Genomic DNA, 54,750 nt, shown 5'->3' with positions numbered 1-54,750 from the left:
GCCAGCATCATCGCCATCGCGGCGTCGGCGGCGCTGCCGCCTTCGCGCAATATCGCGCGCCCTGCCTCGCTCGCGCGCGGATCGGCGGACGAGACGACGCCTTCGGCGGCGAATGCGGGCGGCAGGATCGCGAAGAAGAGCGCGAGGACGAGCGAGAGGCGCTTGAACATATCGCGCCTGATAATGCCTAAACGGCGTCGGCGCCAACCGCCTGTGCGATGCTGGTGAAACCGTCGCGTGCCAGCAGCGTCTTCAGTCCCGTCGCGATGCGCTTCGCCAGCCCCGGCCCCTCATAGACCAATGCGCTGTAGAGCTGGATCAGGTCGGCCCCGGCGCGGATGCGCGCATAGGCGTCCTCGGCGCTGGCGATCCCGCCCGCCGCGATCAGCGGCATCGTCCCGCCCGTCGCCGTGCGGAAGGCGATCAGCCGGTCGAGCGCGAGCGGGGCGAGCGGCGCGCCCGACAGGCCACCGCTCTCGCCGGCCTGCGACGATCGCAGCGCCGGGCGCTGGATCGTGGTGTTGGACACGATCAGCGCGTCGATCCCCCGTCCGGCGGCGATCCGCGCGATCGCATCGACATCGGCATTTTCGAGATCGGGCGCGACCTTGAGGAAGACGGGCGGACCCGCCCCGCGCGATTCCATCACGGCCGCGAGCAGTTCGTCGAGCGCGCCTGCATCCTGCAGCGCGCGCAGCCCCGGCGTGTTGGGCGAGCTGATATTGACGGTCAGATAATCCGCGACCGCCAGCATCGTCTTCACGCCCAGCGCATAGTCGGCGATCCGGTCGGCCGAATCCTTGTTCGCCCCGATATTGACGCCCACGATCCCGCGCTGCGCGGGCAGCGCCTCCAGCCGCGCCAGCGCCGCATGCTGGCCGCCATTGTTGAAACCCATGCGGTTGATCACCGCCAGATCCTCGCTCAGCCGGAACAGGCGCGGCCTGGGATTGCCCTCCTGCGGCAGCGGGGTCAGCGTGCCGACCTCGACGAAGCCGAACCCCATGCCCAGCATCTCGCGCGGCACCTCGGCATCCTTGTCGAAGCCCGCCGCCAGCCCGACCGGGTTGGGGAAGTCCAGCCCCGCGACTCGGGTGGCAAGCATCGGGTCGGGCGCCTGCGGCGAAGCGGCGGGCACTATCTTCAGGGCATTTATCGTCAGCCGGTGCGCCCGCTCGGGATCAACCAAATGAATGAGAGGGCGGAGGAGGGGAAAGATCATCCCGCTCCCTTAACGGATAAAATCAACCATAACACTGGCCTGGGGCGCTTTTTGGGCGGGCCGGATGTCGAATCCATCCAATACGACTCGTCCGATATGGTCATATGGGTGGCTTGCGACCCGAAGGGCTCCCATTCGATTTGGGGGTTCTTACCTTACGGCCCGGCTGGAAACAGCCGGGCCGCTTTTCTTTAACAATCTGTCGCGATAGAACGCCTGCAAGAAATAAAGATTCGGGCGCAGGGTCATGGCAGCCATATCCTTGGAATATGCGGCCCCCGAGGCTGATCTCCGGGACTATGTCTCGGTCTTTTACGATTTTCGCGCAGATATTCCGCTGTTTCAGGATGAAGAACGCGCCGATCTCGCCCAGTTTCGCTTTCTCTTGAGTCCGGGTTCAGGTGAATATCATTTCGCAGACGGAACGTCTCAGGCTGCCGCAGCGATCCAGATTCTTGGTCCGACTACCGGTGTTACGCGTGTTCGAGTCCAGGGTCCTGTCGATGTCTTCGGCGCGGGGCTTCTGCCGGCGGGCTGGGCGGCATTGATGGGCACCGATGCTTCGGCGATGGTCAATCGCATGATCGATGCGACCGCGATCTTCGGGCGCTCGCTTGCCGTTTACGCCGATCGATTGCGCGCGGCCGCCACGCTCTGTGATCGTGCCGTGATCGGGAATGAGATGGTTCACGCGCTCGTCGCCGACGCGGCCGAGACGCCGGGCGGCTTCACGCGCATGGTCGATCGCTGGCTGGCGAGCGCGGCTTCGCCCGATATCGATTGCCTCGTTGCGCAATCGGGCCTGTCGCGCCGCCAGATCGAGCGGCTGTGCAAGCGCTTCTACGGCGTCCCGCCCAAGCTGCTCGCGCGCAAATACCGGGCCCTGCGCGCCGCCGTCGCGATGGCGCGCGGCGAGGCCGAGCTTGGCGATGTGCTCGACCGCGGTTTCTACGATCAGTCGCACTTCATCCGCGAGGTGAAGCAGTTCACCGGCATCACGCCCAGGAAATTCGCCGAAGATCTGCCGACGCTCGCGCGGCTCACGCTCAAGCGTGGGGCGTTCGAGGAATTGAGCCCGCTTGTCACCGATACATGACTTGACGTAGGGGCGTCGGGCGACCACATGCCAATCGGATCGAATCAGTCCGATTAGGTTTTCAGGTGCGTCTTTCCAGCTTCGCCGACTATGCCGTCGTCATCATGTCCGCCGCCGCGCGCGCGCCGGGCGATGCGCGCCTGTCCGCCGCGATGCTGGCCGACGAGACCGGAATTCCGCTCCCCACCACGCAGAAGCTGATGGGCAGGCTCGCCTCGGCGGGGCTGTTCAGTTCGGCGCGCGGCTCGGGCGGCGGTTTCATGCTGGCGCGCCCCGCTGCCGCGATCAGCCTTGCGGACATTATCGAAGCGGTCGAGGGACCGATCGCGCTTACCCCCTGCTCCGGGGAGGGGCGCCATGATTGCGCGCTCGAACCCGGCTGCCGGGTCAAGCCGCATCTCGGCGCCGTCAGCGGTGCGGTGCGCGGCGCGTTGTCGGGCGTCACGCTCGAAACGCTGGCTGGAGACAATTGATGGCGACGCGTAACCAGGAAGCCCATGATGCGGTGAACCGCAAATATGAATGGGGTTTCTCCAGCGACATCGAGCAGGATTTCGCGCCCAAGGGGCTGAGCGAGGATACCGTCCGCTTCATCTCGGCGAAGAAGGGCGAGCCCGAATGGATGCTCGACTGGCGGCTCAAGGCCTATCGCCACTGGCTGACGATGACCCCGCCCGACTGGGCGAAGCTCGACGTGCCGCCGATCGACTATCAGGACGCCTATTACTACGCCGAGCCCAAGGCCAAGCCAAAGCTCGAGAGCCTCGACGAAGTCGATCCCGAGATTCTGCGCGTCTATGAAAAGCTCGGCATCCCGCTCGAGGAGCAGAAGCTGCTCGCGGGCGTCGAGGGCGCGCGCAAGGTCGCGGTCGACGCGGTGTTCGACAGCGTCAGCGTCGCCACCACCTTCCGCAAGGAGCTTGAGGCCGCCGGCGTCATCTTCCGCTCCATCTCCGAGGCGATCCGCGAATATCCCGATCTGGTCCGCAAATGGCTGGGCAAGGTCGTGCCGATGCACGACAATTATTTCGCGGCCTTGAACTGCGCGGTCTTCTCCGACGGCACCTTCGTCTATGTGCCCAGGGGCGTGCGCTGCCCGATGGAGCTGAGCACCTATTTCCGCATCAATGCCGAGAATACCGGCCAGTTCGAGCGCACGCTGATCGTCGCCGACGACGGCGCCTACGTCTCCTATCTCGAAGGCTGCACCGCGCCGATGCGCGACGAGAACCAGCTTCACGCGGCGGTGGTCGAACTCGTCGCCTTGAACGATGCCGAGATTAAATATTCGACCGTGCAGAACTGGTATCCGGGCGACGAGAACGGCAAGGGCGGCATCTATAATTTCGTCACCAAGCGCGCGCTCTGCCAGGGCCGCAACAGCAAGGTGTCGTGGACGCAGGTCGAGACGGGCTCGGCGATCACCTGGAAATATCCGTCCTGCGTGCTCGCGGGCGAGAACAGCGTCGGCGAATTCTATTCGGTCGCGGTCACCAACAATTTCCAGCAGGCCGATACCGGCACCAAGATGATCCACCTCGGCAAGAACAGCCGGTCGACGATCGTGTCGAAGGGCATTTCGGCGGGGAAGAGCAACAACACCTATCGCGGGCTCGTCCGCGTCGGGCCGACGGCGGACAATGTCCGCAACTTTACCCAGTGTGACAGCCTGCTGCTGGGCAGCGAGTGCGGTGCCCACACCGTCCCCTATATCGAGGTGCGCAATCCTTCCGCGCAGATCGAGCATGAGGCGACGACGAGCAAGATCAGCGACGATCAGCTTTTCTACGCGATGCAGCGCGGGCTCGATCAGGAAAGCGCCGTCGCGCTCATCGTCAACGGCTTCGCCCGCGAAGTGCTGCAGCAATTGCCCATGGAGTTCGCGGTGGAGGCGCAGAAGCTGCTCGGGATCAGCCTCGAGGGGAGCGTGGGGTGACCAGCGCAAGCAGGACCGACGCGGCCGCCGTTACGACGCATACAGGAAGTGAAATGCTCAAGATCGATAACCTCCACGCCGAAATCGACGGCAAGGCCATCCTCAAGGGCCTGTCGCTCGCCATCAATCCCGGCGAGATCCACGCGATCATGGGCCCCAACGGCGCGGGCAAGTCGACGCTGGCCTACACGCTCGGCGGCCGCCCCGGCTATGAAGTGACCGAAGGCACGGCGACGCTCGACGGTGCCGACCTGCTGGAGATGGAGCCGCACGAGCGCGCCGCCGCCGGCCTGTTCATCGGCTTCCAGTATCCGGTCGAGATCCCCGGCGTGTCGAACGTCCAGTTCCTGCGCGAAAGCCTCAACGCCCAGCGCAAGGCGCGCGGCGAGGAGCCGCTGTCGGGCGGCGATTTCCTCCGCCTCGCCCGTGCGCAGGCCGACGGCCTCGGCCTCGATATGGAGATGCTCAAGCGCCCGGTGAATGTCGGCTTCTCGGGCGGCGAGAAGAAGCGCAACGAGATGGTCCAGATGGGCATCCTCGATCCGAAGCTCGCCATCCTCGACGAAACCGACAGCGGCCTCGATATCGACGCGCTCCGCATCGTCGGCGACGGCATCAACAAAATCATGCGCAAGCCCGACAAGGCGGTGCTGCTCATCACGCATTATCAGCGCCTGCTCGATTATGTGCGCCCCGATTTCGTCCATGTCCTCGCGGCGGGCCGCATCGTCCGCTCCGGCGGGCCCGAGCTGGCGCTGGAGCTTGAGCGCGAAGGCTATGGAGCGCTGGCGGCGTGACCGCGCTCGCGCTCCCCACGCGCAAGGACGAGGCCTGGCGCTATGCCGATCTCGATGCGCTCGCGCGCGTCTGGCCCGATGTCGCCGGCCATGTCGAACGCATTGCGGTGCCGGCGGGCGAGAGCTTCGCGCGCAGCATCGCGCGCGTCGCCGATGACGATGCCGTCGCGGTCGAGACCTATGAGATCGTCGTCGGCAAGGGCGCGCGCGCCGCTGTCCATATCCTTGCGGCGGGCGGCGACTATGGCCGTATCGCGCTGGACGTGACGCTCCACGAAGGCGCGCATTTCGAACTGGGCGGCGCGATCCTCGGCCATGGCACCCAGACGCTCGAGATCGTCACCACGCTCACCCATGCCGAGCCCAACGCGACGAGCAATCAGGTCGTTCGCTCGGTCCTCGGCGGCCGCGCGACGGGCAGCTATCTCGGCAAGGTCGCGGTCGCGCGCGATGCGCAGAAGACCGACGCCGTCCAGTCGGTGAAGGCGATGCTGCTCGATCGCACTGCCTCCGCCAATGCCCGGCCCGAGCTCGAGATCTTCGCCGACGATGTGAAGTGCGCGCACGGCGCGACGGTCGGCGAGCTCGACGCGCAGGCGCTGTTCTACCTGATGAGCCGTGGCCTGCCGCCCGCCGAGGCCAAGGCGCTTCTGCTCCGCGCGTTCATCGCCGCCGCCTTCGAAAGCATCGAGGATGAAGGGGAAAGGCTGCGCGTTGAGGCACAGGCGGTCGCCGCGCTGGAGCGCATGCTGTGAGCATCTCCTCGCTGCCGTTCGCCCCGAGCGAAGTCGAGGGGCATGTCTCGACTGCGCTCGACACGAACGGGCTTTTCGCGGATCGGCTCGCCGACTTTCCCGCCATCCCAGAAGGCTGGCACTATCTGGACAGCGCCGCCACCGCGCAGAAGCCGCAAGTGGTCATTGATGCGATCACGCATGCCTATGACCGCGATTATGCGACGGTGCATCGCGGCGTCTATCAGCGCTCGGCGGACATGACGCTCGCCTATGAGGCCGCGCGCCGCAAGACTGCGCGCTTCATCGGCGCGACTTCGGCCGACGAGGTGGTGTTCGTGCGCGGCGCGACCGAGGCGATCAACCTCGTCGCGCAGAGCTGGGGCGCGACGCACCTCAAGGCCGGTGACCGTATCCTGCTCTCGATGCTCGAACATCATTCGAACATCGTGCCGTGGCAGCTGCTGCGCGACCGCCTCGGGATCGAGATCGACGTCTGCCCGCTCACCGAGGATGGCCGCATCGATCTCGACGCCGCCGCCGCGATGCTGACGCCGGCGCACAAGCTGGTCGCCTTCGCGCATGTCTCCAATGTGCTCGGCTCGGTGCTCGATGCGCGCCGCGCCGCCGATCTGGCGCATGCGGTGGGCGCAAAGCTGCTGCTCGACGGTTGCCAGGCGGTGCCGCGCCTTCCCGTCGACGTCTCGGCGATCGGCTGCGATTTCTATGTCTTCTCGGGACACAAACTTTACGGCCCCAGCGGCGTCGGCGCGCTGTGGGCGCATGCCTATCTGCTCGATTCGATGCCCCCCTGGCAGGGCGGCGGGTCGATGATCGATCGCGTCACGTTCGAAAAGACGACTTACGCCCCCGCGCCCCAGCGTTTCGAGGCGGGCACGCCGCACATCACCGGCGGGATCGGGCTGGCGGCGGCGATCGACTATGTCGAGGCGATCGGGCTCCACGCGATCCATGCGCATGAATCGGCGCTGGTGGCGATGACGCGCGATGCACTGTCGCAGATCAACAGCGTGCGCCTGCTCGGTCCGGCGGATTCGGCGGGGATCGTCAGCTTCGCGATCGATGGGGTTCATCCCCACGATATCGGCACCATATTGGACGAAGGCGGGGTCGCGATCCGCGCCGGGCATCATTGCGCGCAGCCGTTGATGGCGGCGCTTGGCGTCGATGCCACGGCGCGCGCCAGCTTCGCTGTCTATAGCGGGCCGGCGGATGTCGAGGCGCTGGTGCGCGGGGTCGAACGAGTGACGAGAATATTCGGATGAGCGACGAACGGATCAGGGTCGAGGAAGTGGACGGCGTGGACAAGCCGCCGCGCGCACGCGTCGATGATGCGCCGCGCGAGACGTTCGAGCGCAAGCGCGACTATCTCGAAGGCTTTCTGACGCAGAAGGCGCCCGCCGCCTCGACCGAGGAGCCGGGCGGCGAGGTCTATGAAGGCGTGATCGAGGCGCTGAAGGAAATCTACGATCCCGAGATTCCGGTGAACATCTACGATCTCGGCCTGATCTACGGCGTCGAGATCAATGGCGGCCATGCCGTGGTGACGATGACGCTCACCACCCCGCATTGCCCGGTCGCCGAATCGATGCCCGGCGAGGTCGAACTGCGTGTCGGCGCGGTCCCCGGCGTCGGCGATGCCGAGGTCAATCTCGTCTGGGATCCGCCCTGGGACCCGCAGAAGATGTCGGACGAAGCCAAGCTGGAGCTTGGCATGCTGTAACCATCGATCGGAATGGCGTTTCGATCGAGAAGAACATGAAGAAGGAAGTCCGTTCGTCCCGAGCGAAGTCGAGGGACGTTGGTCAAGAGGCGAAGATATGACGACCACCACCCGCGCCCGCCCTGCCGCGCTCACGCTGACACCCTCGGCCGAGGCGCGCATCGCCGAACTGATGGCGCGCGCGCCCGAAGGCGCGATCGGCGTCAAGCTCTCGACGCCGCGTCGCGGCTGCTCGGGGCTCGCCTATTCGGTCGATTATGTGAAGGAAGCCAGCGGCTTCGACGAACGGATCGAAACGCCGGGCGGCACTTTCTTCGTCGACGGCGCATCGCTGCTTTACCTGATCGGCAGCACCATGAACTGGGTGGAAGATGATTTCACCGCCGGTTTCGTCTTCGACAATCCCAACGCCAAGGGCGCCTGCGGCTGCGGCGAGAGCTTCACCGTCTGACGCAGGCCGGCAGGGGAACCACGACCCCGTCATTGCGAGCGCAGCGAAGCAATCCAGGTGGCCGAAAGCCGCGCGCTGGATTGCTTCGCTGCGCTCGCAATGACGGGGCGGAGGGAATCCGATCAGCTCTAGCCGCGCTCCCCTCCGCCCGCTAAGCCGCCGCGATGCAGCCCGGTCTCGCCCATATCCGCAACTGGATCTTCGATCTCGACAACACGCTCTATCCGGCGTCGGCGGATCTGTTCGGGCTGATCGACATACGCATGGGCGCCTATGTCCAGAAGCTGCTGGGCGTCGCTCCCGATGAGGCGCGGCGCATCCAGAAGGCCTATTATCTCGATCATGGCACGACGCTCAGCGGGCTGATGGCGCACCACGGCGTCGATCCGCACGAGTTCCTCGAATATGTGCATGATATCGAGATGGACGCGCTTGCCGAGGATCGCCGGCTGGTCGAGGCGGTGGCGCGGCTGCCGGGGCGCAAGCTGATCTTCACCAATGGCGACGATGCCTATGCGCGGCGCGTCCTCGCGCGCCTCGGCCTGTCGGAAAGTTTCGAGGCGATCCACGACATCCACGCCAGCGCCTATCTGCCCAAGCCCGATCCGCGCGCCTATGCCGTCATGGCGTCATCCTTCGGGATCGATCCGACGCAGTCGATCTTCGTCGAGGATATGGCGCGCAACCTGCGCCCCGCCAAGGCGATCGGCATGACGACGCTCTGGGTCAACAACGGCTCCGAATATGGCGATCACGACGCCAGCCCAGATTATATCGATTTCGAAACGACCGACGTGAGCGAATGGCTCCACCAGCTTCTGGAAGGGTGATATGACCGACAACCTAAGTGGAATCATCGAGCAGGCGTGGGACGATCGCGAGCAACTCGGCTTCGCGACGCAGGGTGAGGTCCGCCTCGCCGTCGGTCGCGCGCTCGCCCTTCTCGATACGGGTGAGGCGCGCGTCGCCGAACCCGACGGCGAAGGCGGCTGGCGCGTCAACCAGTGGCTCAAAAAGGCCGTGCTCCTGTCGTTCCGCCTGAACGACATGGCCGAGATTTCGGGCGCGCCCGGCGCCGCGCACTGGTGGGACAAGGTTCCGTCCAAATTCGCAGGCTGGAGCGAGCAGGATTTCCGCAAGGCCGGCTTCCGCGCCGTTCCCGGCAGCATTGTCCGCCGCGGCGCCTTCATCGGCAAGAGCGCGGTGCTGATGCCCAGCTTCGTCAACATCGGCGCCTATGTCGGCGAAGGCACGATGGTCGACACCTGGGCGACGGTCGGCAGCTGCGCGCAGATCGGCAGCAACGTCCACATCTCGGGCGGCGTCGGCATTGGCGGCGTGCTCGAACCGCTTCAGGCCGGTCCGGTGGTGATCGAGGACGGTGCCTTCATCGGCGCGCGCTCCGAAGTCGCCGAGGGCGTGATCGTCGGCGAAGGTGCCGTGCTGTCGATGGGCGTCTTCCTCGGCGCGTCGACCAAGATCATCGACCGCGCGACGGGCGAGGTCTTCATCGGCCGCGTGCCGCCTTATGCCGTCGTCGTCCCCGGCAGCCTGCCGGGCAAGCCGTTGCCCGACGGTACCCCCGGCCCTTCGCTCTACTGCGCCGTCATCGTCAAGCGCGTCGATGCGCAGACGCGCGCAAAGACCGGGATCAATGATCTGCTGCGCGATTGATGCCTGCGTACCCCGTCCCATGCCGGGACGGGGCGCCAGACGAATCCCGATCGACTCGAAACTGTCTTATTCCCGTCACTTAAGCGGCCGATGAGCGCACCCGTCGTAAATGGTAATCAGGGTGTTAACTGTCATGGGTCGCTTCGCTTTCACTGCCGCGCTGTTCGCTGCCGCGCTTCCTGTCGCCGCTCCCGCCGCCACGATCGAGGCGATCTCGGGCGTGCGCGGCGCTTCGATCACTTATTTCCAGCCGATCGGCCAGAGCTTCACGGCGATCGACAGCCAGCTCACCTCGATCGGCTTCCAGTTCCAGTCGCTCAATCCCGATCGCACCAATGATCCGATCACGCTCACCATTCGCGCGGGCGCGGGGCTGACCGGTGCGGTGCTGGCGACGCAGAGCTTCACGCTGCCGACGAGCATCAATTCGCGCGAACCCGTGTGGTTCGACATCGCGCTCGCCAATCTCGGCGTGACGATCGGCGATCAGTACACCGCCGTGCTGACCACCACGGGCAGCTTCCGCAACGCGGTGACTTTCGGCCCCGATCTCAACATCTACACCGGCCAGCCGCTGTCGGGCGACGCCTATGCCGGCGGCCAGCTCTATTCGCAGACCCCGATCGACTCCTTCTGCACGCGCACGGGCAGCTGCGATCTCAACTTCCGAGTTTCGGGCGTCACACCCAGCGCGGTGCCCGAGCCGGCGAGCTGGGCGATGCTGATTGCCGGTTTCGGCCTGGCGGGCGGCGCGATGCGCGCCCGCCGCAAGGCTGCCGTCCTCGCCTGACCGGCTGACGGCTTGGCGTCAGAGGCCGGGGACCTGCCTGAGCAGCGCCCCGGCCTTTTCGCCCGTCCAGTCCATCCCGCCGGCGACGCGCCACACTTCCTTGCCGTCGGCGTCGTAAAGGATCGTCGTCGGCAGTCCGCTTTCGCCTGACAGCGGGAAACCCAGCTCGTTCTGCGGGTCGAGATAGGGCTTGATCGCCTTGAAGCCGCGCTTGGCGAAATAAGGTCCGACCTTCTCTGCGCCCTGCATGTCCTGGCTGATCGTCAGCACCTGCAGCTTGCCCGCCTCGCGCGCGGCCAGCGCATCGAGCGTCGGCATTTCCCTGACGCAGGGCACGCACCACGTCGCCCACAGGTTGACGAGCACCGGCTTGCCCCGGAAATCGGCGAGCGTGACCTTCTTGCCGTCGGGCGCGATGAAGGCCTGCGTCGGCGCGGCCGTCCCCTTTTTGGAGACATCCACTTTGCTCTGCTCGGCAGGCGCGGGCGCGGGAGCCGCAGTTTCCGCTGCACTCGCGTTCGGCGCGGGTTGCGGGGCTTCGCTGCTTTGCCTATCGCAGCCCGCGATCAGGCCAAGGGCAAAGGTGAGCGCAATGACTGAGCGCAAGGACGGCTCCAACAGCATGTGGGGCGGGCGCTTCGCCGAAGGGCCCGCATCGGTGATGCGCGAGATTAACGCATCCATCCCGTTCGACAAGCGGTTGTGGCGCCAGGATATCGCCGGTTCGCAGGCGCATGTCGCGATGCTGGCCGAACAGGGCATCGTCTCGGTCGCCGATGCGACCGCGATTTCCGCCGGTCTCGATCAGATCGCCGCCGAATATGAAGCGAATGGCGTGCCGGAGGACCTCGCGCTCGAGGATATCCACATGCATGTCGAATCGCGCCTCGCCGCGCTGATCGGCCCGGCGGCGGGCCGGCTGCACACCGCGCGCTCGCGCAACGATCAGGTCGCGACCGATTTCCGCTTGTGGGTGCGCGATGCGATCGACGCGGTCGACGAGGGGCTGGCCGGCCTCCAGCGCGCACTCGTCGCACGCGCCGAGGAGCATGTCGCCAGCGTGATGCCCGGCTTCACGCATCTGCAGGCGGCGCAGCCTGTGACGCTTGGCCACCACCTCATGGCCTATTTCGAGATGATCCACCGCGATCGCAGCCGCTTCGAGGATGCGCGCGACCGGATGAACGAATGTCCGCTGGGCAGCGCGGCGCTCGCCGGCACCGGCTTCCCGATCGATCGGGAAGCGACGGCGGAGGCGCTGGGCTTCGATCGCCCGACCGACAACAGCCTCGATGCCGTATCGGACCGCGATTTCGCGCTCGATTATCTGATGGCGGCGACGACCTGCTCGATCCATCTCTCGCGTCTCGCCGAGGAATTCGTGATGTGGGCGTCGCAGCCCTTCGGCTTCGTCGCGCTGCCCGATGCCTATTCGACGGGCAGCTCGATCATGCCGCAGAAGCGCAATCCCGACGCGGCCGAGCTTGTGCGCGGCCATGCTGGGCGGATCGCGGGCGCCATGACGTCGCTCGTCATCACGATGAAGGGGCTGCCGCTCGCTTATTCGAAGGACATGCAGGACGATAAACCGCCGGTGTTCGAGGCGCACGATCTGCTTGCCCTGTCGATCGCGGCGATGACGGGCATGGTCGAGACGGTCCGTTTCCGCACCGATCGCATGCGCGCGGCGGCCGAGGCCGGCTTCTCGACCGCGACCGACCTTGCCGACTGGCTCGTCCGTCAGGCCGATATCCCGTTCCGCGAAGCGCATCACATCACCGGCGCTGCCGTGAAGCTCGCCGAGACCGAAGGCGTCGCGCTCGACAAGCTGCCGCTCGACAAGCTCAAGGCGATCGATCCGCGCATCGACGAGCGCGTTTATGCCGTGCTGGGCGTCGATGCCTCTGTCGCCGCGCGCAACAGCCATGGCGGGACCGCGCCCGATCAGGTACGTCTGCGCGTGGCCGAGGCGAAGGCCGCGATCGGCATGGGCAGCGAAGGCGAGGACGAACAGGCATGAACAAGGCCATCCCCTTGGCGTTCGCGCTTGCCGTCACGCTTGCCGGTTGCGGCGGTCGCCAGACGCTCAAGCCGCCCGAAGGCAAGGCCATGCCGCCCAAACCGGCCTTCGCGACCGCGACGCCGACGCCCGACCAGATGATGGCGGCCGACAGCCAGGCGCGTCCGCGCCGCAGCGACGAACTGCTCCGCCGGTCGCAGGAGCGCGGCGACGATCGTTTCGACCAGCCCCCGAGGAACTGAGTTTTGGATCATTTCGAGATTAAGGACGGCGCGATGTTCGTCGAAGGCGTCGCGATGGATGCGATCGCCGATGCCGTCGGCACGCCGGTCTATGTTTATTCGACCGCGACGCTGAAGCGCCACGTCGCCGTGCTGCGCGAGGCGCTGGGCGGGCTGGGCGATCCGCTGATCGCCTTCGCGGTCAAGGCCAATCCCAACGGCGCCGTCCTCGCGACCCTGGCGCGCGAGGGGCTGGGCGCGGATGTCGTCTCGGGCGGCGAGATTCTCCGCGCGCAGGCTGCCGGTATCGCGCCTGAGAAGATGGTCTTCTCGGGCGTCGGCAAGACGGCCGAGGAAATGCGCCTCGCGCTGTCGATCGGCGTCGGCCAGTTCAACCTCGAATCCGAGCAGGAGGCCGAGATGCTCTCGGCCGTGGCGACCGCGATGGGCATGGTCGCGCCCGTTGCCTATCGCATCAATCCCGATGTCGACGCCGGCACCCATGCCAAGATCTCGACGGGCAAGTCCGACAACAAGTTCGGCATCCCCTATGCCTCGGCGGAAGAGGCCTATGCTCGCGCCGCGCGCATGCCCGGGCTGCATGTTCAGGGCGTCGCCGTCCATATTGGCAGCCAGCTGACCGACCTCGCGCCGCTCGAGGCCGCGTTCGGCCGTCTGGGGGCGCTGATCGATCGGCTGCGCGCCGGCGGGCATGACATCACCACGGCCGATCTCGGCGGTGGCCTGGGCGTGCCCTATGATCCCAGCCTGCCCCCGCCGCCCAGCCCGGCCGATTATGGCGCGATGGTCGCGCGCGTGACGCAGGGCTGGGATGTCCGGCTGATCTTCGAACCCGGGCGGATGATCGTCGGCAATGCCGGCGCGCTGCTCTCCACCGTCGTGCGCGTGAAGGATGGCGCGACGCATCCCTTCGTCATCGTCGATGCGGCGATGAACGATCTGCTGCGCCCCAGCCTCTACGACGCCTGGCACGATATCCGCGCGACGCGCCCCGCCGGCACGCGCGCCGTCGCCAACGTCGTCGGCCCGGTCTGCGAAAGCGGCGACACCTTCGCCACCGCGCGCGACATGGATGCGGTGGCGGCGGGCGATCGCGTCGCGTTCATGACCGCCGGCGCCTATGCCGCGACGATGGCGAGCACCTATAATTCGCGCGCCCTCACCCCCGAAGTGCTCGTCGATGGCGATCGCTGGGCGGTGGTGCGCGAGCGCCAGCCGATCGAAGCGCTTATCGCGCAGGATCGCCTGCCCGACTGGCTCTAGGAATCTGTTTGAAATGCGCAGATGCGCATTTTGCGGGCCGGCACCGTTCTCAAGCTGGCGCTAACCCCGGCTTGGCAAGCGCCGCGCGGCGCGCGACAAGGGCGACGATGCACAGCCTGCCCATCTTCGTCCGCTTGGACGGTCGCCCGGTGATCCTCATCGGCGATGACGAGGCGGCAGCGGCAAAGCGCCGCCTGCTCGAACGCGCTGGCGCCGTGATCGTGGGTGAGGATGAGGCGGCGAGCCTCGCGATCGTCGTGTGCGAAGCGGGTGTAGAGGCCGTTGCGAATCGCCTGCGCGCGCGCGGCATCCTGATCAATGTCGTCGACCGCCCCGATCTGTGCGACTTCACCCTGCCGGCCATTGTCGATCGCGACCCGGTGATCGTCGCTGTCGGGACCGGCGGCGCTTCGGCAGGCCTCGCCAAGGCACTCCGCCAGCGGCTCGAAACATTGCTCCCTGCCGGCCTGGGCGCGCTGGCGAATGGCCTTGGCAGTGCGCGCGCCGCGATCCGCGCGCGCTGGCCCGATGCCGCTGAGCGCCGCCGCGCGATCGATGCGGCACTCGATCCCGGCGGTCCGCTCGATCCCTTCGGCGCGCCGGCCGATGTGGAGCGCTGGCTCGCGAACGCGGGGGCAGGGGATAAGGCAGGCAGCCTCGTGCGCCTGACCCTTGCCTCGCCCGATCCGGACGATCTCACGCTGCGCCAGGCGCGATTGCTCGGCCGCGCCGACCGGCTCTTTCACCGCCCGGACGTGCCCGCCGCGATCCTCGATCGCGCCCGCGCCGACGCCGCGCGCATCGCCTGCCCATCGTCCCCCGCCGATCCGGGGGCCGGTCTCTCGCTCGACATCAGCATGGAAGCCACGCCATGAATCTCGCTTTCATCGTTAAGGACGGCAAGGTCAGCGAGGTCGATGCGCGCCCTGCGCTCGATGCCTGCGGCAATGGCGGATTCGTGTGGATTCACATGAGCGCGCGCAATGCCGAGACCATTCCCTGGCTGAGCAAGATCGCAAAGCTCCCCGACGTCGTCGTCTCTGCGCTGACCGCGACGGAAACGCGCCCGCGCTGCGATCCGATCGGCGCCGGCGCGCTCGTCAACCTGCGCGGCCCCGCGGTCGATCCCGAATCGATCGAGGATGCGCTCGCCTCCATCCGCATCTGGATCGAGCGCGGCCGCGCCATCTCGGTCGGCCGCCATGCGTTGCAGGCGACGCCGATCGTGGCCGAGCAGGTCCGCGCCGGGCAGATCAGCGATCCCGGCGACCTCGTCACCGCATATGCGACGGCGGTCACCGATCAGCTCGATCCGGTCATCACCGGGCTCGGCGATCAGCTCGACGATTGCGAGCTGGGGATCGAGCAGGCCCGCCACCTCGCGCTTCGCCACGAGATCGCGACGACGCGGTCCGAGGCGATCGGTTATCGCCGCTTCGTCGCACCCCAGCGGCAGGCGCTCGAACGGCTGGGCATGCTCCAGTGCGACTGGCTCGACGAGCGCGACCGTCTCCACCTCGTCGAGGCTGCCGATCGCTTCGCGCGCATGGCCGAGGAGCTGGAAAATGTCCGCGAGCGCGCCGCACTGATGCACGAGCAACTGACCGATCTGCGCGCCGAGGTGCTAGAGACGCGCGCCCTGCTCATCTCGGTCGTCGCGCTCGTCTTCCTGCCGCTGACCTTTCTCACCGGCCTGCTCGGCATGAACGTGCAGGGCATACCCTTCGCGCAGGAGCCCTGGGCCTTCTGGGGCGTGGTCGGTGTGTGCAGCGCGATCTCGATCGCGATCACTGCCTATTTCGTCCGTGCGCACTGGTTTCCGCGTTAAGTCGGCGGCACCGGCCCACTCCCCCGCCCGGCCTCCCATCCAGGATATGCTCAGTGGGAGGCCGGGCGGGGGAGTGGGCCGGTGCCGCACCCGCGTGAACGGGCAGATGCTACCCGCTATTCCGCAGCGCCGTCGCGACGGCGTTGATCGATAGCTGGATACCCTCGGCCACGCGCGGGTCGTCCTCGCCCGCACGGTGGCGCTTGAGCAACTCGACCTGCAGCAGGTTGAGCGGCTCGATATAAGGCAGGCGCAGCCGGATCGAGGTTTCGAGCGCGGGGCTCTTCTCCAGCAGTCGCGTCTGGCGCGTGATCGACAGCAGCATGTCGTGCGTGCGTTGCCAGCCGTCCCTGATCCGCCCGAAGATCGCCTCGCCCATCGCCTTGTCCTCGACGAGCGTCGCGTAGCGCGCCGCGATCCGCATGTCGGACTTGGCGAGCACCATCTCCAGATTCGCCAGCGCCGATCGGAAAAAGGGCCATCCCGCTGCCATCTCGCGCAGCAGCCCCTGATCGCCGAACCCGGTCAGCGCATCGCCCACGCCGTACCAGCCCGGCAGCATCACGCGCGCCTGCGCCCAGCTGAAGACCCAGGGGATGGCGCGCAGATCCTCGATCGCGTCCGATTTCTTGCGGCTTGCGGGGCGTGACCCGATCTTGAGCGTCGCGATCTCGGCGATCGGGGTCATCTGGCGGAAGAAGGTGCGGAATCCCTCGGTTTCATAGACAAGCCCGCGATAGGCGCGGAATGCCTCGCCCGAAACTGACGCCATGGCCTCGTTGAAGCGCGTCGCGTCGGCGGGCGACAAGGCCTCGGGCTCGAGCGAGGCGAGCAGGGTCGCCGATGCGATCGCTTCGAGATTGGTCATCGCGCTCTCGCGCGTGCCATATTTGGCGGCGATCACTTCGCCTTGCTCGGTGATGCGGATGCGGCCGTTGACGGTGCCCGTTGGCTGGCTGCGGATCGCCGCGAACGACGATCCGCCGCCGCGCCCCACCGCGCCGCCGCGCCCGTGGAACAACTGCATCACTGCGCCAGCCTCCGCGAACACCGGGGCGAGCGCCTTGCTCGCCTCGTGCAGCGACCAGGTGGAAGTCAGGTAACCGCCATCCTTGTTGCTGTCCGAATAGCCGATCATCACTTCCTGATGGCCGCGCCTCGTGACGATCGCGGCGATCTCGGGCAATGCGAAATAGGCGCGCATGATCGCGGGCGCGGCTTCAAGGTCGGAGATGGTCTCGAACAGCGGCACCGCCATGATCGCGGCGTGCGGCGGATCGCCCGGCAGATAGAGCCCCGCTTCCTTGAGCATGATGTTGACTTCGAGCAGGTCGGAGACCGACTGCGCCATCGATACGATATAGTTGGTGATGCACGCCGCCCCGTAGCGGCCATGCGCCTCGGCGGCCGCACGGACGATGGCGAGTTCGCTCGCCGTCTCGTCCGAATAGGCGGCATAAGGGCTGGTCAGCGGGCGCGGCGATGCCAGCTCGCGCCGCAGCAGCGCGACGCGCGCATCCTCGTCCAGCGCGGCATAGTCCGCCTCGACGCCGGCCGCCTTCAGCAACTCAGCCACCACGCGCTCGTGCACCGCGCTGTTCTGGCGCATGTCGAGCGTCGCGAGATGGAAACCGAATGTCTCGACCGCGCGGATCAGCCGGCCCAGCGCGCCGCCGCTCGCCAGCGGCCCGGTCAGCGCTCGCGCGATCGCGACCAGATCGGCGCGCAGTGCTTCCGGCCCCGCATAAGGCGCGCCGGCCAGCCGCGAGGGCCGCGGCGGCGCGCGCCCGATCAGCCCCTCATAGGTCGCCGCCAGCCGTGCATAGATGCCCGAAAGCGCCCGGCGATAGGGTTCGTCGGCGCGGCTCGCAGCCTCGTCGCCGCTCGCCTCGGCCAGCGCGAGCACCTCGGGGGTCACTTCGGCCAGTTCGGTCGAGATCGACAGCTCGGCGCCCAGCGCATGGACCTGATCGAGATAATGTTCGATCACCGCGCTCGCCGACCGCGACAGGGCCAGGCGCAGCGAATCGGCGACGACGAAGGGATTGCCGTCGCGGTCGCCGCCGATCCAGCTTCCCGGTTTCAGGAAGCTGGCCGGCCGCTGCCCCAGCGCGCGTTCCCATCGGGCGTAGAGCGCAGGCAGCACAGGCAGGAACACGTCGCGCAGATAGGCAAGCGCGGTTTCCACCTCGTCGGCGACATACAGGCGCTCGCGGCGCAGCGGGCGCGTCTCCCACAGCAAGGCGATCTGGCGCAGGATCGCATCCTCGATCCGGTCGCCGTCGGGCGTCTCCAGCGCGCCGCCGTCGCGCAGCGCCATCAGCTCGGCGATGCGGTTGCGGTGGTCGATCATGCTCTTGCGCCGGACTTCGGTCGGGTGCGCGGTGAGCACGGGGACGATCAGCGCGGCGTCGAGCAATGTCGCCACCGCCTGATGATCGATATGCTTCTCGCCCAGCCGGTTGAGCGCGCTCACGAAATCCGCGCCCGGATCGGCGGCGATCCCCTGCCGGTCCTCGGCGAGGTTGGCGAGCATCGAGAAGAGCATGAATCCGCGCACGAAGCTCAGCGTGTCGTCCAGCGTCAGCGCGTCGAGCCCCGGGTCGATCGCATCGGCGCCCGATATGCCGCGATGCCGGTCGACCGATGTCGACCGGATATATTCGGTGCGCTTGAACAGCGTCTCGCCGCCGACCTGGCGAATGACGTCGCCCAGCAGCTTGCCGAGGAAGCGGATGTCGGGATTTTGCGTTATAGGGGGTGCAGCGGCCATAGGCGGCGATGCTGCAACGCAAAACCGCCCCGGTCAACGATCAGGCGAGCAGTTCGACGTCCCAATAGAGCCAGTCGCGCCAGCTATCGTGCAGATAGTTGGGCGGGAAGGCCCGGCCATGCTCCTGCAACTGCCAGCTGGTCGGGCGGATCGGCGAGACATGCAGCTTCATCGCCGCCTCGCGCGGGGTCCGGCCGCCCTTCTTCAGGTTGCACGGCGCGCAGGCGGTGGCGACATTTTCCCATGTGGTCCGCCCGCCATAGGCGCGCGGGATGACATGATCGAAGGTCAGGTCCTTGTGCGTGCCGCAATATTGGCACTGGAAACGATCGCGCAGGAACAGGTTGAACCGCGTGAAGGCCGGATATTGCGAGGGCTTCACGAACTGCTTGAGCGCGATGACCGAAGGGATGCGCATCGAGGCCGAAGGGCTGTGCACTTCGCGCTCATAGCTGGAAACGATGTCCACCCGATCCAAAAAGACCGCCTTGATGGCGGTCTGCCAAGGCCAGAGGCTCAGGGGATAATAGCTGAGCGGCGTGTAATCCGCGTTCAGCACCAGCGTCGGACAACTGTCCGGATGGCGGAGAAGGTCTGGATGGTACATAGAAGTCCGACCCCTTTCGCCCCGTCCTTTGGCTCAGGCCGTCCTTTGGCTCAGGAACGTGACGCCGACATGACAACATGGCCCGCGACTCGCCGTCAAGAGCCGGATTCATATTTGTGAAGCCCGCCACCCGTTTTGCCCCCAGCCCGACCGGGGCTCTGCACCTCGGCCACGCCTTCTCGGCGCTCGCGGCATATGATCTGGCCCGCGCGGGGGACGGATTGTTCCTGCTCCGCATCGAGGATATCGATCCCGGCCGCACCCGTGAGGCACATGTCGAAGGCATATTGACCGATCTCGACTGGCTCGGCCTCGCCTGGGATGGTCCGGTAGTCCGCCAGTCGCAGCGGCTGGCGCTTTATGCCGCCGCGCTCGATCGACTGAGGGCAATGGGGATTGCCTATCCCTGCTTCTGCACGCGCGCCGAAATCGCCGCCAGCGCCTCGGCGCCGCACGGCCCGGCAGGCGCAATCTATCCCGGCACCTGTCGCCATCTGGATGTGGAAACGCGCGCCCGTCGGATGGCGGGCGAGGCGCATGCCTGGCGGCTCGACATGGTGGCTGCGGTCGATCGCGCCGGCCCGCTCGTCTGGCGCGATCTGCTGGCGGGCGAGATTGCCGCCGATCCGCTCGCGCAGGGCGATGTGGTGATCGCGCGCAAGGATGCGCCGGTCAGCTATCATCTCGCGGTGACGGTCGATGACGCCGATCAGCGCGTCAGCCATGTCGTGCGCGGCACCGACCTGTTCGATGCCACGCATGTCCACCGGCTGCTGCAGGCGCTGCTCGATCTGCCGACCCCGCTCTATTGCCATCATCCGCTGCTCGTCGATGGCGAGGGGCGGCGCCTCGCCAAGCGCGACGGCGCCCGCTCGCTTGCCGAATTGCGCGCCGGGGGCGTCGATCCGGTCGGGCTCGTCGCCGATTTGCGGTCGATGCGCGATCGGCTTGGCTTCGCCCTGCCATCGGCCTAGGGTCGGGCGATAATAGCGGAGGGGGTTTGGGGACTGACGATGAATGCCTTTCTCACCATTCTCATCATCCTGGCGGCGCTCGCCACCTTGTTCTTCCTCGTGCGCGGGATCGTGATCTTCCTCCGCACGACCGAGGAGGAACTCAAAAATCCCGGTACGGGTCCCAGCCGTTCGTCGGTGCGCCAGAACCGCATGATGATGGCGCGCGTCGCGGCGCAGGCGCTCGCGATCCTGCTGATCGTCATCCTGCTGCTGGCGCGCCGCTGATCCGGCGCGATCATGGTCCGCCTCAACAAGATCTACACGCGCACGGGTGACGCGGGCACGACGGGGCTCGTCGACGGTTCGCGCGTGGCGAAGGACGATGCGCGCCTCGCCGCGATGGGCGACGTCGACGAAGCCAACAGCGCGATCGGGATCGCGGTTTCGGCCATGATTGAAGGTGACGACATCGCCGTCATGCTTCGCCGCATCCAGAACGACCTGTTCGATCTCGGCGCCGATCTCGCCACGCCCGGCGATGATTTCGCGCCGTCGCAGATGGCGCTGCGCATCGTACCGGCGCAGGTCGAGCGCCTGGAGCGTGAGATTGATGCGATGAACGAGGCGCTTGCCCCGCTCACCAGCTTCATCCTGCCCGGCGGCGGGTCGGCCGCGGCCTCGCTTCATCTGGCGCGCGCCATCGTGCGCCGCGCCGAACGCACGGCGGTTGCGACCGCGCGCGCCGCCCCTTTGAATCCCGCCGCGCTTACCTATCTCAATCGCCTGTCGGACCATCTGTTCGTCGCCGCGCGGCTGCTCAACGCCCGCGATGGCGGCGATATTTTATGGGTGCCCGGCGCGTCGCGTTGAAACATTCCGCTGGCCCGGCGCGTATTTCCCGCTGAGCCAGCAGAGGGGAAGCCCATGTCCACCGGCGCTCGTGCCGCAACGGCCCTGTCCGATCTCGCTTCGACCTATTGCGCCACGCGCGCCCTGTCGGTGGCGCTTGCGGCGCCGCTGTCGGATGCCGACGCGACAGTGCAGTCGATGCCCGATGCCTCGCCCGCCAAATGGCATCTCGCGCATACGAGCTGGTTCTTCGAAACCTTCGTGCTGCGCGATTTCGCAAGCGGATACCGGCCGTTCGATCCGGCCTATGCCTATCTCTTCAACAGCTATTACGAAGCCGAAGGCGCACGCCACGCGCGCGACAGGCGGGGGCTGATCACCCGCCCGTCGCTCGGGCAGGTCCTCGCCTATCGCGCGCATGTCGACGGCGCGCTCGCCGACGTGCTTGCCGACATGCCCGATGTCGCGCGCGATCTCGTCACGCTTGGCATCCATCACGAACAGCAGCATCAGGAATTGCTGCTCACCGACATCCAGCATCTGATGGCGCAGAATCCGCTGCGCCCCGCGCTGTGGGATGCCGCCTCCGCGATGCCCGCGCCCATGCCCGCGCCGCTGCGCTGGGTCGAGGGGCGCGAGGGCATCGTCGAGATCGGCTACGACGGCCCCGGTTTTGCCTTCGACAATGAAGCGCCGCGCCACCGCACGCTGCTGACGCCGCACGCGCTCGCACATCGCCCCGTCACCAATGGCGAGTGGCTCAATTTCATGGCCGACGGCGGCTATGCCGAACCGCGTCACTGGCTCGCCGACGGCTGGGCCTGGGTGAAGGCGGAAAAGATCGAAGCTCCGCTCTATTGGGAGCGTGACGGGCAGGGCGGCTGGCTGCGCTTCGGGCTCGATGGTCTGCGCCCGGTCAATCCCGCCGCGCCCGCCACGCATATCAGCCTCTTCGAGGCCGATGCCTATGCGAGCTGGGCCGGCGCGCGCTTGCCGACCGAGGCCGAATGGGAAAGCGCCGCTACCGGGCTCGCGCCCGATGAGGGCGTGTTCCTCGATCGCGCGATGGCGGTGCGCCCGCGCGCCTGCGTCGAGGGGGACGGGCAGAACGTGAAGCAGATGTTCGGCGACGTCTGGGAATGGACCGGCAGCGCCTATCGCCCCTATCCCGGCTTCCGCGCCGCCGAGGGTGCGGTCGGCGAATATAATGGCAAGTTCATGTCGGGGCAGTTCGTGCTGCGCGGGGGCAGCTGCGCCACGCCGCGCGGCCATGCGCGCGCCAGCTATCGCAACTTCTTCTACCCGCACCAGCGCTGGCAGTTCACCGGGCTGCGCCTTGCCAGGGATCTCTGAGCCATGCTTGTCAGCGACCTTTCCGTCGATCCCGCCTTCCGTGCCGACGTGCTTGCCGGCCTGTCGGGGCATCCGCGCGCCATCCCCGCGCGCTGGTTCTACGATCTCGAAGGCTCGCGCCTGTTCGAGCAGATCACGGCGCTCCCCGAATATTATCCGACGCGCGTCGAAACCGCGCTGCTCAAGGCGCATGGCGCGGAGATCGGCCGCCTCGTCGGCCCGGGCCGCGCCGTCGTCGAGTTCGGATCGGGATCGTCGATCAAGACGCCGCACCTCCTCGCCGCGATCGAGCCCTCGGCCTATGTGCCGATCGACATATCGGGCGATTTCCTCCGCCAGTCGGCCGCGGCGCTCGGCGCGCGTTTCCCGGATCTGTCGATTCTGCCCGTCGAGGCCGATTTCACCGCGCCCATCGCACCGCCCCCCGCGATCGAGGGCTTGCCGCGGCTGGGCTTCTTCCCCGGCTCGACGATCGGCAATCTCGTGCCGCGCACGGCGGTCGACCTGCTTCGCGCAATGGTCGCGACGCTCGGGGTGGGATCGATGCTGCTGATCGGCATGGACCGGATCAAGAGCAGCGACGTGCTCGTCCCAGCCTATGACGACGCCCGGGGCGTGACGGCGGCGTTCAATCTCAACCTCCTGCACCGTATCAATCGCGAACTGAACGGCGATATTCCCGTCGACGCCTTCCGCCATGTCGCGCGCTGGAACGACGATGAGGCGCGGATCGAGATGCATCTCGAAGCGACGCGCGACGTTGCGTTCAGCGTCGAGGGACTGCGCTTCGCGATGCAGGCGGGCGAGACGATCCATACCGAGAACAGCCACAAATATGGCCGCCGCGATGCGCGCATCCTGCTCCGCGCCGGCGGCTGGACGGCAATCCGCGAATGGACCGATGCCGCCGACAATTTCGCGCTGATTCTCGCCGAAGCGAAGCCGCCGCGCACAGCGCCTTAGTTCGATGACTTGATCCGGCTTGCCGGATCAGGTGCGGCACCGGCCCTCTCCCCCGCCCGGCCTCCCATCCAGGATACACTCTGTGGGAGGCCGGGCGGGGGAGAGGGCCGGTGCCGCACTCCAACAACAAAGTCGCGCGGCGCGACTCTAGCCGAAGCGCATTTCAGCCGGTAGGACGCCGCGATCATCATAGGAGGATCGGCAATGCAGGCGGTTGGCGTAATCGGTGCGGGGCAGATGGGCGCGGGGATCGCGCAGGTTTCGGCGCAGGCGGGCTATCACGTCTTCCTGTCCGACGTGTCGATCGAGCGCGCCGAAGGTGCCAAGGCCGCGATCGCCAGGCAGCTCGGCCGCCTCGTCGAGAAGGAAAAGCTGACTGCCGAGGCGCGCGATACCGCGCTCGGCCGCATCGAGCCCGTCGCGAGCTTCGAGAAGATGGCAACCGCCGGCCTGATCATCGAGGCCGCGACCGAGCGTGAGGAGATCAAGCGCGCCATCTTCGCCGAGGCGGGCAAGATCCTCGGCCATCAGGCGATCCTCGCCTCGAACACCTCGTCGATCCCGATCACGCGCCTCGCGCAGGCGTCGCCCGATCCCAGGCGCTTCATCGGCGTCCATTTCTTCAATCCCGTCCCGGTGATGGGGCTGATCGAGGTGATCAGCGGCCTCGCGACGAGCGCGGAGACGGTGAAGGTCGTCCAGACCTATGCCGATGCGCTCGGCAAGCGCGTCGTCCATGCCAACGACGCGCCGGGCTTCATCGTCAACCGCGTGCTGATGCCGATGCTCAACGAAGCCTGCTTCGCGCTGGGCGAGGGCGTCGCGACGATCCCCGATATCGATGCCGCCTGCCAGCTCGGCCTCAATCACCCGATGGGGCCGCTGACGCTCGCCGACTTCATCGGGCTCGACACCTGCCTCGAAATCAGCCGCGTGCTCTTCGAGGGCACGGGCGATCCCAAGTTCCGGCCCGCGCCGCTGCTCGTCAAATATGTCGAGGCCGGCTGGTACGGCCGCAAGACCGGGCGCGGCTTCTACGATTATTCGGGCGACGCCCCGGTCCCGACGCGCTGATGCTCTGGGCGCTCCTCCTCGCCGCCGCGCCGGGAGGGGCGCTCACCGATCCCTATGATCCCGCCAATCCCTTCGCCCGCATCATCCGGGGCGAGGCGGCGGCGGTGCAGGTGATGGCCGACGATCGGTTGATCGTCATCATGGACAATCGCCCCGCCGCGCCGGGCCACGTCCTGATCATTCCGAAACAGTCCTATCGCAATCTGCTCGATGTCGATCCGGCGACGCTTGCTGATATGATGTTCGTCGCCAAGCGCCTCGCCCGCGCCGAGGTGAAGGCGCTCCATGCTGACGGGGTCCAGCTGCAGTGGAACAATGGCGCGGCAGCGGGCCAGACCGTCTTCCACGCGCATCTCCACCTGATCCCGCGTTATGCGGGCGTCCCGCTTGTGGAGGAAAAGGCGGGCGATCCGCCCGCCGATCCCGCCGCGCTCGAGGCGGTGGCGGCCCGGCTGCGCGCGGCGCTCGCCCGATAGGCGCGATCGATCGGGCGAAGCCGGAACCGAAGCCCCGGCTTCCCCCGTCGTCATGGCGTCACTTCGCGCGCGCCGCGCCGACATCCCTGATGAATGCCCATACCGCCATCGGAAAGGGCGGCTTCTGGTCGCCCTGCCATTCGCCCATCCGGTCGTAGAGCCTCGTCGCCCCTGCCATCATCTCGGGCGTCGCGACGGCGGTGAAGGGCGCCAGAAGCGCCTGCCACTCGTCGTAGAAGGCGTTCGCCTCGGGGCTCGCCGGGTCGATCGGCAATGCCGCCTCGATCCGTGCCGACAGCTCCGTCCAGGCATTGCTGTAGGCCGTCTGGTCGAAATCGCCCGGCATGTCTGCCATCTTCTCGGCCCAGCGCGCCCTCTCCTCGGGGCTGAAATAGCGGTCGGTCACCGCCTGCCAGTTTTCGGCTTCCATCGATTTTTCTCCCGTCCTGATCAGCGAGCAGAGCGTCGCGACGTCGATCGGCTCGCCAAGATCGATGCGGGACTGGACGGACAGGAGCAGCGCGCGCGCCTCGGCGATCTCGATCGCGCGCGCCTCTATCTCCTGCAATTGCGCCTCGACAAGCCGGCCAAGGTCGACCGCGCGCCCACCCAGCAAGGTCGCGATCCGCGCAAGCGGGAAGCCCGCGCGCTTCAGCGCCACGACGGCATTGAGGCGGGCGATCTCGCCGGGGCCATAGAGCCTGCGGCCCGATCCGGTGCGCAGCGGCTTCACCAGCCCGCGCGCCTCGTAGAAACGCAGCGCACGGCTGGTCAGCCCGGTCATGCGGCAGACTTCGGCAATGTCGATCGGTTGTTCCATGCAAAGAGGCGTAGCGCTTGACGCTACGTCAACTTCAACCCCCATTTTGCGCTGGCGAGCTTGGCCGGCGGTTGATAGTCCTCGCTGATGACGACCGGATCCGGGGGCGGCGTTCAGATGCCGCGATCGCTCTTCGCCTTTTCCATCTTCTACGGCGGCATGGTCTGCATCGCGGGCGTGCTCGGCAACAAGCAGGTGACGCTTGGACCGCTGTCGGCGCTCGGTCCGCTCGTCGGCGTCAGCTCGCTCGCGGTCGAGGCGGGGATATTCGCCTTCCTGCTGCTGGTTGTGACGTCCAGCGCGGTTGCCGAGCTTCACGGCCCGCGCGTCGCGACCCAGCTCGTCCGCATCGGCTTCATTCCGCTGATTGTCTCGATCCTGCTGTCGGTCGTCGTGCGCGCGCTGCCTGCCGCGCCCGAAATGCAGCCGCAGGTGCGCGACGCGATCCAGACCGTGCTTGGCGGCACCTGGCGCATCTGGCTCGGCGGGATCGTCGCCTATGGCATTTCGCAGACGCTGAACGTCACCATCTTCGCGGCGCTCAAGGGGCGCGAAGGCTCGCGCCTCCTCTGGCTGCGCGCGGCGACGGCAAGCATACTCAGCCAGATCGTCGACACTTTGCTGTTTGTCACCATCGCCTTCATCGGCGTCTTTCCGGTCGGCGAGCTGCTCGCCGGGCAGATGCTGGCGAAGGTCGTGCTCTCCGCGATCCTCGTCCCGCCGCTCATCTACCTCTTCGTCGCGCTTGGCCGCCGGCTCGACCACGGCTGAAACCGCCACCCGAATCGAGGATTAGACGCGGCCCCGCGCATGCCCTAAAGGCGCGCGCATGACTGACGATTCCGCCCTGCAGGCGCTTCTCGCCAAGGCCGAAACCCTCACCGAAGCGCTGCCTTACATGCAGCGCTATGCGGGCCAGACCTTCGTGGTCAAATATGGCGGCCACGCCATGGGCGATCCGGAGCTTGCGCGCGATTTCGCCGAGGATGTCGTGCTGCTCAAGGCAGTCGGCATCAACCCCATCGTCGTCCATGGCGGCGGCCCGCAGATCGGCGCGATGCTCAAGCGGCTGGGCGTCGAATCGCGCTTTGTCGATGGCCTCCGCGTCACCGATGCGGAAACCGCGCATATTGCGGAGATGGTCCTCGCCGGATCGATCAACAAGGAAATCGTCGGCTGGATCGGCGCTGCCGGTGGCCGCGCCGTCGGCGTCTCCGGCAAGGATGCCGGCCTCGTCCTCGCCGAGAAGGTCCAGCGCTCCGAGGCGGACAAGCTTCAGGGGATCGAACGTCATGTCGATCTCGGCTTCGTCGGCGAACCCGTGGCGGTCGATCGCCGCATCCTCGATACGCTGTCGGGCGCGGGCATCATTCCCGTCGTCGCGCCGATCGCGATCGGCGCCGATGGCCACACCTACAACATCAATGCGGATACGATGGCCGGCGCGATCGCGGCGGCGATGGGCGCTTCGCGCTTCTTCCTGCTGACCGATGTCGCCGGCGTCCTCGACAAGTCGGGCACGCTGCTCACCGATCTCGATCCGGCGGGCATCGCCGCGCTGCGCGAGGATGGCACCATCTCGGGCGGGATGATCCCCAAGGTCGAGACCTGCGTCTCGGCGGTTCGCCAGGGCGTCGACGCCGCCGTCATCCTCGACGGCCGCGTGCCGCACGCGATGCTGCTGGAAATCTTCACCCGTCAGGGCGCAGGCACGCTGATCCGCGCCTGATCGCCTGTCTCGTCATTGCGAGGCGGCGTAGCCGACGAAGCAATCCAGAATGGCTGGCATCGGACTGGATTGCTTCGCCAAGCTCGCAATGACGCGGATTTTTTAGGGCAGGCACGCCGCGTGAACATCGTTACGCGCGGATAACCATATCCGCCGCCTTTCGTCTTTGGCGCTGTTCGGTTATCTGGACTGGCAGGGCAAGCCCCACGGAGTTTCAATGCTTCTCTCGATCTACCAGATATTGCAGATTCTGCTGTCGGTCGCGCAGTGGATCATCATCATTCAGGCCGTCATGTCGTGGCTGATCGCGTTCAACGTGATCAACACCTATAATGATCTGGTCCGCTCGATCTGGATCGCGCTCGATCGCATGACCGAGCCGCTCTATCGGCCGATCCGCAAGATCATGCCCGATCTCGGCGCGCTCGATCTCTCGCCGCTCGTCGTCCTCCTGATCATCATGATCCTGAAGGGCGTGCTGCTTCCCAATCTGCTGCTGCCACTGGCCTTCTGATGGAAGCATCGATCATCGACGGAAAGGCCTTCGCCGCCGGCCTGCGCGAACGCGTGGCGACGGGGGCTGCCGCCTTCACCGCGGCCGCCGGGCGCGCGCCCGGCCTCGCCGTGGTTCTGGTCGGCGAGGATCCTGCAAGTCAGGTCTATGTTCGCTCCAAGCACAAGGCGACCGTCGCCGCCGGCATGGAGAGCTTCGAGCATCGCTTGTCCGTCGACGCCAGCCAGGCCGATCTGATCGCGCTGGTGAAGCAGCTCAACGCCGATCCGGCTGTCGACGGCATTCTCGTCCAGCTTCCGCTGCCCGGGCAGATCAACACCGATGCGGTGATCGCCGCGATCGATCCCGACAAGGATGTCGATGGCTTCCACCCGGTCAATGCCGGGCGGCTGGCCAGCGGGCTGCACGGCTTCGTCCCCTGCACGCCGCTCGGCTGCCTGATGCTGCTCAAGGATGAGCTGGGCAATCTTTCGGGCCTCGACGCCGTCGTCGTCGGCCGATCGAACATCGTCGGCAAGCCGATGGCGCAGCTTCTCCTCAAGGAGAATTGCACCGTCACCGTCGCGCACAGCCGCACGCGCGATCTGATGGGCGTGGTCGGCCGCGCCGATATCGTCGTGGCGGCGGTCGGCGTGCCGCGCATGGTCAAGGGCGAGTGGCTGAAACCGGGCGCCACCGTGATCGACGTCGGCATCAACCGCACCGACGACGGCCTGGTGGGCGATGTCGATTTCGCCGGCGCGCTGCCGATCGCGGGCGCGATCACGCCGGTTCCCGGCGGCGTCGGCCCGATGACGATCGCCGTGCTCCTGCGCAACACGCTCGTCGCCGCGCACCGGCGCGAAGGCATTTCCTACGCGGAGGACGCCTTCTAGGATGTTCGCGCTGTTCGTCTCCGCCTTCGTCACTTTCCTGGTGGTCATCGATCCGCCGGGCTGCGCCCCGATCTTTGCGGGGCTGACGGCGGGCGCGACCTCGGCGCAGCGACGCGCGATGGCGATCCGCGCGGTGTTTGTCGCGGCATGCATCCTGCTCGTCTTCGCGCTGTTCGGCGAACCGTTTCTCGACGCGCTCGGCATCAGCCTCGATGCCTTCCGCATCGCCGGCGGCATCATGCTCTTCCTGATCGCGATCGACATGGTGTTCGAAAAGCGCACCGAACGGCGCGAGAATCGTGCTCAGAAGCTCAAGGAAACGCCGGAGATCGAGGATGTCTCAATCTTCCCGATGGCGATGCCGATGATCGCCGGCCCTGGCTCGATCTCCGCGATCATGCTGATGACGGCGCGCAGCCACGGCGTCGAATCGACGCTCACCGTGCTCGCCGCGATGGTCTCGGTCATGGTGCTGACCTTGCTTGCGCTGCTCCTCGCCGCGCCGATCATGAAAGTCGTCGGCCCGCGCATCGAACTCGTCATCACGCGCCTGCTCGGCGTCATCCTCGCCGCGCTCGCCGCCCAGTTCGTGATCGACGGCTTAAAGGCGAGTTTCGCCTGACAACCTAGCTGACTCGCCACAATTTCAGCGGCGACGACGCGGGCAGCGGCATCGGCGTCAGCCAGTCGAACTTCTCGCCGCGCGACAGCCGCGCATAGAAGCCGTTCGGGCTCCGCGACCGGTAGATCGTCGACTCCGACATGTTGGGGCAGGTCAGCAGCAGGGTCGCGCCGTGCCGCTTCGCGATCGCGCGCGCCTGTTCGGGCGATCCGTCGAACGCGTGGTGGATGTCGAGGATCGAATCGCCGTTGCGGTGATAGGGGCCGGCGATCGCGCTGTGATGCGTGACGGTGATCAGGCGCGGCCCCAGATCGACGAAGGTCATGATCGTCGTCGCGGGAAGCCTGGCGATCGGCGCCAGCGCCGGCAGCGTCGGGCAGCGCGCATTGGCCTTGCCGATGATCTTGAGCGCGGGCCGCGCCGGGCTCGCGGGCGGCCCGAATGCCGTCGGCGGCAGCCAGACCCACGCGGCGATGCCGGCTGCAGCGACGGCCGCCGCGCCGCCCATAACGGGCAGGCTTTGCCGCCACAGCCAGCCCAGCACCAGCCAGCCCAGCGCCGCCGCGCCGGGCAGCGCGATGATCTGCGCGCCCGCCCCGATCCGCGCCTGCCAGAACAGCATCGCGCAGGAGAGCAGCGCCATCAGCAGGATCGTCGCCCAGTTGGCGATCGCCCGCGCGTCGCGTCGCGCACGCCAGCACATCGCGATCGTGCCGATCAGTCCGACGATCGGCATGGACACGATGCCGATGATCACGTCGCGCTTCTGCAGCGTGATCGGCCGCGCTTCCTTGACGTTGGACAGCCACAGCCTGTCGAGTTCGGGCGACACATGTTCGGGCCGCGTCAGGCAGCCGGGCCAGGTGACAGCGAAGGCGCCCGCCACCAGTGCACCCGCCGCGCCCGCGACGAAGAGGCGTACGGCGCGGCTCTGGGTGTGGAGCAAGCTCATCGGATAAAGCAGCGCGCCGGCCAGCAGCAGCGCCGAAAGCCAGACGGGCGACAAAGCGTCGCACACCGGCGCGCGATTGGCATAGGAGGCGAAAAGCACATAGCCGATCGCGCTGCCGCCCGCGATGCCAAGCGCATAGGTGCGCATCCGCTCGGCCTCGGCCGCACCTTCCCACACCCAGCGCAGAACGATCGCGCCGCCGGCGATGGCAAGGAAGGGTAGCATCTCCAGCCCGATCACCAGCGAGATCACGGTCGAGATCGCCGCGATCGCGCCGCCCCTCGCCGCGCGCGGATCGGTCAGCCCCGCCATGGTCGCGGCCAGCATCGCCAGCTGCCAGCCATGATGGTCGATCCTCAGCGGCATGAACATGAACAGCGCGCTCTGGCACAGCAGGATCAGCGCAGCCGCCGGGATCGCTGCGATCGGCGCGACCAGCCGCCGCGTGGTGATGGCGGTCGCCGCCATCGCGATCGCGAGCGGCAGCATCGGCGCCAGCGCGACCGCCGTCTTCTCCGCAATCACGCCGCCGACGAACGGGCGCAGCGCAAGGATGATCCCCGCGATCGGCAGATCGACGAAGCGCGACCAGTGGATGTCGAAACCCTTGGGCGGATTCAGCCGATACTGGCGCAGATCGTACCAGCCCTGGCCGTTCAGCCAGTCACGCACCTGATCCATGCGGATATTGTCGTCGGTGTCGGGCAGCGCGAACCAGTGGATGCCGCCCCAGCGCACCCACAGCATCCAGGCCATCGCTCCGATCCACAGCGCGACCAGGGCCATGACCCAGTGGCGGTTCAGATATGCGCCCAGGTGCTCGACGTGCGCCCGCAGATGTTCGGCCAATGCCTGTTCCCTTATGTGTTGCGGCGCACTAGAGCATTTTTGGGCCGGCCGGAACGGGCGGCGGCCCTGAAAATGCGACATCGGGAAAATCGGGGCGGGTTCCGCATCGGCGGAAACCGCACTAGAGCATCGCGCGCCCTCGCTGGAGGGCCAACGGATAGGAACGGGTCTTGCGGCTGAACGAATTGCGGCTGAGCGAAGAGCATAGGGAGGTCGTCGGGCAGCTGGTGCGATTTGGCCTGACCGGCGGATTCGTCACCCTGCTCTACGCGATCGTCTATTCCCCGCTCGCCAAATATGATGTCGTGACGCCTCAGATCGCCAATCTCGCCGGTTATTTCGTCGCGATGGTGACGGGCTATGTGCTTCACAGCCGATGGAGCTTCCGCGGCCATGGCACGCGCGACAATGCGGCGCGCACCACCAGCCGCTTCTTCGTCGTCTCGCTGGTCAGCCTCGGCATGAACAGCCTGTTCGTTTTCGTGCTGACCGCGCACAACATGCTCGCGGGGCCATGGTGGTGGCCGCTCGTCCCGATCCTGTTCGTGACCCCGCTCGTCACTTTCTCGCTCAATCGTCTCTGGGTTTTCGGCTGATGGAACGCATCGTCTATGATCGTATGGCGGCGCTCGACACGCGCCACTGGTGGTATCGCGCGCGCCGCGACGTGCTGGCGGCGCTGATCGAGCGCCGGATCGCGCCGCCGCCGGGTGCGCGCATCCTGGAGGTCGGATGCGGCACCGGGCATAATCTGGGCATGCTCGGCGCGTTCGGCGCGGTCGATGCGATCGAGATCGATCCCGTGGCGCGCGGCGTCGCGAGCGAACGGCTCGGCCGCCCGGTCGGCAGCAGCCCGCTCCCCCAGCTCGAGGGAGTGCCCGGCGGCTATGACCTGATTGCCTCGCTCGACGTGGTCGAACATGTCGAAGATGATCGCGCGGCGCTGCGCTCCATGGCCGATCGACTGACGCCGAACGGCCGCCTGCTCATCACCGTGCCGGCGCATCCCTGGATGTGGAGCGCGCATGATGTCGTCAACCATCATCATCGCCGCTATACGCGCGCGTCGCTCACCGCCGCGATCCGCGAGGCCGGGCTCAAGGTCGAGATGATGAGTTCGCTCAACAGCCTGCTCTTCCCGCTCGCCGCCGCCGCGCGCATCGCGGGGCGGATCGGCGGCAAGGAGGACAGCGACGACAAGATGCCTCCCGCGCCGGTCAACAGCCTGTTCGAGCGCATCTTCGCGCTCGAGCGTCACGCGATCGGGCGCGTGCCTTTCCCGCCGGGGGTCTCGCTGGTAGCGATAATCTCCGCCGGGGCGTGACCCAGGCTGGTCTCGCCGCCCACCGGGCCGGCGATGTCGGCGACGATGTAAAGCGGGCGGCGCTTCGATTCGATGTAGAGCCGCCCCAGATATTCGCCGATCATGCCCAGCACGAACATCTGCACCGCGCCCAGCACCACGACGATCAGTGCCAGCGAGGTCCAGCCCTGCACGGCGCTGCCGGTGAAGAAGCCGATCGCGATATAGAGCAGCAGGAAGACCGATGCCGCTACCAGCCACAGCCCGACATGGCTGGCGAAGCGCAGCGGCGCGGTCGAGAAGCCCGTTACGGCATCGAGCGCGAAGGCGATCATCTTCGACAGCGGATATTTGGATTCGCCCGCCAGCCGCTCTGCGCGATCATAGGGAAAGGGGACCTGACGGAAGCCGACCCAGGCAACCATGCCGCGGATGAAGCGCGCCTGTTCGGGCAATGCGAGCAGCGCGTCGAGCGCGCGCCGGCTCATCAGGCGGAAGTCGCCGGTATCGATGGGGATATGCGTGTCGGTCAGCCGCGCGAGCGTGCGGTAGAAGATCGCGGCGGTCGCCTTCTTGAACATCGTCTCGCCGTCGCGCTTGCGGCGCACGGCATAGACGACGTCGGCGTCCTCGCGCTTCATCGTCGCCATCATCTCGCCGAGCAGCTCGGGCGGATCCTGCAGGTCGGCGTCGATGATCAGGATCGATTCGCCATGACACAGGTCGAGACCGGCGGTCAGTGCGAGCTGGTGGCCATGGTTGCGCGACAGGTTGATCGCGACGACATGGCTGTCGGCCGCCGCCAGCGCACGCATCACGTCCCAGCTTCCGTCGCGCGACCCGTCGTTGATCAGCACGATCTCGTGCGCGTCGCCGACCACGGCGGTGGCGGTCGCACTCAGCCGGCGATGAAGTTCGGGCAGGCAGCCCGCTTCATTGTAACAGGGTACGACAATCGAAAGCGCCGGGCGCTGCTGGGTCATTGCTGCAATTTCTGGTCGGGAGAAGCGTGGATCACGCCATAGAGCCGATCGCGGCCGTTGGTCCAGATCAGGTTGAGCCCGCTCATCCATTCGGGCTTGAGCGACGGGGGGTTGAGCAGCCAGACATAGTCGAAGGCATTGTGCGGCAGTCGCGCGAGCGCGATCTCGGCCGTACGCCAATATTCGCGCGAGCATTTGCGCGCGGTGATCAGTTCGGATGGATCGCGGTCGAAGCCGAAGGCATTGGGATAGCGGACGCCCAGCAGCTGGCCGCCGGCCATCGCCCATTGGTCGTTGGAAAAGGCCTCGCGCCTCACCATCGCCATCGCGCCCAGATGCTCGGTGCGATCGCTGAACCAGCGCAGCCCGCATTGATGGCCGACGAAGGTGACGAGCCGCGCGCCCTTGGGCACATGGTCGAGTGCGACAAGCGCCTCGTCATAACGGTTGCTGGCCAGCGCGAGGCTCGTCGTCGTCGCCGCCGTCCGCACGAGCATGAAGCACAGGCCGATCGTCGCCAGCCCGCTCAGGAAGCGCGGCGTCGCGTGATGGCTCGGCCGGATCGCGATCACTGCGATCGCCAGCATGAAGGGGGTCAGCCGCATGTCGGCATAAGCGCTGCCGAACACCACGCGCGGCAGGATGATGAAGACGACGAGCAGGAAGATCGCGCTCGCTGCCAGATTGCGCGAATATTCGAGGCCGCGCTCGGTCCAGGCGTAGATGACGGTGCCGAGGATCATCACGGCGCACAGGATGTCGAACCACTGCCAGCGGTCGCGAAGCGTCATCAGCAGCCAGGTCAGCTTCACGCGGATGTTGAACCAGTCGAACGTCTCGCCGCCGACATGGTCGCCGCTGCGCCACAGCACCATCGCCAGCAGCGGCGGGGCGAGCGACAGGCACTGGATGCCCGCCGGGAAAAGCGCGGCCAGCCAGCGCTTGCCGGCATCATGCTGGCGCACCACCTCGGCCGAAAAGGCCATGACGCCAAGCGCCCCCCAGCCGAATGTGTGCGTCACCCAGATCAGCGCCGAGATCGGCACGAAGATGATCGCGCGCAGCTTCAGCCGCCCCTTGCGCGCCAGCCGCAGCCACAGCGCGAAGGCATTCAGCGCCAGCGCCATCGATAAGGCGAAATTGATGAAGCCGAAGTGGAAGGGGTGTCCGTAGGCGAGGGGCAGGGCGAAGAAGATCGTCGGCGGCACGCGGCCATGCACTTCGCGCGCGATCCAGATCATCCCGCCCACGGTCAGCACCGGGATCGACAGCACGATCAGCTTGACCGCCAGTTCAAGCCCGAAGATCGGCGCCAGCGGTTCGACCAGCAGATCGACGCCGAGATTGCCGATCAGCTGCCACTGGAAGGTGTAGAAGCTCATCAGGCTCGGCGACGCCGCGCCCATCAGCTGGACGCGGTAGCGCCCCATATGGCCGGGCAGGTCGACGAGCGGCGGGATCGAGGGATAGAGCAGCGGGACGGCGGCCAGCAGCACGACCGCGATCAGCAGCCAGCGCGATTGCCACCACCCCGTTTGACTGGATTTTTCAGAGCCCACCGATCGAGCGATATTCGCTGTCAGGCCCGGCTTCAAGGGGCGTGAGAACATGGTTCGATGTGATGAAGCGCAGCCGGCCCGCCCCCGAGCCGGCTGCGTCTATGAGATGATCAGCGGTCGCGGCGACCAAGCAGGCGCAGGCGCAGCGCGTTGAGCTTGATGAAGCCCTCGGCATCGCGCTGGTCATAGGCGCCGGCATCGTCCTCGAAGGTCACGACCTTTTCGGAATAGAGCGAGTAGGGCGACTTGCGCCCGACGACATGGATGCCGCCCTTGTAGAGCTTCAGGCGGACGGTGCCCGTCACTTTCTGCTGGCTGTAGTCGATCGCGGCTTGGAGCATCTCGCGCTCGGGGCTGAACCAGAAACCGTTGTAGATCAGCTCGGCATAGCGCGGGGCCAGCTCGTCCTTCAGGTGCGCCGCGCCGCGATCGAGCGTCAGCTGCTCGATGCCGCGATGCGCGAGATGATAGATGGCGCCGCCCGGCGTCTCGTACATGCCGCGGCTCTTCATGCCGACGAAGCGGTTCTCGACGAGGTCGAGGCGGCCGATGCCGTGCGTCCGGCCGAGATCGTTGAGCCTGGCGAGCAAGGTCGCGGGACTCATCCCCTCGCCGTTCAGCGCGACGCCGTCGCCGCGCTCGAAATCGATGGTGATATATTCGGGCGCGTCGGGCGCATCCTCGGGGTTGTTGGTGCGCGAATAGACATAGTCCGGCACTTCTTCCCACGGATCCTCGAGCACCTTGCCCTCGGACGAGGTGTGGAGGAGGTTCGCGTCGGTCGAGAAGGGGCTTTCGCCGCGCTTGTCCTTGGGAACCGGGATTTGGTGCTGCTCGGCGAAGGCGATCAGTGCGGTACGGCTGGTCAGATCCCATTCGCGCCAGGGCGCGATCACCTTGATGTCGGGCTGCAGCGCATAATAGCCCAGCTCGAAGCGGACCTGATCATTGCCCTTGCCCGTCGCGCCATGGCTGACGGCGTCGGCGTTGACCTGCCTTGCGATCTCGATCTGGCGCTTGGCGATCAGCGGCCGCGCGATCGAGGTGCCGAGCAGGTAAAGGCCTTCGTAAAGCGCATTGCCGCGCATCATCGGGAAGACATAATCGCGCACGAACTCCTCGCGGAGATCGTCGATGAAGATATGCTCGGGCTTCACGCCCATCAGCTCGGCCTTCTTGCGCGCGGGCTCCAACTCCTCGCCCTGGCCGAGGTCGGCGGTGAAGGTCACGACCTCGCAATTATAGGTCTGCTGCAGCCACTTCAGGATCACGCTGGTATCGAGCCCGCCCGAATAGGCGAGCACCACCCGGTTGATCTTATCGGTCATCGTCGGCCTGGTCCTGTGGAACGGAGGGGAGGGAATCGCGCGCCCTATTAGGGGCGTTGGCCCCGCGCGACAACCGCCCCGTCGCGCGTGCGCGGGCGCCGTTCAACGTCGCGACAGCTTGCCCGCGCCAAAGCAACGCCAACGGGGGACGTCGAATCGGTTCGGAGTGGCATGATGAAGCAGACGATCTTCCTTGGTGGCAGCCTTATCTTTGCGCTTGCCGCGCCCGCGATGGCGCAGCCCGGCGGCGGCCGCACGCCTCAGGCTATCGATCGCGCCGTGTTCGAGCAGCGCATCGAGCGCCGCTTCCAGATGGCCGACGCCAATGGCGACGGCTACATCACGCGCGACGAAGCGCAGTCGGCGATGAACGCGATGCAGCGGTTCGGCGGCGGGCGCGGGGGCGGCGGCGACCGCCTTGCTGGCTCGCTCGATCCACAGGCCTTCGACGCGATGGACACCGATCATGACGGCCGCGTCTCGCTCGCCGAGGCGAAAGCCGCCGCGCTCCAGCGCTTCGACGCGATGGACACCAATCACGATGGCGTCCTCTCGCCTGAGGAGCGTCAGGCCGCACGCGGCACCCAGCCGCAGCGTTAATCAGCCTCGTCATTGCGGGCAGGCTAATCCGGCGAAGCAATCCAGAATGATGCCGGGCATCGAACTGGATTGCTTCGGCCTGCAGCCTCGCAATGACAGGCAGGCCCCTAGCGCGGCAGGCGCCGCTCGACTTCGGTCATATAATCGCGGGTGATCGGCAGCGCGTCGCGGCGGCGCGCATATTGCAGCTGATAGACGCACATCTCCGCCGATTCGAAAGCGACGAGCGACCCGGCAAGGTAGAATTGCCACATGCGGAAGAAGCGCTCGTCATAGAGTTTCTCGATCGCGCTCTGGTTCGCGGCGGCGCGATCATACCAGTGCTGGAGCGTATAGGCGTAGTGGAGGCGCAGATTTTCCACGTCCATCGCGATCAGCCGCTCATGTTCGCTCGCTGCCACGATCTCGCTGAGCGACGGGCAGTAGCCGCCGGGGAAGATATATTTGCGCGTCCAGGGGTCGGTCTGCCCGGGCGCGCCGAGCCTGCCGATCGTGTGGAGGAGCATCACCCCGTCGTCGGTCAGCAGCTCGTGCGCCTTGCGGAAGAAGGTGCGGTAGTTGGGCGGGCCGACATGCTCGAACATGCCGACCGAGACGATGCGGTCGAATTTCTCCTCGACGCGGCGATAGTCGCGCAGCTCGAAGCGGACCCGGTCGGCAAGGCCCGCTTCCGCGGCGCGGCGCTGCGCGACCTTCAACTGTTCCTCGCTCAGCGTCACGCCCAGCACCTCGACGCCCTCGACCGCGCGCGCAAGGTAAAGCGCCATGCCGCCCCAGCCGCAGCCGATATCGAGCACGCGATTGCCCGGCTTCAGGTTTAGCTTGGCGGCGATATGGGCTTTCTTGTCGGCCTGCGCCTGTTCGAGGCTGTTCTGCGGATTCGCGAAATAGGCGCAGCTATATTGGCGGTCCGCGTCGAGGAAGAGCTCGTACAGGTCGCTCGACAGGTCGTAATGATGCGCGACGTTGCGCTTCGACCGCCGCTCCCAGTTGATCCGGCCAAGCGCCGCGCCGGCCCGGTCGGCAAGCCGCACGATTGGATTGTCGATGTCGATGGCGCCGCCGCCTTCCCAGGGCGCATTGTGCATGACGAGGCGGAGCAGCGCGAGGATGTCGCCCTTCTCGATCACCATCCGGCCGTCCATGAACGCCTCGCCCGCCGCCAGTTGCGGGTTGCGTGCGATCGCGCCGGAAACCCCCTTGTCGGTGAAGCGGATCGTTACCGGTCCCAGCGCGGGATCGGGCGCGCCGATCGTCTCGACGCTGCCGTCGGCATTGATGATGGTCAGTTCGCCGCGGCGAACGATGCGGGTGAGCAGGCTGGATAGGAGCGACATGCCGATCGCTTATCAAATACCGGCATACCATTCATAGCCCGCAACATCTTCCCAATAGCCGCCACCGCCTTGATAGATGCCGGAAAGATCGGCCACCGCCTCGATCCGCTCGACATATTTGGCGTGCTTGTAGCCCAGCTGGCGTTCGACGCGCAGGCGCAGCGGCGCGCCGTGCGCGACATCCAGCCTCCGGCCGTTCAGCCCCCAGGCGATCATCGTCTGGGGATGGAAGGCGTCGATCAGGTCGATCGATTCATAATAGCGCCGCCCACCGCGCGTGTCGGCGCAGTGGAAGACGAGATATTTGGCGTTCGTCCGCAACCCCGCCGCATCGAGGATGATATGGAGCGGCGTGCCGTGCCACTGGCCGATCGCGCTCCACCCTTCGACGCAATCGTGGCGCGTGATCTGCGCGCGCGCCGGCATCGTGCCGATAGCCGCGAGCGACAGGCTCATCGGGCGCGCCACCAGACCGTCGACCACCAGTCGCCAGTCGGCGAAATTGCTCGCGACATGTGCGGCATAGGCTTCGCCCGCCGGCCGCGTCGTCCCGTTGGCGCGAAAAATGGGGGACATCTGCTCGGGCGTATAGGTCGGGGCCAGCGCGTTGCGGTTCATCACGGCGCGCTGGATCGCCTCGTTGACCTTGTTGGCGCTGAACAATGTCTTCCGGAAAGTTGTATTGTCGGTCAGCTTGTCGCAGCCCGACAATAGCCCCGCTCCGGCGCCGACCAGCACCGTCCGTCGCGTGATCAGGCTCATTGCACCTTCTCCCGCCGCCAGCCGGTGATCATCGATCCGATCTCGCTCACCGGCCCGGCAAGCAGCACCAGCAGCAGGTGGACGGCAATGAACGCGACGATCAGCATCGCGCAGATGAAGTGCACCGATCGCGCCGACTGTCGCCCGCCGAACAGGTCGAGCAGCCAGGGCCATGCCGCGTCCATCGCCGGCGACATGGCCAGCCCGCTGAGGATCAGCGTCGGCAGCAGAAGCAGGGTCACGCCGGCATAGGCGATCTTCTGCAGGGGGTTGAAGGTCTGCCCGCCTTCCGCGTCGAAGCGCAGCCGCAGATGCTGTCTGACGTCATGCCATAAATGGCGCGGGGCAAGCTCGCGCGGGCTCGGCAGCAGGTCGCGCTGGACATGCCGGTTGATCAGGCTGGTCGCGAGGAAGGCGATCAGCCCGAAGACGAGGATCAGGGCGAAGGCGAAATGCCAGCGCCGCCCAAGCGCCAGGCTGTAGCCCGACGGGATCGTGGCCCATGACGGGAAAGCCCAGCGCTGCACATTGCCCGCGCTATCGGTCCACAGCCCCAGCCAGCCCGTCGTGTCGATGCTCAGCGATCCGATGCGCAGGAAGCCGCGATCGGCCATCGATCCGATCTGCAGCCAGGCATGGTCGAAATTCGCGCCAAATTGCCCCCAATAGAGGCGCGGGTGCGCGTTGAAGATCATCAGCCCGCTCATCAGCATGATGAAGACGGTCAGCGCATTCACCCAATGCCAGATCCGCGTGGGCAGGCGGTGCCGATAGATGCGCGCTGGTCTTCCGTCTTGGGTGTCGATCACGCCGCCATCCTTGTCGTCATCGGCTGTGCCTCCATATAGGCGCGCATCGTCCCAAAGGTTACACGAAACCGGCTTCCCCATGCATTTCTACGAACCGGCCAAGGGCCATGGCCTTGCCCATGATCCGCTCAACGCGATCGTCGGCCCGCGCCCGATCGGCTGGATCAGCTCGCTGTCGGATGCAGGCGTGCGCAACCTTGCGCCCTATTCCTTCTTCAACCTGTTCAACTATCGCCCGCCGATCATCGGCTTCGCGTCGACCGGCGCGAAGGACAGCCTCGCGAACATCAGCGATCGCCCCGAATTCGTCTGGAACCTCGTAACGCGCGACTTGGCAGAGCGGATGAATGCAACCGCCGCGCAGTGCGATCCGCACGTCGACGAATTCGCGCTCGCCGGGATAGAGGCGGCGCCGTCGCGCCTCGTCGCCCCCGATCGCGTCGCCGCCAGCCCCGTCCAGTTCGAATGTCGGCACAGCCAGACGTTGCGCCTCACCTCGGCTGCGGGCGATCCGATCGATACCTGGGTGGTGTTCGGCGAGGTCGTCGGCGTCCATATCGACGAGGCGCTGCTCGAAAACGGCGTCTACCAGACGGCGCGCGCGCATCCCGTGCTGCGCGGCGGTGGCCCCGCGGATTATTTCGAGATCGGCGCGGATGCGCTTTTCCGCATGACCCGCCCCGCCTAATTCTCAGGAATAGGCGCGCCAGAAAAAGGCGATCGTCGTCGCGGCTGTCACCAGCAACGTCCACCAGCGGATGGCGCCCGGCGACAGGAGCCGGCCGACGATCGCGCCAAGATAGCCGCCAACCGTCGCGCCGATCAGCATCGGCAGGCACAATGTCCAGGCGACCATCCCCCCGGTGACGAAGACGATCAGTGCCCCGGCATTGGCGATGGCGAGCATCAGCGTGCGCGGCGCGGCCAGCCGGTGTGGCTCGCCATGCGCGAGCAGGCCCCAGGTCGCGGTCATCATCAGCCCCACGCCGCCGCCGAAATAGCCGCCATAGATGCCCAGCATCGCCTGCGCGCCGATCAGCGTGCGCCGGCCGATCGACAGGCGGCGGTGCAGCGCGTGCGAGGCGCGCCGCCCGAAGGCGATGGCCAGCGTCGCGACCAGCAGCAGCCATGGGATGATAAGGTCGAAGGTGCGCGTCGGCGTTGCGACGAGCAGCAGGCTGCCGGCGATCCCGCCGACGAAGGTGATCGCCGACAACGTCCGGATGCTCACGCCGCCCAAAGGCTCGAGCCCGTCGCGATAGGCCCAGGCGCTCATGATCGCGCCGGGCTGGAGCGCGACGTTGCTCGTCGCATTGGCGATGGGCGAGGGCAGTCCCAGCGCGATCAGCGTCGGCATGGTGGCAAAGGTGCCGCCGCCGGCCAGCGCGTTCATCGCGCCGCCGAGCACGCCTGCACCTGCCGCCAGTGCCAGCGCGGCTGGATCAGCCAAGCGCCGCCTGCTTTTCCTCTGCCAGCCGATCGAGCTCGGCGCGGCTCTTCCTCTCGCTCGCCGATTTCAGCTGCCCGCACGCGGCCATGATGTCGCGCCCGCGCGGCGTGCGCACCGGGGCCGAGATGCCCGCCTCGAAGATGATGTCGGAGAAGCGCCGCACGCGATCGGGCTCCGAACATTCATATTCCGCACCGGGCCAGGGGTTGAAGGGGATGAGGTTGACCTTCGCCGGCAGCCGGTACTTGCGGATCAGGCGGACGAGCTCGCGCGCGTCGTCGTCGCCATCATTCTTGTCCTTCAGCATCACATATTCGAAGGTGATGCGCCGCGCATTGTTTGCGCCCGGATAGTCGGCGCAGGCCTGCAGCAGATCCTCGATGCCATATTTGCGGTTGAGCGGGACGATCTCGTCGCGCACCTCCTTGGTCACGGCATGGAGCGACACGGCAAGGTTGACGCCGATCTCGGTCCCGGCGCGTGCCATCATCGGCACCACGCCCGACGTCGACAGCGTGATCCGCCGCCGCGACAGCGCCAGCCCGTCGCCGTCCATGACGATCGACAGCGCATCGCGCACATTGTCGAAATTATAGAGCGGCTCGCCCATCCCCATCATCACGATGTTGGTCAGCAGCCGGCCGTCGGGCTGCGAAGGCCATTCGCCCAGGCTGTCGCGCGCCAGCATCACCTGTCCCACGATCTCGCCGGGGGTCAGGTTGCGGACGAGGCGCATCGTGCCGGTGTGGCAGAAGCGGCAGTTGAGCGTGCAGCCCACCTGGCTCGATACGCACAGGGTTCCCCGGTCGGCGTCGGGGATGAAGACCATCTCATAATCCTGCCCGTCGTCCGACCGCAGCAGCCATTTGCGCGTCCCGTCGGTCGAAACCTGCGCTTCCACGACCTGAGGGCGCCCGACGACGAAGCGCTGCTCCAGCCAGATCCGCATATCCTTGGCGATGTCGGTCATCACCGCAAAATCAGTCGCGCCGCGATTGTAGATCCAGTGCCAGATCTGCTTGGCGCGCAGCTTGGCCTGCCGCACTTCCATCTGCGATTCGAGCAAAGCCTCGCGGATCTGCAGCTTGGTGAGGCCGACAAGGTCGACGCGGCCGTCGGGGCGCGGCGTCGCGACGCGCGGCACGGGGACCGGATCGATATGTCCGGGAATGGGCATGGGAGCGTTCATGATCGCCGCCATTTAAGCGATCGCGGCGGATTTTTCCACAGGCAGGCAATCGAGCGCGCCCAGCGTCGTGCGAAGCGCCTCCACCAGTGGCGTATGCGGCTCGGCGCCGATCGCCGCGACGAGGCTGCGATTGTCGAGCGCGACAGGGTGGCGCCAATAGGCTTCCATCTCGATCATCTCGCGCATCGTCGGGTTGAACGGCGCGATCAGCGGCAGCAGGCGCCAGGGCAGGCGGCGCGTCCTGATGTCCGGAATCCCCGCCGCCGTGCCGATCGCGTCGACCATATCGCGCCCCCCGGCATCCCAATATCCGGCGAAATGAAAGCGCGCGAAGGCCGGCAGCTGCGCTTCGCGGCCGAGCAGCATGGCGAAGGTCGCCGCCACATCGGGCAGATAGGCCCAGGCATGGCCGACGCCCGGCGCGCCGGGATACAGCACGGACTTTACCAGCTGGCCCGGCCGCACCATCCCCTGCGACAGCCAGCTATTGCCCGCGCGCGGCCCGAAATAGTCGCCCGCGCGTACGATCGCCGCGCGCATGCCGCCTTCGCAGGCAGATGCGATCCGGCGCTCCATCTCGACGCGGATCGCGCCTTTGCGCGTTTTCGGCTGCTGCGGCGAATCGGGGGCGGCGACGGGCGTCGCTGCGGGGTCGAAATTATAGATGGTGCCGGGCAGCAGCAGGCGGGCATGCGATGCGCGCGCGGCGGCGATGCTGTTGTCGATCATCGGCAGCACAAGCTGCCCCCAGTCGCGATAGCCCGGCGGGTTGACGGCATGGACGATCGCGTCCGCCCCCGCCGCTGCCGCGATCACGGCAGCGCGATCCATCGCGTCGCCCTGCCGCCAGTCGATGGGCAGCAGATCGGGCCGCGGCGTCCGGGCGAGCGCGCGGACGCGCCAGCCGCCCGCGATCAGCGCACGGGTAATCTCTCCCCCGATGCCACCGGTCGCGCCGAGAATCAGAGCAGTGCGTTCCATCTTCGGTCTCCTTCCCGCCGATCGATAGAGCGCCTCAGGTCTGTATAAAATTGCCGAACATTGTCATTCTGTCTAAAAGAAATCTATGAGCATCGTCGATTGGGAGCAGCAACGCGCTTTCCTCGCCGTCCTGCGCACGGGCAGCCTGTCCGGCGCCGCGCGGCAGTTGGGCATCGCGCAGCCGACGGTGCGCGCGCGGATCGAGGCGCTCGAAGCCGCACTCGGCGTCGCGCTGTTCACGCGATCGCCCGGCGGCCTCGCGCCCACTGATATGGCGGTGGCGCTCGCCCGCCCGGCCGAGGCGATGGCCTATGCGTCGGACGACTTCGTGCGCACTGCCTCCGCTGCAGCCGGCGATCCCGCCGGCATCGTCCGGCTGTCGGCAAGTGAGGTCGTCGCGGTCGAGGTGCTGCCGCCCATCCTCGCACGGCTGCGCGAAGCGGCGCCGGGCATATCGATCACGCTCGCCGCCACCAACCGCAACGAGGATCTGTTGCGGCGCGAGGCCGATATCGCGATTCGCATGGTCCGCCCGACTCAGGCCGGGCTGGTCGCGCGCGGTCTTGGGGCCGTCATGCTCGGCATCCACGCCCACCGCGCCTATCTCGATCGCCATGGCTGGCCGGCCAATCTCGCTGCGTGCGAAGATCATGCGCTCATCGGCGTCGAGACCGACAATCCCATCGTTCACCAGCTCGCCGCACTTGGTTTCCCGGTCGGCCGCTTCGCCTTCCGCACCGACAGCGATCTCGCCGGCCTCGCGGCGATCCGCGCCGGGCTGGGCATCGGCATCTGCCAGGTCGCGCTTGCCGCGCGCGATCCCGGTCTCGTGCGCCTGTTCCCCGACAGCTTCGAGCTGGGCCTCGATAGCTGGGTGGTGATGCATCAGGATCTGCGCGCCGTCGCCCGCATGCGCCTTGTCTTCGATGCGCTGGCCGAAGGGTTGATCGCCTATGTGGCGGAGGGCGTGGCCCCGCGCTGAAGCGCCTCGAGGATCGCCAGCGCTTCCTCTGCATGCGCGCGCGGCACGAAAGCATGGTCGTGATGGAAGGCCGCGACCATGTTGCAGGCGATGCCAGCTTCGGCGAGCGCCGATGCAACTGGGGCGGTCAGCCCCACGCCATCGAGCGCCGAATAGACGTTGAGCGTGATCCGCGCCATCGGCTGGTCGACGGCGAAGCCCAGTCGCCCGGCGTCACCGGTCGTCAGGATCAGGCTGATTCCTTCGGCCTCGCGGAACATGCCCGTCGCCAGCGGCAGCGCTTCGGCCGCCCGTGCGCCGTCCGACGTCGAGCAGAAGGCATAGGTTTCGCCGTCCAGCACTGGCGTCATGCCGGCAACCATCGCCCGGCCGTCGCGGATGATCTCCGGCCCGCTCATCGGCGTGCGCAGCCCAGCGCGGCGGCGTCGATCGCCGTCGCCGCTCCGCGCAGCCGATAGGCGTCGGCGAACGCCCCGCCATTCCTGCCCGTGGCCTCCACGCTCATGCTCGTCGCGCTGCGCATCGCCGCGACGATCTGGGCGTCGGCGCGCGCATCGGGCGCCCAGGCATCGGTTGTTCCCGCGACCAGCTCGAAGCTGCGCTCGCCGATATGCAGTGTCACTCTGGTACCTGGTCGCCGCGCATGGCTCAGCCGGATCGCAAGCTGATTGCGCTGGCCGACCGTCGGCCAGAAGGCGACGCTGGCAAAGGGCTTCCAGTCGCCGTCGCCGCGCCTGACCGGCTGGGCGATGGCGAAACAGCGCGGCGGCTTCGCATCGCGAAACGCGCCCCAGCCTTCGAATACGCCCAGCGAATCGCGCGCACCGGCGGGCGCCGCGACCGCGATCAGCAAAAGCCCCCCGAACAGCTTCACGCTGGCGCTTTCCCCGTCCCCAGATGCACGATCGTCTCGCGCCCATCCTCGATCATCGCAATGCTGCCCTGCGGCAGCCCGCCCGCGACACCTGCCTTCAAAACGGGATCGAACGCCGCGCCGGTCAGCATCCCGCGCAGCACGCGGCTGGTAATGCCGTGGCTGATGATCAGCCGGTCGCCCGGTTCGTCCTTCACGTCGTCCAGCCAGCCCTTCAGCCGCGCGGCGATATCGTCATACCATTCGCCCCCCGGCGCGCGTGCGCTGAACAGCCCGGTCGCGCGGTCGACGATCGATCCATGCTCCGTCATGACGTCATGATAATAGCGCCCGCCCCAATCGCCCATGCCGATTTCCAGCAGCCGGGTGTCGGTCCGCGCGTCGTGCCAGTCGAGCTCAAGATGCTCGGCGATCACCGCCAGCGTCTGCAGCGCCCGCCCTGCGGTCGAGGACCACAGCGTGATTGCGGGCTTCGCGCCCAGCATTTGCCGCAGCGCCGCACCCATCTCGTCGGCCTGCGCGAATCCCGCGCGAGTCAGCGGCGTATGCGGATGTTCGCCCTGCAGCCGGCGGGCGGCGTTGAATACGGTTTCGCCGTGGCGGGCGATGAACAGGCGGCTCGTCGTCGTCATGGCTCGCCTCATCCCGCGATTGTTGCCGCGATGCAACAGGCGAACCTCGTTGTCTGAGGTTCATGCAACGGAACTGTCACATATGCGATTGGCGGCCACCCCGTTGATTCGGGGCGATTACCAAGGAGTACCCCTCAAATGCGTAACATTGTCATTGCCGCCCTCACCGCAACCGCCGTCGCCAGCCCCGCGCTCGCGCAGTCGGATGCCGCGCCCTTCACCGGACCGCGTATCGAGGCGCTCGTCGGCTGGGATCACCCGGTCACGCCGGCAGGCAAGGATGACGGCTTCGCCTATGGCGTCGGTGCCGGCTACGACTTCCAGGTCGGCCGCGCCGTGCTGGGCGGCGAGGTCGAATGGTCGGATTCGACGGCGAAGCAGTGCGCCAACGGCGTCAGCGTCGCCAATGACCGTCTGTGCGTCGGCACGGGCCGTGACCTGTATGTCGGCGGCCGCATCGGCGTCGCCGTCGCGCCGAAGACCCTCATCTACGGCAAGGTCGGCTACACCAACGCCCAGGCGCGCGTGCGCTACGCCGGCGTCGATGGCGGGCCGGACAGCTTCCGTCTGCACGACAATCTCGATGGCGTGCGCGTCGGCGCGGGCGTCGAGCAGAAGCTGACGGGCGGCACCTATCTCAAGGCGGAGTATCGCTACTCCAACTATGAGCAGGGCTATGAGCGCCACCAGATCCTGGGCGGCCTCGGCGTCCGCTTCTGAAACACGGCTTCAAAACTGTGAGAAAAGGGGGTCGGGGCGCTTGCTCCGGCCCCTTTTCTCGTTAATGAAGTTGACCCGGGATCGCGGCCTTGCATTTGGCCCGCCCGGCTCATGCATGAAGGGGCCGGGAGGCTCCGGGGGAAGAAATGAAGGCGACGATCGAACGCGCAACGCTGCTCAAGAGCCTCAGCCACGTCCAGTCGGTGGTCGAGCGGCGCAATACCATTCCGATCCTGTCGAACGTGCTGATCGAGGCGACGGCCGATGGCGCGATTCGCCTGATGGCGACCGACCTCGATCTCCAGATCGTCGAGACGGTGGCGGCGGCGGTCGACCAGCCGGGCGCGACGACGATCTCGGCGCACACATTGTTCGATATCGCGCGCAAGCTGCCAGAGGGTAGCCAGGTCGATCTCCACGCCGCCGACGGCAAGATGCAGATCAACGCCGGCCGCGCGCGCTTCAGCCTCGCCACGCTTCCGCGCGACGATTTCCCGGTGATCGCCGAGGGCGAACTGCCGACGAGGTTCGAACTGCCGGCGGCGACGCTGCGCCAGATCATCGACAGCACGCGCTTCGCCATCTCGACCGAAGAGACGCGCTATTATCTGAACGGCATCTTCCTCCACGTCGCCGACGACGGGCAGCCGGTGCTCAAGGCGGCGGCGACCGACGGACACCGCCTCGCGCGCGTCACCGTGCCGCGTCCCGACGGGGCCGAAGGCATGCCCGATGTGATCATCCCGCGTAAATGCGTGGCCGAGCTTCGCAAGCTGCTCGACGAAGTCGACGGCACGGTCGAAGTCTCGCTGTCGCCGACCAAGATTCGCTTCGGCCTCGGCGCCGCGATCCTCACCTCGAAGCTCATCGACGGCACGTTCCCCGATTATTCGCGCGTCATCCCGACGGGCAATGACAAGCTGCTGAAGCTCGATCCGAAGAGCTTCATGGAAGGCGTCGATCGCGTGGCGACCATCGCCAGCGAAAAGACCCGCGCGGTCAAGATGGCGCTCGATCGCGACAAGATCACGCTTTCGGTCACCTCGCCGGAAAACGGTACGGCGGCTGAGGAAGTACCGGGCGAATATGCCGCCCAGTCGTTCGAGATCGGCTTCAATGCCCGCTATCTGCTCGACATTCTCGGCCAGATCGAAGGCGACGTCGTCGAGGTCCACCTCGCCGACGCCGCCGCGCCGACGCTCATTCGCGAGAATGACAAGTCGGCCGCGCTCTACGTCCTGATGCCGATGCGCGTCTGATCCGGCTGCCATTGCGCAGGCAATGGCGGTCGACCGGCGCTACTCCTTGGCCGGCTTGGCGGCGACCTGCGCCAGCGGGGCCGCCGGCGGCCTGCATCCCCGCGCACGACCGATTCCCTTCAGATAGCCGCGCCGCGTCAGCCCGGCCGACACTGCGATATTATATTGCTGCGATGCCTTGTCCGCCCCGGAGACGTAGCGGACGATGCTGCGGAAGGGGATCAGACTGTTGACCACGGCCTTGCCAACCGCGCCCGCGCCCTGCTCTCGCTTCTGGTCGCGATTGTCGGGCGGCGGCGGCGGCGCGTCGAAATCGTCGCCCAGCGCTTCGTTCAGACCCGCGACCGCAGCGGCGATCGTCGCGCAGGTCCGCGTATCGTCGGGCGAATAGGCGTCGTCCACCGCGCGCGCCAGCACGGGCGGGATATCCTTTCTCTTCAGGTTCACGTCGTCGAGCGGCTGGGTCACGATATCCTCGGCGCGCTGTTCGCCGGTGGGTGGGGCCTGCGGTGGTTGGGCCAGGCTCGCGGTGGCAAGCGTCGTGAGTGCGATGACGGCCGCGGCGCGGCTTGCAGTGCTGAGGATCATGGTTCTGCTCCCTGCTTATCCCCCTGATCTTGGGGTGCGCAGGGGCGATAGGCAATACATCCCATTTGAGCGGTGGCGCAGCTTCGCCTACCAAGCCATCGTGTCGATCGCGCGCCTCGCCCTCTCCGATTTCCGTTCCTATGCCGATGCGCTCGTCACGCCGGGGCCGGGGCTCGTCGTGCTCACCGGCGAAAACGGCGCGGGCAAGACCAATATATTGGAAGCGGTTTCGCTGTTCGCGCCGGGGCGGGGGCTGCGCGGCGCGGCTTTGACGGACATGGCGCGCACCGGCGGCGCCGGCGGCTTCTCGGTCGCGGCAAGGCTGTCGGGCGATGTCGATATCGGCACGGGCGCGCTTGCCGGTGCGCCCGAACGCCGCATCGTCCGCATCAACGGTGCGCAGGCTTCGGCGACGGCGCTCGGCGAATGGCTGTCGATCCTCTGGCTCACCCCGGCGATGGACCGGTTGTTCCTCGAAGGCGCGGGGGGGCGGCGGCGCTTCCTCGATCGTCTTGTCCTCGCGCTGATGCCTGGCCATGCCGCGCATGCCACGCGTTACGACGCGGCGATGCGCGCGCGCAACAAGCTGCTGGCCGAGGATCCACGCCCTGATCCGGCCTGGCTCTCGGCGCTTGAGGCGCGCATGGCTGAGCATGGCTCCGAAATCGCCGAGGCACGCGCGGTCGCCGTCGGCGCGCTGGCGGAGCGGCTGGCGCTTGCCCCCGAAGGCCCCTTCGCGCGTGCAGGCCTTGCCCTGGACGGGTGGGAAACGATTCCCGAGGCGGATTTCGCCACGGCGCTCGCCGCCGGCCGCGCGCGCGATGCGGCGGCGAGGCGCACGCTTGCCGGCCCGCACCGCGCCGACCTCGTCGTCACGCATCTCGGCAAGGGCCAGCCCGCCGATCGCTGCTCGACCGGCGAGCAGAAGGCGCTGCTCCTCGGCATCGTCCTCGCCCATGCCGATCTCGTCGCCGAACGTATCGGTCGCCGCCCGATCCTGCTGCTCGACGAAGTTGCCGCGCATCTCGATCCCAGCCGACGCGCCGCGCTCTTCGCGCGCCTCGCCGGCGGCGGCGGTCAGGTGTGGATGACGGGCACCGAACCGTCGCTCTTCGCCGGCATCGGCCACGCGACGATGCTCGGCGTCGAGAATGGCAGGGTCGCCTAGGTCAGCCCGTCGGCCCGGAGCTTCAGCCCGGCCGTGAACAGCGGTGTCTGCGCGGTCTGAAACGCCCCCGGGGTGATCCCGAAGAAACGCCGAAACTCGCGGTTGAGGTGCGACTGGTCGAAATAGCGCAAGGCCGCCAGATCCTCGGCGGTGAAGTCGCTGAACCCGCGCATCGCCGTCGCCATGTCGAGGAAGCGGCTGCGGCGCAGCACCGACTTGGGCGTGTGGCCGAAGGCGGCACGGCACTGGCGCTCCATCTGCCGCACCGAAAGGCCCAGTTCCTCGGCCGCATCGTGGACACGGATCGTGCTGTCGTGGCGCGCTATGTCCTCGAAACGGCGCATCTGCGCGTCGGGGGCATGTTCGCTCGCGGCGATCCGGCGGAGCAGCACCGCCTCGGTCCCCGCGACGATCGCTTCGTCGTCGCCGCCGTCGAGCACGGCCTGATGGAAATCGCCGGCGTCGCGCTTGCCCCACGCGTCGGACAGCGGAACCATCCGGTCGGCATAGTCGCAGGCGGAACAGCCGAACAGCGCGCGCCACCCGCTCGGGCGGATCGCGACTCCGGTCACCGTGAACGGCCCCTTCACGCGCACGCGCAGCGGCTTGCCGTTCGATCCGAACAGCGGCACCGGCCCTGCCGTCCCCCAATTGTCGGGCGTGGTTTCTGCCTGCCAGTCGCCGCGGATCAGCACGCGGATGAACGAGGTCTCCGAAACCAGCTTGTCGATCAGCACGAAATCGGGGGGCAGTTCGGCCTGAAATACATAGTGCCGCCGAATATAAGGCGCGAGCGCATCCGATGGCGGATAGTTACGCGACAGCAGCACGGGTGGAACGCCCCTCGACCCTGTTATGGATCGACAGTGGACCCGCCATGGCGTCAATGCAAGAAAATGTAAGGCGCGCCCGCCGTGCCGAATTCGGATGACGCGCGTTAGTTTTCGAGTCCGATCTGCCAGAGGAGGAACGCCATTTCCTCTGCTTCCTCGCGCAGCGATTCGAACCGGCCGGACTTGCCGCCATGTCCTGCACCCATGTTGGTCTTGAGCAGCAGGATATTGTCGCCGGTCTTGGTCGCGCGCAGCTTGGCTGCCCACTTGGCCGGCTCCCAATAAGTCACGCGCGGATCGTTCAGCCCCCCCGAAATCAGCATCGGCGGATAGGTCTGCGCCGTCACATTGTCATAGGGACTATAGCTGAGGATCAGGCGAAAAGCCTTTTCGTCGGTGATCGGATTGCCCCATTCGGGCCATTCGCCGGGGGTCAGCGGCAGCGTCTCGTCGAGCATCGTGTCGAGCACGTCGACGAAGGGCACGTCGGCGATCACCGCGCCGTACAGCTCGGGCGCCTGATTGACGATCGCGCCCATCAGCTCGCCGCCCGCCGATCGCCCCGCCGCCGTCACGCGGCCTTCGGCGGCATAGCCCAGCGCGATCAGCCCCCTGGTCACGTCGACGAAGTCGTTGAACGTGTTGGTCCGCTTCTCCAGCTTGCCGTCCAGATACCAGCGATAGCCCAGATCGTCGCCGCCCCGGATATGCGCGATCGCATAGGCCATGCCGCGATCGAGCAGCGACAGCCGCGCGGTCGAGAATCCCGGTGCGATCGCATAGCCATAGGCGCCATAGGCATAGAGGTGGAGCGCACCCTTGCCGTCCTTCGCGAAATCCTTCGCATAGACGATCGATACGGGGATCGCTGTGCCGTCGCGCGCCACGATCTCCAGCCGCTCGGTGGCGTAGCGGTCGCGGTCGTAGCCCGATGGGATTTCCTGCACCTTCAGCACGGTCATCGCCGCCGTATCGACGTCATAGTCGACGACGGTGTCCGGCGTGACCATCGATTCATAGGACAGGCGCAGCACGCGCGTCGCATATTCGGGATTCTCGTCGAGCCCCGCGACATAGCTCGCTTCGGGAAAGTCGATCCGCTTCGCCGCATGGGTGGCATAGTCGCGCAGTTCGATCTGGTCGAGCCCGCGGTCGCGCCCTTCGGTCACGTAGAAATCGGCAAAGCAGCTGACGTCGGTCAGGTAGAAATCCTCCGACGGCGCGATCGCCTCGCGCCAGTCGCCGGGCGAGGCGATCGTGGCGGTGACGAGGCGGAAATTGGGATGCGTGTCGTTGGTGCGGATCAGCAGATCGTCGCCGTGGATGTCGACGTCATATTCGCGCCCGGTCTGCCGCGCCGCAATCAGGATCGGCTCGGCAAAAGGATCGTCGGCCGGGATCAGCCGCGTCTCGCTCGTCATATGCTCGCTTGCGGTCAGCAGCAGCCATTTGCGGTCGCCCGACAGGCTGATACCCACCGAATAGCCGATATCCTCCTCATGATAGATCACCCGGTCCTCGGAGGAAGGCGTGCCCAGCCTGTGCACCTTGATCGTGCGCGTCCGCCAATGCTCGTCGACCAGTCCGTAGAGCAGGTGCAGATTGTCGGCGGCGAAGACGATGTTGCCCAGCGTCCCCTCGATGCTGTCCTCGCCCCATCTGCCGCGCGCGCCTTCGATCGCGTCGTCGATCGGCGCGCCGGTCTGCAGGTCGCGGAAGCGGATGGTGAAGCGCTCTGATCCGTCGCTGTCGGTCGAATAGGCAAGGATGCGGTCGTCGTCGGAAATATCCATCGCGCCGAGGCGGAAATACTCCTTGCCCTCGGCCAGCGCGGTCTCGTCGAGGATCAGCTCGTCGGACCCGCCCGCCGCCGGCCTGCGCCACCATTTGCGATATTGCGCGCCCTTGTCGAACGATCGCCAGTAGACGAACGCTCCGTCCTTCGCGGGGACGGAGCTGTCATCCTCCTTGATGCGCCCCTTCATCTCGGCGAACAGCGCGTCGACGGTGCCCTGATGCGGGGCCATCCTGCTTTCGAAATAGGCGTTCTCGGCTTCGAGATAGCCGAGGATCTCCTCGTCCTTCACCTCGGGATAGCCGGGATCGCGCAGCCAGTGATACGGGTCTTCGCGCGTCACGCCGAAACGGGTCGAGACATGCGGCTTGCGCGCCGCGACGGGAGGCTTGGGATCGGTCATGCCGCTGATCTAGTGGTTCTCGCTCTCAATGCAAAAGCGGAGATTGGATGCGGCCGCCGCCGGGCCTATGCTGGGGTCAAGAAGGAGATTCCCCATGTCCACCTACGAAGCGCGGCTGCAGGCGCTGCGCGATCAGCTGAAGCGCGATCGGCTCGACGGTTTCGTCGTGCCGCTGACCGACGAGCATATGAGCGAATATGTCGGCAGCTACGCCCAGCGCCTCGGCTGGCTCACCGGCTTTCAGGGGTCGGCCGGCTCGGCGGTGGTCCTGCCTGAGGAAGCCGCGATCTTCATCGACGGCCGCTACACGCTGCAGGTGCGCGAACAGGTCGACGCGAAACATTGGCAATATGTCTCGGTGCCGCAGACGAGCATCGCCGACTGGCTGGCGGGGCACGCGGCAGAGGGCGCGCGGATCGGCTATGATCCATGGCTCCACACCCGTGCCTGGGTACGGCAGGCGGGCGAGGCGCTGAAGGCCAAGGGCGCGACGCTGGTCGCCGTCGACACCAATCCCGTCGACGCGATCTGGCCTGACCGGCCCGAGCCGTCCAAGGCGCGGCTGGTGCCTTATGACGATGTCTATGCCGGCAAATCCTCGGCCGAGAAGCGCGCCGACATCGCCGACTGGCTGCACGAGAAGGGCGCCGACGCCGTCGTGCTCTCTGCGCTCGATTCGATCGCATGGGCGCTCAACGTCCGCGGCCGCGACGTGGAGCACACGCCCGTCGCGCTCGCCTATACGGTGGTCAACGCCGATGCCACGGCCGATCTGTTCGTCGCGCCCGAGAAGATGGGCGACGATGTGCTCAAGCATCTGGGCAATGCCGTGCGCGTGCATGATCGCGCCGCCTTCGCGGGCAGCCTCGGCGCCTTCGCCGGCAAGCGCGTCGTCGTCGATCCGGCCTTCGCGGTCTCGGCGATCTTCGACAAGCTCGAACAGGGCGGGGCTGCCGTGATCGCGACGCGCGATCCGACGATCATCGCCAAGGCGATCAAGAACCCGGTCGAAAGCGCCGGCCATCGCGCCGCGCAGGCGCGCGACGGCGCCGCGCTCAGCCGGTTCCTGCGCTGGCTGTCGATCGAGGCGCCCAAGGGCGGCCAGACCGAATTGTCGGTGTCGGACAAGCTGGCGCAGTTCCGCGAGGCGACGGGCGCGCTCGTCGACCAGAGCTTCTCGACCATTTCGGCCGCTGGCCCGCATGCGGCGATCCCGCATTACCACTCGACTCCCGAATCGAACCTCCCGCTCGAAATGGATCGCATCTTCCTCGTCGATTCGGGCGGCCAGTATCTCGACGGCACCACCGACGTGACACGCACCGTCATCGTCGGCACGCCTACCGCCGAGATGCGCGATCGCTTCACCCGCGTGCTCAAGGGGCATATCGCGCTCGCCGCCGCCACCTTCCCGCCGGGCACGACGGGGGGGCAGCTCGATATACTCGCGCGCCAATATCTGTGGGCGGCGGGGCTCGACTATGCGCATGGCACCGGCCACGGCGTCGGCGCCTATCTGTCGGTCCACGAAGGGCCCCAGCGCATCGCCGCGCCCAGCTATCCGGGCGGCGGCCCGTCGGAACCGCTGCGCGCCGGCATGCTGCTGTCGAACGAGCCGGGCTATTACAAGGCGGGCGACTACGGCATCCGCATCGAGAATCTGGTGCAGGTCGTCGAGAAGGCGATTCCCGGCGGCGAGCTGCCGATGCTCGGCTTCGACACGCTCACCTTCGCGCCGATCGATCGCCGCCTGATCGAACCCGCGCTGCTCAGCGTCGATGAACGCGTCTGGCTCGACGCCTATCATGCCAGGGTGGTCGAGATCGTCGGCCCGCAGCTCGATGGCGAGGACCGCGCCTGGCTCGAATCGGAGTGCGCGCCGATCTGAGGCGTGTGCAATCGGCGGCACCGGCCCGCTCCCCCACCCAGCCTCCCATCCAGGATACACTCTGTGGGAGGCCGGGTGGGGGAGCGGGCCGGTGCCGC

59 protein-coding genes (1 of these 59 only partly in view) are annotated in these 54,750 nt (G+C 66.9%); 37 read left to right on the top strand and 22 right to left on the bottom strand.

Annotation, left to right across the window (positions count from 1 at the left end):
* Positions 1–170, bottom strand: the 5' portion of a protein-coding gene (ggt, locus tag AC3WT0_RS06250) for a gamma-glutamyltransferase (protein WP_492752282.1). 1,504 nt of this gene lie to the left of the window's left edge; only the first 170 of its 1,674 coding nucleotides appear in the window; the start codon lies at positions 168–170; its stop codon lies off the left edge, out of view.
* 17 nt (positions 171–187) lie between these two features.
* Positions 188–1,222, bottom strand: a complete 1,035-nt coding sequence (locus tag AC3WT0_RS06245) for a quinone-dependent dihydroorotate dehydrogenase (RefSeq protein ID WP_492752281.1) — start codon at positions 1,220–1,222, stop codon at positions 188–190.
* A 247-nt stretch (positions 1,223–1,469) separates the two neighbouring features.
* Here AC3WT0_RS06245 and AC3WT0_RS06240 point away from each other — a divergent pair, with 247 nt between their 5' ends.
* The 11 genes from AC3WT0_RS06240 to AC3WT0_RS06190 all read left to right on the top strand — a co-directional run bounded on the left by AC3WT0_RS06240 (position 1,470) and on the right by AC3WT0_RS06190 (position 10,444).
* Positions 1,470–2,318: a helix-turn-helix transcriptional regulator gene (locus AC3WT0_RS06240; RefSeq protein WP_492752280.1), complete on the top strand. Its 849-nt coding sequence runs from the start codon at positions 1,470–1,472 to the stop codon at positions 2,316–2,318.
* Between the two features lie 65 nt (positions 2,319–2,383).
* The gene (locus tag AC3WT0_RS06235) at positions 2,384–2,791 is read left to right on the top strand and encodes an RrF2 family transcriptional regulator (RefSeq protein ID WP_492752278.1); all 408 of its coding nucleotides are present in this window, start codon (positions 2,384–2,386) and stop codon (positions 2,789–2,791) included.
* Entirely contained in the window at positions 2,791–4,254 is a 1,464-nt protein-coding gene (gene sufB / locus AC3WT0_RS06230) for a Fe-S cluster assembly protein SufB (RefSeq protein WP_492752276.1), read from the top strand. The genes AC3WT0_RS06235 and sufB overlap by 1 nt, the downstream gene beginning before the upstream one ends.
* 53 nt (positions 4,255–4,307) lie before the next feature.
* Positions 4,308–5,051, top strand: a complete 744-nt coding sequence (sufC, locus tag AC3WT0_RS06225; RefSeq protein ID WP_492752273.1) for a Fe-S cluster assembly ATPase SufC — start codon at positions 4,308–4,310, stop codon at positions 5,049–5,051.
* Positions 5,048–5,806 carry a SufD family Fe-S cluster assembly protein gene (locus AC3WT0_RS06220; protein ID WP_492752271.1) on the top strand — a complete coding sequence of 253 codons (759 nt, stop codon included), beginning with the start codon at positions 5,048–5,050 and terminating at the stop codon, positions 5,804–5,806. The genes sufC and AC3WT0_RS06220 overlap by 4 nt, the downstream gene beginning before the upstream one ends.
* Positions 5,807–5,910: 104 nt before the next feature.
* Entirely contained in the window at positions 5,911–7,071 is a 1,161-nt protein-coding gene (locus tag AC3WT0_RS06215) for a cysteine desulfurase (RefSeq protein WP_492752549.1), read from the top strand.
* Positions 7,068–7,529 carry an SUF system Fe-S cluster assembly protein gene (locus tag AC3WT0_RS06210; RefSeq protein ID WP_492752269.1) on the top strand — a complete coding sequence of 154 codons (462 nt, stop codon included), beginning with the start codon at positions 7,068–7,070 and terminating at the stop codon, positions 7,527–7,529. Before AC3WT0_RS06215 ends, AC3WT0_RS06210 begins: the two co-directional genes overlap by 4 nt.
* Positions 7,530–7,626: 97 nt before the next feature.
* Complete coding sequence (locus AC3WT0_RS06205) at positions 7,627–7,980, top strand: HesB/IscA family protein (RefSeq protein WP_492752267.1); 354 nt, start codon at positions 7,627–7,629, stop codon at positions 7,978–7,980.
* A 164-nt stretch (positions 7,981–8,144) separates the two neighbouring features.
* Entirely contained in the window at positions 8,145–8,810 is a 666-nt protein-coding gene (locus AC3WT0_RS06200) for a pyrimidine 5'-nucleotidase (RefSeq protein ID WP_492752266.1), read from the top strand.
* Between the two features lies 1 nt (position 8,811).
* Positions 8,812–9,654 carry a 2,3,4,5-tetrahydropyridine-2,6-dicarboxylate N-succinyltransferase gene (gene dapD / locus AC3WT0_RS06195; protein WP_492752265.1) on the top strand — a complete coding sequence of 281 codons (843 nt, stop codon included), beginning with the start codon at positions 8,812–8,814 and terminating at the stop codon, positions 9,652–9,654.
* A gap of 133 nt (positions 9,655–9,787) precedes the next feature.
* A complete protein-coding gene (locus AC3WT0_RS06190; RefSeq protein WP_492752264.1) occupies positions 9,788–10,444 on the top strand; it encodes a PEPxxWA-CTERM sorting domain-containing protein in 657 nt (218 codons plus the stop codon).
* A gap of 18 nt (positions 10,445–10,462) precedes the next feature.
* Here AC3WT0_RS06190 and AC3WT0_RS06185 read toward each other — a convergent pair whose 3' ends face one another.
* Complete coding sequence (locus AC3WT0_RS06185) at positions 10,463–10,906, bottom strand: TlpA family protein disulfide reductase (protein ID WP_492752263.1); 444 nt, start codon at positions 10,904–10,906, stop codon at positions 10,463–10,465.
* A 160-nt stretch (positions 10,907–11,066) separates the two neighbouring features.
* Between AC3WT0_RS06185 and argH the strand changes: the two genes are divergently transcribed.
* From argH to AC3WT0_RS06160, 5 genes are all read left to right on the top strand, one after another.
* On the top strand, positions 11,067–12,464 hold the full coding sequence (gene argH, locus AC3WT0_RS06180) for an argininosuccinate lyase (RefSeq protein WP_492752546.1): 1,398 nt from the start codon (positions 11,067–11,069) through the stop codon (positions 12,462–12,464).
* Positions 12,461–12,706 carry a hypothetical protein gene (locus AC3WT0_RS06175; RefSeq protein WP_492752262.1) on the top strand — a complete coding sequence of 82 codons (246 nt, stop codon included), beginning with the start codon at positions 12,461–12,463 and terminating at the stop codon, positions 12,704–12,706. Before argH ends, AC3WT0_RS06175 begins: the two co-directional genes overlap by 4 nt.
* A gap of 3 nt (positions 12,707–12,709) precedes the next feature.
* A complete protein-coding gene (lysA, locus tag AC3WT0_RS06170) occupies positions 12,710–13,969 on the top strand; it encodes a diaminopimelate decarboxylase (RefSeq protein ID WP_492752261.1) in 1,260 nt (419 codons plus the stop codon).
* Between the two features lie 107 nt (positions 13,970–14,076).
* On the top strand, positions 14,077–14,844 hold the full coding sequence (locus AC3WT0_RS06165; RefSeq protein ID WP_492752260.1) for a precorrin-2 dehydrogenase/sirohydrochlorin ferrochelatase family protein: 768 nt from the start codon (positions 14,077–14,079) through the stop codon (positions 14,842–14,844).
* The gene (locus AC3WT0_RS06160; protein WP_492752258.1) at positions 14,841–15,797 is read left to right on the top strand and encodes a zinc transporter ZntB; all 957 of its coding nucleotides are present in this window, start codon (positions 14,841–14,843) and stop codon (positions 15,795–15,797) included. Before AC3WT0_RS06165 ends, AC3WT0_RS06160 begins: the two co-directional genes overlap by 4 nt.
* 109 nt (positions 15,798–15,906) lie before the next feature.
* Here AC3WT0_RS06160 and ppc read toward each other — a convergent pair whose 3' ends face one another.
* Complete coding sequence (gene ppc, locus AC3WT0_RS06155) at positions 15,907–18,570, bottom strand: phosphoenolpyruvate carboxylase (RefSeq protein WP_492752256.1); 2,664 nt, start codon at positions 18,568–18,570, stop codon at positions 15,907–15,909.
* Between the two features lie 40 nt (positions 18,571–18,610).
* Positions 18,611–19,177, bottom strand: coding sequence for an HNH endonuclease (locus tag AC3WT0_RS06150; RefSeq protein WP_492752255.1), 567 nt, complete (start codon positions 19,175–19,177; stop codon positions 18,611–18,613).
* 77 nt (positions 19,178–19,254) lie between these two features.
* Here AC3WT0_RS06150 and gluQRS point away from each other — a divergent pair, with 77 nt between their 5' ends.
* From gluQRS to AC3WT0_RS06115, 7 genes are all read left to right on the top strand, one after another.
* The gene (gene gluQRS / locus AC3WT0_RS06145) at positions 19,255–20,151 is read left to right on the top strand and encodes a tRNA glutamyl-Q(34) synthetase GluQRS (protein ID WP_492752254.1); all 897 of its coding nucleotides are present in this window, start codon (positions 19,255–19,257) and stop codon (positions 20,149–20,151) included.
* Between the two features lie 39 nt (positions 20,152–20,190).
* Positions 20,191–20,418: a twin transmembrane helix small protein gene (locus AC3WT0_RS06140; protein WP_492752253.1), complete on the top strand. Its 228-nt coding sequence runs from the start codon at positions 20,191–20,193 to the stop codon at positions 20,416–20,418.
* A gap of 12 nt (positions 20,419–20,430) precedes the next feature.
* Positions 20,431–21,003 (top strand): cob(I)yrinic acid a,c-diamide adenosyltransferase, encoded by a 573-nt coding sequence (locus tag AC3WT0_RS06135; protein WP_492752251.1) that lies wholly within the window; start codon positions 20,431–20,433, stop codon positions 21,001–21,003.
* Between the two features lie 54 nt (positions 21,004–21,057).
* Positions 21,058–22,335 (top strand): ergothioneine biosynthesis protein EgtB, encoded by a 1,278-nt coding sequence (egtB, locus tag AC3WT0_RS06130; protein WP_492752249.1) that lies wholly within the window; start codon positions 21,058–21,060, stop codon positions 22,333–22,335.
* Between the two features lie 3 nt (positions 22,336–22,338).
* A complete protein-coding gene (gene egtD / locus AC3WT0_RS06125; RefSeq protein ID WP_492752248.1) occupies positions 22,339–23,298 on the top strand; it encodes an L-histidine N(alpha)-methyltransferase in 960 nt (319 codons plus the stop codon).
* Positions 23,299–23,502: 204 nt separating this feature from the next.
* Positions 23,503–24,372, top strand: coding sequence for a 3-hydroxyacyl-CoA dehydrogenase NAD-binding domain-containing protein (locus AC3WT0_RS06120; protein ID WP_492752247.1), 870 nt, complete (start codon positions 23,503–23,505; stop codon positions 24,370–24,372).
* Positions 24,372–24,848: an HIT family protein gene (locus AC3WT0_RS06115; protein WP_492752246.1), complete on the top strand. Its 477-nt coding sequence runs from the start codon at positions 24,372–24,374 to the stop codon at positions 24,846–24,848. The genes AC3WT0_RS06120 and AC3WT0_RS06115 overlap by 1 nt, the downstream gene beginning before the upstream one ends.
* Positions 24,849–24,906: 58 nt before the next feature.
* Here AC3WT0_RS06115 and AC3WT0_RS06110 read toward each other — a convergent pair whose 3' ends face one another.
* Positions 24,907–25,668 (bottom strand): MerR family transcriptional regulator, encoded by a 762-nt coding sequence (locus AC3WT0_RS06110; RefSeq protein ID WP_492752245.1) that lies wholly within the window; start codon positions 25,666–25,668, stop codon positions 24,907–24,909.
* A 117-nt stretch (positions 25,669–25,785) separates the two neighbouring features.
* On the opposite strand from AC3WT0_RS06110, the gene AC3WT0_RS06105 reads away from it, so the two are divergent.
* The 5 genes from AC3WT0_RS06105 to AC3WT0_RS06085 all read left to right on the top strand — a co-directional run bounded on the left by AC3WT0_RS06105 (position 25,786) and on the right by AC3WT0_RS06085 (position 29,408).
* Positions 25,786–26,439 (top strand): queuosine precursor transporter, encoded by a 654-nt coding sequence (locus AC3WT0_RS06105; RefSeq protein WP_492752244.1) that lies wholly within the window; start codon positions 25,786–25,788, stop codon positions 26,437–26,439.
* Positions 26,440–26,497: 58 nt separating this feature from the next.
* The gene (gene argB / locus AC3WT0_RS06100; protein ID WP_492752242.1) at positions 26,498–27,397 is read left to right on the top strand and encodes an acetylglutamate kinase; all 900 of its coding nucleotides are present in this window, start codon (positions 26,498–26,500) and stop codon (positions 27,395–27,397) included.
* A 217-nt stretch (positions 27,398–27,614) separates the two neighbouring features.
* Positions 27,615–27,911, top strand: coding sequence for a YggT family protein (locus tag AC3WT0_RS06095; RefSeq protein WP_492752241.1), 297 nt, complete (start codon positions 27,615–27,617; stop codon positions 27,909–27,911).
* Entirely contained in the window at positions 27,911–28,786 is an 876-nt protein-coding gene (folD, locus tag AC3WT0_RS06090) for a bifunctional methylenetetrahydrofolate dehydrogenase/methenyltetrahydrofolate cyclohydrolase FolD (RefSeq protein WP_492752240.1), read from the top strand. Before AC3WT0_RS06095 ends, folD begins: the two co-directional genes overlap by 1 nt.
* 1 nt (position 28,787) lies before the next feature.
* Positions 28,788–29,408, top strand: a complete 621-nt coding sequence (locus AC3WT0_RS06085) for a MarC family protein (protein WP_492752238.1) — start codon at positions 28,788–28,790, stop codon at positions 29,406–29,408.
* A gap of 4 nt (positions 29,409–29,412) precedes the next feature.
* Here the strand turns inward: AC3WT0_RS06085 and AC3WT0_RS06080 are convergent, their stop codons facing one another.
* Positions 29,413–31,209, bottom strand: a complete 1,797-nt coding sequence (locus AC3WT0_RS06080) for an AcrB/AcrD/AcrF family protein (protein WP_492752237.1) — start codon at positions 31,207–31,209, stop codon at positions 29,413–29,415.
* A 170-nt stretch (positions 31,210–31,379) separates the two neighbouring features.
* Here AC3WT0_RS06080 and AC3WT0_RS06075 point away from each other — a divergent pair, with 170 nt between their 5' ends.
* Positions 31,380–31,805: a GtrA family protein gene (locus AC3WT0_RS06075; protein ID WP_492752236.1), complete on the top strand. Its 426-nt coding sequence runs from the start codon at positions 31,380–31,382 to the stop codon at positions 31,803–31,805.
* The gene (locus AC3WT0_RS06070) at positions 31,805–32,533 is read left to right on the top strand and encodes a class I SAM-dependent methyltransferase (RefSeq protein ID WP_492752235.1); all 729 of its coding nucleotides are present in this window, start codon (positions 31,805–31,807) and stop codon (positions 32,531–32,533) included. Before AC3WT0_RS06075 ends, AC3WT0_RS06070 begins: the two co-directional genes overlap by 1 nt.
* Here the strand turns inward: AC3WT0_RS06070 and AC3WT0_RS06065 are convergent.
* From AC3WT0_RS06065 to AC3WT0_RS06055, 3 genes are all read right to left on the bottom strand, one after another.
* Positions 32,464–33,495: a glycosyltransferase family 2 protein gene (locus AC3WT0_RS06065; RefSeq protein ID WP_492752234.1), complete on the bottom strand. Its 1,032-nt coding sequence runs from the start codon at positions 33,493–33,495 to the stop codon at positions 32,464–32,466. The two genes, AC3WT0_RS06070 and AC3WT0_RS06065, sit on opposite strands and share 70 nt — an antisense overlap.
* Entirely contained in the window at positions 33,492–35,054 is a 1,563-nt protein-coding gene (locus AC3WT0_RS06060) for a hypothetical protein (protein WP_492752233.1), read from the bottom strand. Before AC3WT0_RS06060 ends, AC3WT0_RS06065 begins: the two co-directional genes overlap by 4 nt.
* A gap of 110 nt (positions 35,055–35,164) precedes the next feature.
* Entirely contained in the window at positions 35,165–36,382 is a 1,218-nt protein-coding gene (locus AC3WT0_RS06055; protein ID WP_492752232.1) for an argininosuccinate synthase, read from the bottom strand.
* Between the two features lie 174 nt (positions 36,383–36,556).
* Here AC3WT0_RS06055 and AC3WT0_RS06050 point away from each other — a divergent pair, with 174 nt between their 5' ends.
* The gene (locus AC3WT0_RS06050) at positions 36,557–36,982 is read left to right on the top strand and encodes an EF-hand domain-containing protein (RefSeq protein ID WP_492752231.1); all 426 of its coding nucleotides are present in this window, start codon (positions 36,557–36,559) and stop codon (positions 36,980–36,982) included.
* 107 nt (positions 36,983–37,089) lie between these two features.
* Here AC3WT0_RS06050 and AC3WT0_RS06045 read toward each other — a convergent pair whose 3' ends face one another.
* From AC3WT0_RS06045 to AC3WT0_RS06035, 3 genes are read right to left on the bottom strand one after another with little or no spacing between them, the layout of a single operon-like run.
* Complete coding sequence (locus tag AC3WT0_RS06045) at positions 37,090–38,319, bottom strand: class I SAM-dependent methyltransferase (RefSeq protein WP_492752229.1); 1,230 nt, start codon at positions 38,317–38,319, stop codon at positions 37,090–37,092.
* Positions 38,320–38,331: 12 nt separating this feature from the next.
* Positions 38,332–39,081 (bottom strand): molybdopterin-dependent oxidoreductase, encoded by a 750-nt coding sequence (locus AC3WT0_RS06040; protein WP_492752228.1) that lies wholly within the window; start codon positions 39,079–39,081, stop codon positions 38,332–38,334.
* A complete protein-coding gene (locus AC3WT0_RS06035) occupies positions 39,078–39,890 on the bottom strand; it encodes a cytochrome b/b6 domain-containing protein (protein ID WP_492752227.1) in 813 nt (270 codons plus the stop codon). Before AC3WT0_RS06035 ends, AC3WT0_RS06040 begins: the two co-directional genes overlap by 4 nt.
* 79 nt (positions 39,891–39,969) lie before the next feature.
* Here AC3WT0_RS06035 and AC3WT0_RS06030 point away from each other — a divergent pair, with 79 nt between their 5' ends.
* Positions 39,970–40,578 carry a flavin reductase family protein gene (locus tag AC3WT0_RS06030; RefSeq protein ID WP_492752226.1) on the top strand — a complete coding sequence of 203 codons (609 nt, stop codon included), beginning with the start codon at positions 39,970–39,972 and terminating at the stop codon, positions 40,576–40,578.
* A gap of 3 nt (positions 40,579–40,581) precedes the next feature.
* On the opposite strand, the gene AC3WT0_RS06025 is transcribed toward AC3WT0_RS06030, so the two are convergent.
* The 3 genes from AC3WT0_RS06025 to AC3WT0_RS06015 are packed head-to-tail and all read right to left on the bottom strand — an operon-like array spanning position 40,582 to position 43,510.
* Positions 40,582–41,340, bottom strand: coding sequence for a sulfite exporter TauE/SafE family protein (locus AC3WT0_RS06025; protein WP_492752225.1), 759 nt, complete (start codon positions 41,338–41,340; stop codon positions 40,582–40,584).
* A complete protein-coding gene (gene rlmN / locus AC3WT0_RS06020) occupies positions 41,333–42,529 on the bottom strand; it encodes a dual-specificity RNA methyltransferase RlmN (RefSeq protein ID WP_492752223.1) in 1,197 nt (398 codons plus the stop codon). The genes AC3WT0_RS06025 and rlmN overlap by 8 nt, the downstream gene beginning before the upstream one ends.
* A gap of 12 nt (positions 42,530–42,541) precedes the next feature.
* Positions 42,542–43,510 (bottom strand): NAD-dependent epimerase/dehydratase family protein, encoded by a 969-nt coding sequence (locus tag AC3WT0_RS06015; protein ID WP_492752222.1) that lies wholly within the window; start codon positions 43,508–43,510, stop codon positions 42,542–42,544.
* A gap of 85 nt (positions 43,511–43,595) precedes the next feature.
* On the opposite strand from AC3WT0_RS06015, the gene AC3WT0_RS06010 reads away from it, so the two are divergent.
* On the top strand, positions 43,596–44,492 hold the full coding sequence (locus tag AC3WT0_RS06010) for a LysR family transcriptional regulator (RefSeq protein ID WP_492752221.1): 897 nt from the start codon (positions 43,596–43,598) through the stop codon (positions 44,490–44,492).
* Here the strand turns inward: AC3WT0_RS06010 and AC3WT0_RS06005 are convergent.
* Genes AC3WT0_RS06005 through AC3WT0_RS05995 form a run of 3 tightly spaced genes read right to left on the bottom strand, consistent with a single transcriptional unit; the run spans position 44,462 to position 45,998 of the window.
* Complete coding sequence (locus AC3WT0_RS06005) at positions 44,462–44,890, bottom strand: ACT domain-containing protein (RefSeq protein WP_492752219.1); 429 nt, start codon at positions 44,888–44,890, stop codon at positions 44,462–44,464. The genes AC3WT0_RS06010 and AC3WT0_RS06005 overlap by 31 nt on opposite strands.
* The gene (locus AC3WT0_RS06000) at positions 44,887–45,366 is read right to left on the bottom strand and encodes a hypothetical protein (RefSeq protein ID WP_492752218.1); all 480 of its coding nucleotides are present in this window, start codon (positions 45,364–45,366) and stop codon (positions 44,887–44,889) included. Before AC3WT0_RS06000 ends, AC3WT0_RS06005 begins: the two co-directional genes overlap by 4 nt.
* Entirely contained in the window at positions 45,363–45,998 is a 636-nt protein-coding gene (locus AC3WT0_RS05995; RefSeq protein WP_492752217.1) for a histidine phosphatase family protein, read from the bottom strand. Before AC3WT0_RS05995 ends, AC3WT0_RS06000 begins: the two co-directional genes overlap by 4 nt.
* 138 nt (positions 45,999–46,136) lie before the next feature.
* Between AC3WT0_RS05995 and AC3WT0_RS05990 the strand changes: the two genes are divergently transcribed.
* Positions 46,137–46,718, top strand: coding sequence for an outer membrane protein (locus AC3WT0_RS05990; RefSeq protein WP_492752215.1), 582 nt, complete (start codon positions 46,137–46,139; stop codon positions 46,716–46,718).
* Between the two features lie 146 nt (positions 46,719–46,864).
* Entirely contained in the window at positions 46,865–47,977 is a 1,113-nt protein-coding gene (gene dnaN, locus AC3WT0_RS05985) for a DNA polymerase III subunit beta (RefSeq protein ID WP_492752214.1), read from the top strand.
* Positions 47,978–48,016: 39 nt separating this feature from the next.
* Here the strand turns inward: dnaN and AC3WT0_RS05980 are convergent, their stop codons facing one another.
* The gene (locus AC3WT0_RS05980) at positions 48,017–48,565 is read right to left on the bottom strand and encodes a hypothetical protein (RefSeq protein ID WP_492752213.1); all 549 of its coding nucleotides are present in this window, start codon (positions 48,563–48,565) and stop codon (positions 48,017–48,019) included.
* Between the two features lie 100 nt (positions 48,566–48,665).
* On the opposite strand from AC3WT0_RS05980, the gene recF reads away from it, so the two are divergent.
* Positions 48,666–49,733, top strand: coding sequence for a DNA replication/repair protein RecF (recF, locus tag AC3WT0_RS05975; RefSeq protein WP_492752211.1), 1,068 nt, complete (start codon positions 48,666–48,668; stop codon positions 49,731–49,733).
* On the opposite strand, the gene AC3WT0_RS05970 is transcribed toward recF, so the two are convergent.
* On the bottom strand, positions 49,730–50,563 hold the full coding sequence (locus AC3WT0_RS05970; RefSeq protein ID WP_492752210.1) for a helix-turn-helix domain-containing protein: 834 nt from the start codon (positions 50,561–50,563) through the stop codon (positions 49,730–49,732). The two genes, recF and AC3WT0_RS05970, sit on opposite strands and share 4 nt — an antisense overlap.
* A 107-nt stretch (positions 50,564–50,670) precedes the next feature.
* Positions 50,671–52,764 carry a S9 family peptidase gene (locus tag AC3WT0_RS05965; RefSeq protein WP_492752208.1) on the bottom strand — a complete coding sequence of 698 codons (2,094 nt, stop codon included), beginning with the start codon at positions 52,762–52,764 and terminating at the stop codon, positions 50,671–50,673.
* A gap of 94 nt (positions 52,765–52,858) precedes the next feature.
* Between AC3WT0_RS05965 and AC3WT0_RS05960 the strand changes: the two genes are divergently transcribed.
* Entirely contained in the window at positions 52,859–54,652 is a 1,794-nt protein-coding gene (locus tag AC3WT0_RS05960; RefSeq protein ID WP_492752207.1) for an aminopeptidase P family protein, read from the top strand.
* The last annotated feature ends 98 nt before the right edge of the window (positions 54,653–54,750 follow it).

It is taken from the genome of Sphingomonas sp. EU05-FHT14C10, assembly GCF_058790595.1.
The sequence above is the reverse complement of the archived record's forward strand: the minus strand, read 5'-3'. Positions and strand labels throughout refer to the sequence as shown.

What these genes read in the sequence shown, in the direction of transcription:
- AC3WT0_RS06135 (WP_492752251.1), top strand. Translation starts at nt 20,431, where the DNA reads ATGGTCCGCCTCAACAAGATCTACACGCGCACGGGTGACGCGGGCACG.
- AC3WT0_RS06045 (WP_492752229.1), bottom strand. Translation starts at nt 38,319, where the DNA reads ATGTCGCTCCTATCCAGCCTGCTCACCCGCATCGTTCGCCGCGGCGAA.
- AC3WT0_RS06050 (WP_492752231.1), top strand. Translation starts at nt 36,557, where the DNA reads ATGAAGCAGACGATCTTCCTTGGTGGCAGCCTTATCTTTGCGCTTGCC.
- AC3WT0_RS06245 (WP_492752281.1), bottom strand. Translation starts at nt 1,222, where the DNA reads ATGATCTTTCCCCTCCTCCGCCCTCTCATTCATTTGGTTGATCCCGAG.
- AC3WT0_RS06200 (WP_492752266.1), top strand. Translation starts at nt 8,145, where the DNA reads ATGCAGCCCGGTCTCGCCCATATCCGCAACTGGATCTTCGATCTCGAC.
- gluQRS (WP_492752254.1), top strand. Translation starts at nt 19,255, where the DNA reads ATGGCCCGCGACTCGCCGTCAAGAGCCGGATTCATATTTGTGAAGCCC.
- AC3WT0_RS06015 (WP_492752222.1), bottom strand. Translation starts at nt 43,510, where the DNA reads ATGGAACGCACTGCTCTGATTCTCGGCGCGACCGGTGGCATCGGGGGA.
- AC3WT0_RS06055 (WP_492752232.1), bottom strand. Translation starts at nt 36,382, where the DNA reads ATGACCGATAAGATCAACCGGGTGGTGCTCGCCTATTCGGGCGGGCTC.
- AC3WT0_RS06110 (WP_492752245.1), bottom strand. Translation starts at nt 25,668, where the DNA reads ATGGAACAACCGATCGACATTGCCGAAGTCTGCCGCATGACCGGGCTG.
- AC3WT0_RS05960 (WP_492752207.1), top strand. Translation starts at nt 52,859, where the DNA reads ATGTCCACCTACGAAGCGCGGCTGCAGGCGCTGCGCGATCAGCTGAAG.
- AC3WT0_RS06165 (WP_492752260.1), top strand. Translation starts at nt 14,077, where the DNA reads ATGCACAGCCTGCCCATCTTCGTCCGCTTGGACGGTCGCCCGGTGATC.
- AC3WT0_RS06205 (WP_492752267.1), top strand. Translation starts at nt 7,627, where the DNA reads ATGACGACCACCACCCGCGCCCGCCCTGCCGCGCTCACGCTGACACCC.
- AC3WT0_RS06005 (WP_492752219.1), bottom strand. Translation starts at nt 44,890, where the DNA reads ATGAGCGGGCCGGAGATCATCCGCGACGGCCGGGCGATGGTTGCCGGC.
- AC3WT0_RS06160 (WP_492752258.1), top strand. Translation starts at nt 14,841, where the DNA reads ATGAATCTCGCTTTCATCGTTAAGGACGGCAAGGTCAGCGAGGTCGAT.
- AC3WT0_RS05990 (WP_492752215.1), top strand. Translation starts at nt 46,137, where the DNA reads ATGCGTAACATTGTCATTGCCGCCCTCACCGCAACCGCCGTCGCCAGC.
- AC3WT0_RS06240 (WP_492752280.1), top strand. Translation starts at nt 1,470, where the DNA reads ATGGCAGCCATATCCTTGGAATATGCGGCCCCCGAGGCTGATCTCCGG.
- AC3WT0_RS05980 (WP_492752213.1), bottom strand. Translation starts at nt 48,565, where the DNA reads ATGATCCTCAGCACTGCAAGCCGCGCCGCGGCCGTCATCGCACTCACG.
- AC3WT0_RS05995 (WP_492752217.1), bottom strand. Translation starts at nt 45,998, where the DNA reads ATGACGACGACGAGCCGCCTGTTCATCGCCCGCCACGGCGAAACCGTA.
- AC3WT0_RS06085 (WP_492752238.1), top strand. Translation starts at nt 28,788, where the DNA reads ATGTTCGCGCTGTTCGTCTCCGCCTTCGTCACTTTCCTGGTGGTCATC.
- argH (WP_492752546.1), top strand. Translation starts at nt 11,067, where the DNA reads ATGTGGGGCGGGCGCTTCGCCGAAGGGCCCGCATCGGTGATGCGCGAG.
- argB (WP_492752242.1), top strand. Translation starts at nt 26,498, where the DNA reads ATGACTGACGATTCCGCCCTGCAGGCGCTTCTCGCCAAGGCCGAAACC.
- ppc (WP_492752256.1), bottom strand. Translation starts at nt 18,570, where the DNA reads ATGGCCGCTGCACCCCCTATAACGCAAAATCCCGACATCCGCTTCCTC.
- AC3WT0_RS06115 (WP_492752246.1), top strand. Translation starts at nt 24,372, where the DNA reads ATGCTCTGGGCGCTCCTCCTCGCCGCCGCGCCGGGAGGGGCGCTCACC.
- AC3WT0_RS06120 (WP_492752247.1), top strand. Translation starts at nt 23,503, where the DNA reads ATGCAGGCGGTTGGCGTAATCGGTGCGGGGCAGATGGGCGCGGGGATC.
- AC3WT0_RS06040 (WP_492752228.1), bottom strand. Translation starts at nt 39,081, where the DNA reads ATGAGCCTGATCACGCGACGGACGGTGCTGGTCGGCGCCGGAGCGGGG.
- AC3WT0_RS06190 (WP_492752264.1), top strand. Translation starts at nt 9,788, where the DNA reads ATGGGTCGCTTCGCTTTCACTGCCGCGCTGTTCGCTGCCGCGCTTCCT.
- AC3WT0_RS05965 (WP_492752208.1), bottom strand. Translation starts at nt 52,764, where the DNA reads ATGACCGATCCCAAGCCTCCCGTCGCGGCGCGCAAGCCGCATGTCTCG.
- AC3WT0_RS06030 (WP_492752226.1), top strand. Translation starts at nt 39,970, where the DNA reads ATGCATTTCTACGAACCGGCCAAGGGCCATGGCCTTGCCCATGATCCG.
- dnaN (WP_492752214.1), top strand. Translation starts at nt 46,865, where the DNA reads ATGAAGGCGACGATCGAACGCGCAACGCTGCTCAAGAGCCTCAGCCAC.
- AC3WT0_RS06065 (WP_492752234.1), bottom strand. Translation starts at nt 33,495, where the DNA reads ATGACCCAGCAGCGCCCGGCGCTTTCGATTGTCGTACCCTGTTACAAT.
- sufC (WP_492752273.1), top strand. Translation starts at nt 4,308, where the DNA reads ATGCTCAAGATCGATAACCTCCACGCCGAAATCGACGGCAAGGCCATC.
- AC3WT0_RS06140 (WP_492752253.1), top strand. Translation starts at nt 20,191, where the DNA reads ATGAATGCCTTTCTCACCATTCTCATCATCCTGGCGGCGCTCGCCACC.
- dapD (WP_492752265.1), top strand. Translation starts at nt 8,812, where the DNA reads ATGACCGACAACCTAAGTGGAATCATCGAGCAGGCGTGGGACGATCGC.
- rlmN (WP_492752223.1), bottom strand. Translation starts at nt 42,529, where the DNA reads ATGAACGCTCCCATGCCCATTCCCGGACATATCGATCCGGTCCCCGTG.
- AC3WT0_RS06070 (WP_492752235.1), top strand. Translation starts at nt 31,805, where the DNA reads ATGGAACGCATCGTCTATGATCGTATGGCGGCGCTCGACACGCGCCAC.
- egtB (WP_492752249.1), top strand. Translation starts at nt 21,058, where the DNA reads ATGTCCACCGGCGCTCGTGCCGCAACGGCCCTGTCCGATCTCGCTTCG.
- egtD (WP_492752248.1), top strand. Translation starts at nt 22,339, where the DNA reads ATGCTTGTCAGCGACCTTTCCGTCGATCCCGCCTTCCGTGCCGACGTG.
- sufB (WP_492752276.1), top strand. Translation starts at nt 2,791, where the DNA reads ATGGCGACGCGTAACCAGGAAGCCCATGATGCGGTGAACCGCAAATAT.
- AC3WT0_RS06175 (WP_492752262.1), top strand. Translation starts at nt 12,461, where the DNA reads ATGAACAAGGCCATCCCCTTGGCGTTCGCGCTTGCCGTCACGCTTGCC.
- AC3WT0_RS06150 (WP_492752255.1), bottom strand. Translation starts at nt 19,177, where the DNA reads ATGTACCATCCAGACCTTCTCCGCCATCCGGACAGTTGTCCGACGCTG.
- AC3WT0_RS06010 (WP_492752221.1), top strand. Translation starts at nt 43,596, where the DNA reads ATGAGCATCGTCGATTGGGAGCAGCAACGCGCTTTCCTCGCCGTCCTG.
- AC3WT0_RS06095 (WP_492752241.1), top strand. Translation starts at nt 27,615, where the DNA reads ATGCTTCTCTCGATCTACCAGATATTGCAGATTCTGCTGTCGGTCGCG.
- AC3WT0_RS06210 (WP_492752269.1), top strand. Translation starts at nt 7,068, where the DNA reads ATGAGCGACGAACGGATCAGGGTCGAGGAAGTGGACGGCGTGGACAAG.
- AC3WT0_RS06105 (WP_492752244.1), top strand. Translation starts at nt 25,786, where the DNA reads ATGCCGCGATCGCTCTTCGCCTTTTCCATCTTCTACGGCGGCATGGTC.
- folD (WP_492752240.1), top strand. Translation starts at nt 27,911, where the DNA reads ATGGAAGCATCGATCATCGACGGAAAGGCCTTCGCCGCCGGCCTGCGC.